38 protein-coding genes and 2 tRNA genes (2 of these 40 cut by a window edge) are annotated in these 57,671 nt (G+C 38.0%); 32 read left to right on the top strand and 8 right to left on the bottom strand.

Annotated features, from left to right (window positions below):
• The 10 genes from L2B55_RS00685 to L2B55_RS00640 all read left to right on the top strand — a co-directional run.
• Positions 1-2,976: the 3' portion of a SusC/RagA family TonB-linked outer membrane protein gene (locus tag L2B55_RS00685; RefSeq protein WP_237848353.1), read on the top strand. Its footprint begins 210 nt before the window's first position; the window shows 2,976 of its 3,186 coding nt (coding positions 211-3,186); the start codon falls outside the window, past its left edge; it ends in the stop codon at positions 2,974-2,976.
• A gap of 23 nt (positions 2,977-2,999) precedes the next feature.
• Positions 3,000-4,484 (top strand): SusD/RagB family nutrient-binding outer membrane lipoprotein, encoded by a 1,485-nt coding sequence (locus L2B55_RS00680; protein ID WP_237848352.1) that lies wholly within the window; start codon positions 3,000-3,002, stop codon positions 4,482-4,484.
• 35 nt (positions 4,485-4,519) lie between these two features.
• Complete coding sequence (locus tag L2B55_RS00675) at positions 4,520-5,020, top strand: lipid-binding protein (protein ID WP_237848351.1); 501 nt, start codon at positions 4,520-4,522, stop codon at positions 5,018-5,020.
• Between the two features lie 818 nt (positions 5,021-5,838).
• Positions 5,839-9,045: a SusC/RagA family TonB-linked outer membrane protein gene (locus L2B55_RS00670; protein ID WP_237848350.1), complete on the top strand. Its 3,207-nt coding sequence runs from the start codon at positions 5,839-5,841 to the stop codon at positions 9,043-9,045.
• Between the two features lie 11 nt (positions 9,046-9,056).
• Entirely contained in the window at positions 9,057-10,577 is a 1,521-nt protein-coding gene (locus L2B55_RS00665) for a SusD/RagB family nutrient-binding outer membrane lipoprotein (RefSeq protein ID WP_237848349.1), read from the top strand.
• 17 nt (positions 10,578-10,594) lie between these two features.
• Positions 10,595-11,164: a lipid-binding protein gene (locus L2B55_RS00660; protein ID WP_237848348.1), complete on the top strand. Its 570-nt coding sequence runs from the start codon at positions 10,595-10,597 to the stop codon at positions 11,162-11,164.
• A 567-nt stretch (positions 11,165-11,731) separates the two neighbouring features.
• Positions 11,732-14,938 carry a SusC/RagA family TonB-linked outer membrane protein gene (locus tag L2B55_RS00655; RefSeq protein WP_237848347.1) on the top strand — a complete coding sequence of 1,069 codons (3,207 nt, stop codon included), beginning with the start codon at positions 11,732-11,734 and terminating at the stop codon, positions 14,936-14,938.
• Positions 14,939-14,955: 17 nt separating this feature from the next.
• Positions 14,956-16,461 (top strand): SusD/RagB family nutrient-binding outer membrane lipoprotein, encoded by a 1,506-nt coding sequence (locus L2B55_RS00650; protein ID WP_237848346.1) that lies wholly within the window; start codon positions 14,956-14,958, stop codon positions 16,459-16,461.
• 11 nt (positions 16,462-16,472) lie between these two features.
• Complete coding sequence (locus tag L2B55_RS00645; RefSeq protein WP_237848345.1) at positions 16,473-17,129, top strand: DUF5011 domain-containing protein; 657 nt, start codon at positions 16,473-16,475, stop codon at positions 17,127-17,129.
• An 11-nt stretch (positions 17,130-17,140) separates the two neighbouring features.
• Positions 17,141-17,680, top strand: coding sequence for a lipid-binding protein (locus L2B55_RS00640; protein ID WP_237848344.1), 540 nt, complete (start codon positions 17,141-17,143; stop codon positions 17,678-17,680).
• Between the two features lie 66 nt (positions 17,681-17,746).
• Here the strand turns inward: L2B55_RS00640 and L2B55_RS00635 are convergent, their stop codons facing one another.
• Complete coding sequence (locus L2B55_RS00635) at positions 17,747-18,652, bottom strand: S66 peptidase family protein (protein ID WP_237848343.1); 906 nt, start codon at positions 18,650-18,652, stop codon at positions 17,747-17,749.
• Positions 18,653-18,822: 170 nt separating this feature from the next.
• Here L2B55_RS00635 and metG point away from each other — a divergent pair, with 170 nt between their 5' ends.
• The 15 genes from metG to L2B55_RS00560 all read left to right on the top strand — a co-directional run bounded on the left by metG (position 18,823) and on the right by L2B55_RS00560 (position 41,020).
• The gene (metG, locus tag L2B55_RS00630; protein WP_237848342.1) at positions 18,823-20,934 is read left to right on the top strand and encodes a methionine--tRNA ligase; all 2,112 of its coding nucleotides are present in this window, start codon (positions 18,823-18,825) and stop codon (positions 20,932-20,934) included.
• A gap of 467 nt (positions 20,935-21,401) precedes the next feature.
• The gene (locus tag L2B55_RS00625) at positions 21,402-23,762 is read left to right on the top strand and encodes a TonB-dependent receptor (RefSeq protein ID WP_237848341.1); all 2,361 of its coding nucleotides are present in this window, start codon (positions 21,402-21,404) and stop codon (positions 23,760-23,762) included.
• Between the two features lie 214 nt (positions 23,763-23,976).
• Positions 23,977-24,051 (top strand) — tRNA-Arg (locus L2B55_RS00620).
• 4 nt (positions 24,052-24,055) lie between these two features.
• A tRNA-Arg gene (locus L2B55_RS00615) sits at positions 24,056-24,127 on the top strand.
• A 176-nt stretch (positions 24,128-24,303) separates the two neighbouring features.
• Entirely contained in the window at positions 24,304-24,834 is a 531-nt protein-coding gene (locus L2B55_RS00610) for an RNA polymerase sigma factor (protein ID WP_237848340.1), read from the top strand.
• Positions 24,835-24,895: 61 nt separating this feature from the next.
• Entirely contained in the window at positions 24,896-26,065 is a 1,170-nt protein-coding gene (locus L2B55_RS00605) for a FecR family protein (RefSeq protein ID WP_237848339.1), read from the top strand.
• A 377-nt stretch (positions 26,066-26,442) separates the two neighbouring features.
• A complete protein-coding gene (locus L2B55_RS00600; protein WP_237848338.1) occupies positions 26,443-29,799 on the top strand; it encodes a SusC/RagA family TonB-linked outer membrane protein in 3,357 nt (1,118 codons plus the stop codon).
• A 12-nt stretch (positions 29,800-29,811) separates the two neighbouring features.
• On the top strand, positions 29,812-31,254 hold the full coding sequence (locus L2B55_RS00595; protein WP_237848337.1) for a RagB/SusD family nutrient uptake outer membrane protein: 1,443 nt from the start codon (positions 29,812-29,814) through the stop codon (positions 31,252-31,254).
• An 11-nt stretch (positions 31,255-31,265) separates the two neighbouring features.
• Complete coding sequence (locus L2B55_RS00590; protein ID WP_237848336.1) at positions 31,266-32,012, top strand: DUF4843 domain-containing protein; 747 nt, start codon at positions 31,266-31,268, stop codon at positions 32,010-32,012.
• Between the two features lie 27 nt (positions 32,013-32,039).
• The gene (locus L2B55_RS00585; RefSeq protein ID WP_237848335.1) at positions 32,040-33,575 is read left to right on the top strand and encodes a PKD-like family lipoprotein; all 1,536 of its coding nucleotides are present in this window, start codon (positions 32,040-32,042) and stop codon (positions 33,573-33,575) included.
• Positions 33,576-33,638: 63 nt separating this feature from the next.
• Complete coding sequence (locus L2B55_RS00580; protein ID WP_237848334.1) at positions 33,639-35,000, top strand: TlpA family protein disulfide reductase; 1,362 nt, start codon at positions 33,639-33,641, stop codon at positions 34,998-35,000.
• Positions 35,001-35,007: 7 nt separating this feature from the next.
• Entirely contained in the window at positions 35,008-36,357 is a 1,350-nt protein-coding gene (locus tag L2B55_RS00575) for a TlpA family protein disulfide reductase (RefSeq protein WP_237848333.1), read from the top strand.
• Between the two features lie 139 nt (positions 36,358-36,496).
• On the top strand, positions 36,497-37,876 hold the full coding sequence (locus tag L2B55_RS00570; RefSeq protein ID WP_237848332.1) for a TlpA family protein disulfide reductase: 1,380 nt from the start codon (positions 36,497-36,499) through the stop codon (positions 37,874-37,876).
• 45 nt (positions 37,877-37,921) lie between these two features.
• Positions 37,922-39,628 carry a trypsin-like peptidase domain-containing protein gene (locus L2B55_RS00565; protein ID WP_237848331.1) on the top strand — a complete coding sequence of 569 codons (1,707 nt, stop codon included), beginning with the start codon at positions 37,922-37,924 and terminating at the stop codon, positions 39,626-39,628.
• 24 nt (positions 39,629-39,652) lie between these two features.
• Positions 39,653-41,020, top strand: coding sequence for a thioredoxin family protein (locus L2B55_RS00560; RefSeq protein WP_237848330.1), 1,368 nt, complete (start codon positions 39,653-39,655; stop codon positions 41,018-41,020).
• A gap of 593 nt (positions 41,021-41,613) precedes the next feature.
• Here the strand turns inward: L2B55_RS00560 and L2B55_RS00555 are convergent.
• The 6 genes from L2B55_RS00555 to L2B55_RS00530 form a co-directional block, all read right to left on the bottom strand.
• On the bottom strand, positions 41,614-43,209 hold the full coding sequence (locus L2B55_RS00555; protein ID WP_237848329.1) for a SusD/RagB family nutrient-binding outer membrane lipoprotein: 1,596 nt from the start codon (positions 43,207-43,209) through the stop codon (positions 41,614-41,616).
• 19 nt (positions 43,210-43,228) lie between these two features.
• A complete protein-coding gene (locus tag L2B55_RS00550) occupies positions 43,229-46,591 on the bottom strand; it encodes a SusC/RagA family TonB-linked outer membrane protein (protein ID WP_237848328.1) in 3,363 nt (1,120 codons plus the stop codon).
• A 281-nt stretch (positions 46,592-46,872) separates the two neighbouring features.
• Positions 46,873-47,469, bottom strand: a complete 597-nt coding sequence (locus L2B55_RS00545; protein ID WP_237848327.1) for a 2'-5' RNA ligase family protein — start codon at positions 47,467-47,469, stop codon at positions 46,873-46,875.
• Positions 47,470-47,538: 69 nt separating this feature from the next.
• Positions 47,539-48,336 (bottom strand): SDR family NAD(P)-dependent oxidoreductase, encoded by a 798-nt coding sequence (locus L2B55_RS00540; RefSeq protein WP_237848326.1) that lies wholly within the window; start codon positions 48,334-48,336, stop codon positions 47,539-47,541.
• 11 nt (positions 48,337-48,347) lie between these two features.
• Positions 48,348-48,611 carry a hypothetical protein gene (locus L2B55_RS00535; protein ID WP_237848325.1) on the bottom strand — a complete coding sequence of 88 codons (264 nt, stop codon included), beginning with the start codon at positions 48,609-48,611 and terminating at the stop codon, positions 48,348-48,350.
• A 157-nt stretch (positions 48,612-48,768) separates the two neighbouring features.
• Positions 48,769-49,749: a GlxA family transcriptional regulator gene (locus tag L2B55_RS00530; protein ID WP_237848324.1), complete on the bottom strand. Its 981-nt coding sequence runs from the start codon at positions 49,747-49,749 to the stop codon at positions 48,769-48,771.
• Positions 49,750-50,200: 451 nt separating this feature from the next.
• Here L2B55_RS00530 and L2B55_RS00525 point away from each other — a divergent pair, with 451 nt between their 5' ends.
• The 3 genes from L2B55_RS00525 (at position 50,201) to L2B55_RS00515 (ending at position 51,584) form a co-directional block, all read left to right on the top strand.
• A complete protein-coding gene (locus L2B55_RS00525) occupies positions 50,201-50,632 on the top strand; it encodes a VOC family protein (RefSeq protein ID WP_237848323.1) in 432 nt (143 codons plus the stop codon).
• 105 nt (positions 50,633-50,737) lie between these two features.
• Positions 50,738-51,190 carry an SRPBCC family protein gene (locus L2B55_RS00520; RefSeq protein ID WP_237848322.1) on the top strand — a complete coding sequence of 151 codons (453 nt, stop codon included), beginning with the start codon at positions 50,738-50,740 and terminating at the stop codon, positions 51,188-51,190.
• Positions 51,191-51,224: 34 nt separating this feature from the next.
• Positions 51,225-51,584, top strand: coding sequence for a nuclear transport factor 2 family protein (locus tag L2B55_RS00515; protein ID WP_237848321.1), 360 nt, complete (start codon positions 51,225-51,227; stop codon positions 51,582-51,584).
• Between the two features lie 111 nt (positions 51,585-51,695).
• Here the strand turns inward: L2B55_RS00515 and L2B55_RS00510 are convergent, their stop codons facing one another.
• Positions 51,696-52,643 carry a helix-turn-helix transcriptional regulator gene (locus tag L2B55_RS00510; RefSeq protein ID WP_237848320.1) on the bottom strand — a complete coding sequence of 316 codons (948 nt, stop codon included), beginning with the start codon at positions 52,641-52,643 and terminating at the stop codon, positions 51,696-51,698.
• 183 nt (positions 52,644-52,826) lie between these two features.
• Between L2B55_RS00510 and L2B55_RS00505 the strand changes: the two genes are divergently transcribed.
• The 4 genes from L2B55_RS00505 to L2B55_RS00490 all read left to right on the top strand — a co-directional run.
• Complete coding sequence (locus L2B55_RS00505; protein WP_237848319.1) at positions 52,827-53,522, top strand: hypothetical protein; 696 nt, start codon at positions 52,827-52,829, stop codon at positions 53,520-53,522.
• A gap of 144 nt (positions 53,523-53,666) precedes the next feature.
• Complete coding sequence (locus tag L2B55_RS00500; protein WP_237848318.1) at positions 53,667-56,603, top strand: DEAD/DEAH box helicase; 2,937 nt, start codon at positions 53,667-53,669, stop codon at positions 56,601-56,603.
• Between the two features lie 21 nt (positions 56,604-56,624).
• Positions 56,625-57,590, top strand: coding sequence for a hypothetical protein (locus L2B55_RS00495; protein WP_237848317.1), 966 nt, complete (start codon positions 56,625-56,627; stop codon positions 57,588-57,590).
• Positions 57,591-57,646: 56 nt separating this feature from the next.
• Positions 57,647-57,671, top strand: partial view of an MmcQ/YjbR family DNA-binding protein gene (locus L2B55_RS00490; RefSeq protein ID WP_237848316.1) — the 5' portion only. 332 nt of this gene lie beyond the right edge of the window; the window shows 25 of its 357 coding nt (coding positions 1-25); it begins with the start codon at positions 57,647-57,649; its stop codon lies beyond the right edge, outside the window.

Here is a 57,671-nt window from a genome sequence, read left to right as displayed (position 1 = left end):
GTGTTCAAATTTGTAGGTTACACAACTAAAGAAGTGACAGTTGGAACTAGTTCTACTGTAAACGTTTCTTTAGACCAGGACAATAAGCAATTAGGCGAAGTTGTTGTTACGGCTTTAGGTATTAAACGTGCAGAGAAATCATTAGGTTATTCTGCTACTACTTTAAAATCGGATGAAATAACTGCGGCACGAAACCAAACGGTTATGAGCGGTTTAACTGGCAAAGTTGCTGGTGTGGCGGTCTCAAACGCCGGTGGTCCAGGTGGTTCTACCAAAGTAATTATACGTGGTGTTTCATCGTTTACGGGAGGCAATCAACCATTGTATATTGTTGATGGCGTGCCAATTAACAATGGCTTTAAAGGGAATAAGACTGATGATGCATCTGTTGATTTTGGTAATCAAGCCAATGATATCAACCCGGATGACGTTGAAACGGTTACTGTATTAAAAGGAGCTTCGGCTACAGCATTGTATGGCTCACGTGCGGCGCATGGGGTAATTATGATTACGACCAAAAGTGCTAAGCAGAACCAAAAGCTAAGCATCAGCTATTCAGGGTCATTTAATGCAAGCAACATTTTACGCACCCCTCAAACACAAAAGGTGTTTGGACAAGGATGGGGAACATTCGCTTTTGAAGAAAATGGTAACTGGGGGCCAAAATATGATGGAAAAGTTCGTGAATGGGGAACGGAGGTAGATGGTAAGCGTCAAACTAGACCTTTTACTTATGTAAAAGATAACGTTCGCAATTTTTATGAGGCAGGTAATGAGTACACAAATTCATTGAGTGTTTCAGGGGGTAGTGAACACAGCGCATTTGTTTTCTCTTACGCTAACTCTAAACAAAATGGGGTTGCTCCGGGTGATGCTGATAATTTAAACAGAAATAACTTTTCATTCAGAGGAACAACCAGATATGACAAGTTCAGCGCTGACTATGCGGTTAACTACGTTCGCCGTGATATGAGCGCAATTCCTGCAGGACAGGGTACATCTGATGGTGGAGCTACTTTATATCAGGAAATTATTCAGATTCCTGGAAGTATTGATATCGCATTATTGAAGGATTACAACAATAAGTACAATAATTCTGATAACTATTTTACCGCTTATGCACAAAACCCATATTTTGTACTTAATGAAAATGGTAATAAGTTTCAGGATGACCGTGTATTTGGAAAGGTAGAATTAACCTATGCATTAACCAAACAGCTAAAAGCAGTAGGTCGTGTAGGTACTGACTTTTCTAACTCAACCATAAAAAATTGGGGTGCAATTGTTAACTATTCTCCTGGTAGTCTGTCAGAAGTTTATCATAAGCAAGCTATTGCAGGCCGTTATGCTGAGAATTATACAAAAAACAATCAGCTCGATGCCAATCTTTTTTTACAAGGAGATTATAAATTATCAGCTGATTTAACGCTTAATGCAATTGTAGGTTACAACTATAATCAGCGTACAACTACTTTTCTTGATTCATATGTATCAGGCTTAAATGTTGCTAACTGGTATAACCTGAACAACTCAAATGATTTGCCAGTTACTGAATCAGAATTGTCTCGTCGTCGTTTGATGGCGGCCTACGGCCAATTAGAGTTTGGTTTTAAAGATTACTTGTTTACCAATGTTTCATTGCGTAACGACTGGTCTTCAACTTTGCCAAAAGGTAAGAACAGCTTCTTTTATGGAGGTATCAATAGTTCGGTAATTGTAACCGAGATGTTTAAAGAGCTGCAAAGTGAGCAGTTGAACTTCCTTAAAGTTCGTGCAGCATGGGGACAAACGGGTAACGACGCCGATGTTTATAGAACCAACAATCGTTACGATCCAACCCAGATTGCAATCGGCTTTGGTAATCTATACTTGCCTCTTGGTGGCGTAGCCGGTTTAACTGAATTTAACACATTGGGTAACCAAAATCTGCGCCCTGAAATTACCACTGAGTGGGAGTTGGGTACAGATGTTCGTTTATTTAGCAACCGTGTGGGATTAGACTTTGCCTATTATAATCGTTTAACTAAAGATCAGATTGTTAGCGCTAACTTATCTCCTGAAACAGGTTATACCCGTCAAACACTTAATATCGGTAATATTGCAAACCGAGGTATTGAAGCTCGTTTGTCAATTATTCCGGTTAAAACCTCTAATTTCCAATGGGAATTTGCTACTAACTTTACCAAAAACTATAGTGAGGTTAAATCATTATACAATGGAGCTGATGAGTTTCAATTGTATAATGCATATTCTGTAAACTATATTGCAAAAGTTGGTGAGCCTGTTGGTGTGTTTACCGTTCCGCAAGCTGAATTTGTAAAAGAAGGTCCGCATAAAGGAAAAATGATTGTGCAAGCTAACGGCCGTCCTAAAATTGATGCAAATGGTTTAAAAACCGTTGGTACTTCCGCTGCCGATTTCGTAATGGGCTTTACTAACAGTTTTAAATACAAGAACTTTAGCTTAAGCGCTGCTATTGATTGGAGACAAGGTGGTAAATTCTATTCCTACACTTCTCAGTTAAGCAATTTCGTGGGTGCATCTACAGAAACAACATTCAACGATCGCCAGCCTTTTATGGTGCCAAATTCTGTTAAAGAGGTGAAATTAATAGATGGTTCTACCGGCTATGTTGAAAACAACATTCCTATCACTTTCACTGGTAACTATCAATACTGGTATACAAATGATAATCCTGCCATGTTTGAAAACACTGTGCTTGATAAAACGAATATTAAACTGAGAGAAGTTGTATTTAGTTATTCGTTGCCTAAAAAATGGTTATCTGGAACTCCTGTAGGTGGCGTTGATTTAAGTGTTATCGGACGCAACCTGCTAATGTGGACTCCAAGCTCAAATAACTTTGTTGACCCGGAAAACACCAATTATGGGAATGATATTACATCTGAGTTTGGTGAATTTGCTTCAGGTCCAAGTATGAGAACTTTTGGAGCGAGTGTGAAAGTGACATTTTAATAATGATTTAAGTTAATTATAACATGAAAAAAGTAATTATATACGGTTTTATGCTATCATCGCTACTTATGGGGGCTACCTCATGTGAGAGCGCTTTAGATATAAACCAAGATCCTAACTACCCGGTTAATGCATCAGAGGAAAGCTTATTTCCATCGGCTGTTGCTGCATCTGCGGCACGGTTAGGCGGTGACTTACAACTGATCGGAAGTATTTGGTCGCAGCATTATACCCAAAATAATACCTCTAATCAGTATAAAAATATTGACTCTTATTCACTGAATAGGAATGACTATAATGGACTGTGGTCTACTTTTTGGTCAGGTGCTTTAAAAGATTTGAGTTTAACAAAACAAAAAGCGCAGGCTTCAGGCAAAGTAAACTACTATATGGCGGCCTCAATTTTAGCAGCTTTTGATTATCATGTTTTGTCTGATTTTTATGGAGCTATTCCTTACAAAGAAGGATTACAGGCGGGAACGATTCCGCAGCCAAAATGGGACGATAGCAAGGAGGTGAATAAATATCTTATTATTCAATTAGACGAAGCAATTGCAAAGGCTGCTGATGCTAAAAAAGTGGCATCAATGGGTAAGATTGATTATTTATTTAATGGTGATATTGATCAATGGGTTAAGTTTGCGAAGACGTTGAAACTAAAAATCTTCATGAGAGATTTTAATGTAAATAGTGCGGCTATCACTGCCTTATTGCAAGAAGGTGATTTGTTAACAATTGATGCTAAAATGGATGTATTTGCCGACTCACCAAACAAGTCAAACCCACTTTATGAGAATGATCGCCGTCAATTAAATACCGGTAATAACTTAAAAGCTAGTAATACGTTGTTGGCTTATCTAAAGGAAAATAACGATCCTCGTGCTACGGCTTTTTATAATTTAACCGATCCATCAGAGGGTGATAACTATCCTGGTGGTGAGCTGGCGGGATTAGACCAGGGTGATTTTCTTACTGAAGAGGTTAAGGGATATGCAACTTCAATAGTTAAGCTGGCGGCTACTGATGCTGTTTATTTTATCTCTGCTGCCGAATCTGCGTTTCTTCAGGCGGAAGCATGGGTGCGCTTAAATGATGATGTAAAGGCGAAAGCAGCTTATGATAATGCTGTTAAATTAGCTTTTGCGCGTTGGGCGCATGATGGTTCTTCGTTTGTTGCTGCCGGCGGCAAATATGAATTCAAGCCAGGAACTCAAGATCAGAAGTTAGAGCTGATATTAACTCAAAAATGGATTGCTGCTACGCGTTGCCAGGCTTGGGATTCATTCTTTGATCAAGGTCGTACCGGTATCCCTAAATTAAGTCCGGTTCATTTTGATGCTACCGGTGCTAATGGTTATGTAAAAGGACAGTGGACGGTTTCGGTAAACAGCAGTTTGGTTGCAGGTGAAATACCTCGTCGTTTGGCATTTCCCAAATCATCTTCTGACTTCAACCCTAATACTCCGACAGTGCTTCCAATTAATCAAAAAATGTGGTGGCATAAATAATTGGATGTATATACAAATTGGTAAGCTAAAAAGTTATGAATATTAAGAAAACTATATATATATTTTTGGCGGTAGTTACCCTTGGGGCAACTGCCTGCGAGACTCTACCTGAGCCAGAAGTGAAGTATTCGCCGGTATGGCCAATCGCTGGGGAGTGGAAAGTAAAAATTAAAGATGAAGCAGTGGGAACAAGTTCCGGTTTAACTATCTTGCGTACGTATAATACTTCTGCAAACTCCACTGACTCTGTATGGGTAAGAGTGGGAACTTCGCAAGGATATGCATTGCTAGGAAAATCTGCTTGTAATGTAACTGCTAAAACATTTTCCGTTCAAAACGGTATTAACGTGGCCAATGCTAACTCGGATAAGTTCAGTGTTTTAGAAGGAAAAGTTTTGCCTGGTATGGCAAAAGTTCCAAGCGAATCAGTTACAGATAGTGTTTACATGCGTTATCAGGTAACCAGTAAAGCAGGAATAACTAAAGTTTATATTGCTACTGGTTATAGAAGAACTGGTTTTTCTGAAGACGAATAGTCATTAGATCATTTTATGGAAATTCAATATTCTAATCTTCCTGATAAAACTTATATCTTTTTGGTCATCAGCGCAGTAGATGCTCCTGCCGATGAACCTAAATATTAATAGGATATTTGAATGTTGAAACATCCTGGATTGGATGACACTTTTTATAGATCGAAATAGTCCTTGTCAGTTTATATTGGCAAGGACTATTTTTGTTTTTAATGAATATGCTGCTTCGGTAATAGATGAAAGTATTTTCAGATCCTACAAAAGTCCATTATTAATACCACCTGGAGTAAGGCTGGTTGTTTCGCTTGTTTTAAAATTAAAGTGGAGGAATTAGGTTTTTGAGAGCTCAATATTCTGGAGAAAGTTGTCAGTAAGTTCAAATATTTTCACTTATTTCTCAAAATTAGGAGTCGACAATGCTTGGTACGCTAATTTTTCGCACCTAATTGTACACTAACAACCAATTTTACCATCCTTTTACAAAAATCAAATTCAGTATTTTTTCCTAAATAGAAATAAATATTCTTTTAAGTAATGTTTATTTATAAAAAGCAAGCGTTTATTGTAAAAAAAAAGATACAATCCGTTTTTGTTGGTAACAAATTAGACATGAAAAATCATTATTTGATGTTTATACATATATAAATTTCATTTTGAATATGAGATAAAAACCTATTTATGTTGGTTTTATTGCTGTTTGATAGAGCTGGTGTAAAATAATATTTGGTTTTTTAGCTATATTTCAATTGTAACAAATTTGTCTCAATTGATTTTGAATCTTTAAAAGTTACAGATAGTTTAGTGGCCTTAAAATTTAAATTATGAAGAAAAGGTTACTCTATTTCATGGCAGTATTGCTACTTGTAGCAAATGCGGCCGTGGCACAGAATCGTACAATTACCGGTACGGTTACTGACAAAACAGACGGGGGCCCAATCCCCGGAGCGAGCATCCTTGTAAAAGGAAGCTCTATTGGTGCACAGACCAATATTGAAGGTAAGTACTCTATTGCAATTCCACAAGGAAGTACTTTGGTATTCAAATTTGTTGGTTACACTACAAAAGAGGTTACTGTTGGTGCAAGTACCACTGTTAACGTGTCTCTTGAGCAAGATTCTAAACAATTAGGAGAAGTTGTTGTAACGGCTTTAGGTATTTCTCGTGATAAGAAAGCCTTAGGTTATTCGGCAAACTCCATTTCAAAGGAGGAGTTAACCAAAGCAGCTCCTGTGAGTATGATGGATGGACTGCAAGGCAAAGTTGCTGGTGCTGAAATTTCATCACAGTCTGGTGCGCCTGGAGCTTCATCAAAAGTTGTGCTTCGTGGCTATGCCTCATTAACCGGCAATAATCAGCCTCTTTATGTTGTTGACGGTGTTCCTATTAATAACAGCGCTTCATCGAGTGCTTTGGGCGTTGCTGCGGGCTCTTCTACCAGCACTTCTGTTTCACGTACAACTGACTTTGGTAACGGCTCTAATGATATCAACCCTAATGATATTGAATCAATGTCAATTCTTAAAGGGGCAGCTGCAACTTCACTTTATGGTTCACGTGCAGCGTCTGGTGTAATCATTATTACTACTAAAAGTGGTAAAGCTGGTAAAACCAAAGTTGACTTTACGTCCTCATCAACCTTCACTGATGTATTATTTACTCCTACCCTGCAATCTCTATATGGACAAGGCTGGGATGGTTCATTCGATAGCCAAGAAAACGGTTCTTGGGGGCCTAAATTGGATGGATTAAATCGTCCTTGGGGAAATACCGTAGGAGGAGTTCGTTTAAGCAAACCTTTCTCAGCAAACACAAATCGTTTTAGAGATTTTTATACTACTGGTCATGAGCTAAATAACTCAATTGCAATTAGTGGTGGAACTGAGAAAAACTCTTTTTACCTGTCATATGGTAATATTGGCAGCGACGGTATTATTCCAACAGATGTTGATTCATATAATCGCAATACAGTTGCTTTAAGAGGATCAACCATGTTGGGAGGATTAAAGGCTACTGCATCATTAAACTACGTTAACCGTGGAGCTAAAGCAGTAAGTACCGGTCAGGGAACAAATACTGGTGCTACTTTGTTCCAGGAGTTGATCCAAATTCCGGTAGACATAAACATCAATTCAATTAAGGATTACACTAACCCTTATAATGATGTGAATAGCTACTTTACTCCATATGCTCAAAACCCATATTTCACCATTAATGAAAATGGTAATGATTTCTCTTCAGAACGTTTTTATGGAAATACGGGTTTAGATTACAAATTTGCTAACTGGTTATCAGCTACCTGGAAGTTAGGTTTAGATGTTACCAATTCTAAGTTGAAGGACTGGCAAGCGGTGGCTGCTCCAAAGGTAGGGTCTGCTAATGCAAGTAAAAAACCTTTTGTTGGGGGAGTTCAGGAGAACAATGATTATCGTAAAGAAATCAACACAGACTTGATGTTGAACTTTGATCAAAAATTAAGCACAAACTTCTCTCTTAATGGTTTAGTGGGTTTCAACGTGAATCAGCGTGATGCTCGTGTGGTTAATACCCGTATCGAAGGCTTGATTCTTGACGGTTTCTATGATCTTTCGAACTCGGCCAATGCTCCAGCAGCTACATCGTTTTATTCTAAACGTCGTATGGTAGGTGCATATGCTCAGGCTAACTTGTCATTTAAGGATTATTTGTATTTGACAATTAATGCCCGTAACGATTGGTCATCAACATTACCAAAAGACAATAACTCATTCTTTTATCCTGGTGCAAACTTAGGTTTTGTAATTACTGATGCATTTAAGAGTTTGCAAGGACCTGCACTTTCATTTGCAAAAGTTCGTGCAAGTATTGGTAAAACCGGTAATGACGCTGGACCTTATTCAATCAGCAATTATTTGACTGCTGGTAGTGCGGCATTAGGTTTTGGTCAATTGACCTTCCCTATGAACGGTGTTGGTTCATTTGAAGTTAGCAATGTAATTGGCAATCCTACTTTACGTCCGGAATTAACAACAGAAATTGAATTAGGAGCTGATTTACGTTTCATCAATAATCGCCTAGGAGTGGATCTTGCATACTACGATAAGACTACAAAAGATCAAATCCTTGCTGTTCCTATTTCTGCAGGAAGTGGTTATACTTCAAGAATCACCAACTTCGGTAAAATTCAAAATAAAGGTATAGAGGTTGCATTGAATATTACGCCGATCAAAGGTCAACACTTTACTTGGGATGCAACTTACACTTATTCAAAAAACAACAATAAGGTTTTAGAATTGCCTAATAGCTTAAAAGAGGTTGTGTTGAATACTGCTTACGGTGTTGATATGGTTGCGATTGTAGGTCAACCGTTGGGTGTAATTAAAGGTCATGCAGCTAAAACCAATGATAAAGGTCAAGTAATTGTTAATCCAACTACAGGTCTTCCTTTGGTTGCTCAAGATAAAGTGGCTTACGGCGATATCAACCGTAAATTCTCTATGGGCTTGGTTAACAGATTTACTTATGATAACTGGGCACTTGGATTTTCATTCGATTTCCGTAAAGGAGGTTTAATGTACTCTTACACGTCTCGTTTGAATGATTTCGTAGGAAACTCAGTACGTACAACGTTTAATGACCGTCGTCCGTTCTTGGTTCCAAACTCGGTAAATGAAGTGATCGGGGCAGATGGTAAAGTTAGCGGTTACGTAGAAAACACTACTGCGGTTAATATGGCAAATATTGGTGACTACTTTAACCAAACTAATAATAACAGCATGTCAAGAGAGCAGGTAATTGATAAATCATTTATCAAAATGCGTGATATCACATTAAGCTACCAATTCCCTAAATCATTAGTAGGTGCAATTAAAGCTGATAATGCTTCTCTTTCTGTATTTGGACGTAATTTATTTGTATGGGTTCCAAAGGAAAACTCATTCATTGATCCAGAGGTTTCGACCTTTAGCAATGACTTAGCGGGTGAATTTGGTGAGTTTGGAGGTGGACCAAGCGTACGTTCGTTTGGTGTGTCATTAAAAGTTGGTTTTTAATTTAGATAAACATGAAGAAAAGATTTTTATATAAATCAACCTTATTGTTGTCGACAGCAGTATTGCTTTCTACAACTTCTTGCCAGGATTTTCTGGATGTAAATAAGGATCCTAGTAATCCAGAAGTTAGTCAAGGACAACCTGTTTCAGTGTTCCCGGCTGCAGTTGCTTCTACAGCAGGAACTGTGGGAGCTCAATATGCTATCGTGGGTGGTATTTGGAGTCAATATTGGACTCAAAGTGCTGTAGCGAATCAGTTTAAAGATATCGATTCATTCAACTTAACTGCGTCAAGCTTGAATCCTTCTTTTGATGAAGTATATTCTGGTGCATTGAATGATTATCAATTCGTTATTAATAAATCTGAAGCTACGGGCGACTGGTTTTATTATTTAGCTGCTACGGTAATGAAAGCCTACACTTTGCAGGTAATGGTTGACCTTTATGATAAAGTTCCATATTCAGAAGCATTTAAAGGGTTGGATAACTTAACACCTAAGTATGATGACGGGGATAAAGTTTATGCAGGTTTGATTGCTGAATTGGATAATGCGTTATCAAAAGATTTCACAGCAGCAACAAACTCTACTCCTGGAGTGCGTGATATTGTATTTAGTGGTAGTGTTGATAAATGGAAAGCTTTTGCAAAGACATTAAAACTTAAGATGTATTTGCGCATGATCAATGCTAAACCTGCTGAAGCACAAGCCGGAATCGCTAAGTTATACGCTGACGGTGTTGCTTTCCTAACAAGCGATGCTGCAATGGGGGCCTCAAATTTCCAGGATGCTCCAGATAAGTCAAATCCTTTGTTTGAGTATAACAATCGTCGTTTGAATACTACTACCAACTTGCGTGCAAGTACTACATTCATGTCTTGGTTGAAAGCAAATAATGATCCTCGTATCGCTAGTGTTTATAAGTTTGGAACTGCAGCTGCTGGAGCTCCAGCAATTACAACCTATTCTTCATTGAATCAAGGTGATTTTAACAACCTTCAGAGCACTGCAATAAGAAATGCCATTTCAATTGCTTACACTACACCATTGGCTCCGGTTCATTTCATCTCAGCTGCAGAGTCATATTTCCTACAAGCTGAAGCGATTGAGCGTTTAACTCCTGGAGATATAAAAGCGAAACAAGCATATGATAATGGTGTGAAAGCAGCATTTGCACAGTATAACCTTGATGGATCAAGCTTTATTGTTGCAGGTGGTAAGTATGAATATCCTACTGCTGGTACTTTTGAGCAGAAATTGGAAGCTATCATTACTCAGAAATGGGCGTCAATGCCGGGTTCTCATGCTATTGAAGCTTTCTTTGAAAAAAATCGTACCGGTTACCCTAAAACAAGTACAGTTTATTCAGATAACGCTGCTTATGTACCGGGACAATTCGTGTATCCTAAAGAAGGTGTAACACAAGGACTATTTGCTAAACGTTTGGTATTCTCTGACCGTGATCGTCAGCGTAACCCTAATGTACCGGCAATGGTTCCGGTTACAACCAAAGTATGGTGGGATGTTAAATAATATTAGGAGACAAAAAAATGTTGAAGAAATTTAAGTCAATAATAAATATGGCCCTGTTGCTTTCAGCCGCAGTAGCCATCACTTCTTGTGAAAAAGCTGAGAGTGATGCATTTGAGTACATATCTCCAGCAGGTAAACTAGCAGGCGAGTGGTTTGTTACCTTACGTGATGATGCCGGAGCTAATGCATTAACTGGCGTTAAGCCATATGCTAAGCTTATGACTTTTAATGATGTAAGTAAGAGTGATTCCTTATGGATTCAAACAATCAATATCAGTTATACAAACCCTGCCGATAAATTGTCTTACCCTACAACTTTTGCAACAAAAGCAGCGAAAGTAAAAACTATTGCAACTCCTGAAACAATGGGGTTCAGTATTGCAGCGGGTAAAAACATAGTGTCTGGAGCCACAAATACTATAACTATACTTAAGGCAAAAGTTTTATCAGGTCAAGGTAAGTCATTTGCTGGGAATACTGTAGATAGTATTTACATGGAAGTTCAATACTCTAATTTCCCAGGTAAAACGTATATCTTATCAGGTCATCAGCGTAGTGGATATCCTGCCGATGAGCCTAAATATTAATAGGATATTTGAACAATGAAGCGTCCAGAAATTGGATGACAATTTTTAAAAGATCAAAGCAGTCCTTGTCAGTTTTATATTGGCAAGGACTTTTTTATGTATCACGAAGTACTGTTTTTGAATGCTGCAGATGTTTAACCTCATTCTATTTATAAAGCTGGAATAGCGATTTTAATGAAGAAAAATCTACTATTAGTTGCTAAGTAGGACAATGATTAGTACAATCGCTGACAAATAAACGGAAGCTCAATCCCCGAGCATCCTCTAAAAGGAAGTATTCTTGATGGATGAAAACATCTTTCGTTTACTTTATATAACTCACATCAATCATTCTATTCTTAACTTATTGTAAATGAGAGGAGTTAATGTAACTTTTTTGAGGTTGAAAACTTGCAGTGATTACATTCTAAGTTATGAAAATGAGTTAAAAAGATACGGAAAGGCGATTTTATTGTTCAACCAACAAATTCTACTTAAATAAAATAAGAATAAATAATAATGCTGTAACAATTTGAATAAATAAGAGATTTTTTTTTATTAAATTGGGTATATCTAAATTATACTCTTATGAAGAAAAGTCTACTCTTAGTCGCCTGGCTATTGATGTATTCCATAGTTAGTGTGGCGCAAAACCGTACTATCACCGGTACGGTTACGGACAAACTTGATGGGCAACCCATCCCCGGCGCAAGTGTAATAGTTAAAGGCACAACACTTGGAACTCAAACAAACATTGATGGTAAATTTTCACTATCAATACCTACCGCAACAAAAACAATCCAGTTTTCTTACATCGGTTACAGAACGAGAGAAGTAACGTTAGGATCGGGAAGTGTGTATAATATTGCTATGGAACAAGATTCTAAGCAGTTAGGAGAGGTAGTGGTAACTGCTTTGGGCGTCGGTCGAGAAAAGAAATCATTGGGCTATTCAGCTACTAAGGTTTCCTCTGAAGAAATTAACAAGGCTGCTCCGGTAAACGTTATGAGTGGTTTGCAGGGAAAAGTGGCAGGCGTTGATATTTCTTCTACCGGGGGAGCCCCAGGAGGTTCAAGCAAGGTGGTGTTAAGGGGTTTTTCTTCCATTACTGGGAACAACCAGCCCTTGTTTGTTATTGATGGTGTTCCTGTCAATAATACCCGTGCGGGTGGAACTTCCACAACATTGACGCAAAACTATGATTTCGGAAACGGAATGAATGACATCAACCCTAATGATATTGAGAGTGTAAATATCCTTAAAGGTACAGCAGCATCGTCGCTGTATGGTTCAAGGGGGGCTAATGGAGTTGTTGTTATTACCACCAAAAAAGGCAAATCCGGAGCCCTTAAAGTTGATTTTACTTCTGCCGCTTCATTTACACAAATATCTTATGTTCCGGCAGTGCAAAAGAATTACGGACAAGGATGGGATGGTACATTCATCGTTTCTGAAAACGGAAGCTGGGGACCTACCATGGATGGAGTTGTTCGCCCTTGGGGAGCCGTAGTAGATAATACCCAAATGATTAAACCTTTCTCTTTTGTTGAAGACAACTTTAGAAATGCATTTGATACTGGAGGAGAATTTAATAACACAATTTCATTATCAGGTGGAGGGGAAAATGCTACTTTTTATCTTTCTTATGGTAACATAGCCAGTAATGGCATGTTACCCGGTGATAACGATTCGTACAAACGGAATAATTTTTCATTGAACGGTTCAACCAAATTTAAAAAATTTAAAGCTGGTGCAGGCTTTAATTATGTGGGTAAGAACCAAAAGTTTGTTGAAATAGGTCAGTCTCAAGGAGGTATAGGAGGTAGTTTCTATGAAGAAATTCTGCAAATTCCTGTAGATATACCTATTGAAGAGTTACAGGATTATAAGAATACCTACATGAATGTAGATAACTATTTTACTCCATTTGCAGAGAACCCTTATTATCCTTTAGCCGAAAACAGTTCCAACTTTAAAAGCAATAGGATTTATGGGGATATTAAACTCGAATACCAAGCCACCAACTGGCTTAGTTTAATGTTTCAACAAGGAGCCGATATTACAAATGCTACCAATAAAATTTGGCATGCTAAAAATGCGCCATCACCAGGAAGCTGGAATGATGGGGCCAATCCGGAAGGTGCACAGCGTCAAGCCGACGTGGGTAATGTGATGGAAGGGTCAGAAAAATATTTTGAATATGATTCTAAACTGCATGCCAATTTTGAAAGGGCCATTAATACTGATTTGGGCATTAGTGGATTGGTCGGTCTGGCCTATAATGACAGAGGATTCAGAACTTTATATACTTCCGTTGAAAACCTTACCATTCCGAATTTTTATGATGTTTCCAACTCCTTAAACCCTCCGGTAAGTACAGAACGCGAAAGCCACCGACGTTTAATAGGTTTGTATGGATCAGCAACTTTGGCTTATAAGAACTTTGCATATTTAACCCTTAGTGCCCGAAATGACTGGAGTTCTACCTTACCCGAAGGCGACAACAGCTTTTTCTACCCAAGCATAAGCGGAGCATTGGTGGTGTCAGATATGACGGATTTATCAAAGACTAATATCAATTTCCTTAAAATACGAGCCAGTTGGGGTCAAACAGGTAATGATGCAGCTCCTTATTCGATAAATAATATTTTGCGATCAGCAAATATTCCTGTTCGTGGAGGAGGGACCCTTATTACATTTCCAATTGCAGGTGTTCCAGGTTTTAGCATTGACAACACCTTACGAAACCCCCAACTGAAACCTGAAATTAGCACAGAAACAGAGTTGGGAGCCGAAATGAAATTTTTAGATAATCGCTTAGGGTTTGATTTTACTTATTACAACAAAGTTAGTAAGGATCAAATTCTGCCAATTGATGCGTCTCCTTCTTCAGGCTATAAGTTAAGGATTGTAAACTTCGGTAAGTTGAGAAATCGCGGTATAGAATTGGCCGTAAATGGTACACCGGTGAGAACTAAGGACTTTAATTGGGATATAGGCTATACATTTGCTCAGAACCGGAATGAAGTGTTAGAATTGCCTGAAGGATTAACCCAAATTGAGCTGGAGGATGCATATGATGCCAAGTTGTTAGCAAAAGTGGGTAAACCATTAGGTGTAATTACTGCCTCAGTTCCAAAGCTGGATCCTGAGGGGCGGATTATTGTAAACGCTGATAACGGTTATGCTGTACCTAATCAAACCGATGGTGAGTTTGGTACCACCCAACGTGATTTTACCATGGGATTAACCAATAGTCTATCTTATAAAGGCTTCACTTTGGGCTTTGTGTTTGATTGGCGTAAAGGAGGCGTGTTTTACTCAGGAACTGCCGATTTGTTAACTTTTACGGGGAATGCCTATCATACCACTTATAATGAACGCAAGCCGTTTATAATTCCTAATTCTGTTAATGAAATAGATAATGGTAACGGAACATTCAGTTATGTCGAAAACACAACTCCTATAACGGAAAATAACGTGGATGATTATTACTACCATACCAGTAATAAGGCATTGGCGTATTACAGCCGTATTTTTGACAGGTCTTTTATTAAACTACGTGAGGTAACACTTTCGTATCAACTTCCTGCTAAATGGTTGGGGTCAATTAAAGCTTCCGGCGCTTCTATTTCGGTATTTGGTCGCAATCTTTGGATGTGGTTGCCGGAAGAAAACAGGACAATTGACCCTGAGGTGTCGAACTTTGGAAATGATTTAACCAGTGAATTTGGCGAGTTTAGAACCGGTCCATCAACCCGCACGTTTGGTGCTTCCTTAAAAGTGTCGTTCTAACTTTAATATGAAAAACCATGAAAAGTATAATTGTCAATTATAAGTATCTACTTGTTGCTGTAGCCACTTTCTTTCTGGTGAGTTGCGACAGTATACTCGACGTTAATGAAGATCCCAACAACCCGAGTATAGATCAGGCTACTCCGGAGGTGCTTTTCCCGGCTGCTGTAATGTCGAGTGCCGGAATGATAGGGGGGCAATTAACCATTGTTGGTGGCATCTGGTCACAGTATTGGGCTCAGTCAGCGTTCTCTAATCAATACAAAGAAATTGATTCATATAACCTAACCCGTATAAATGAGGAAGTTAATCTTCCTTATGAAGAATTAATGGCTGGAGCTCTGGCCGACTACCATTTGGCCATACAAAAGGCACGTGAGCGGCAAGACTGGCGCTATAATTTAATGGCTGTGGTAATGAAGGCCTATACCTATCAGGTATTAGTCGACTTGTTTGACCAGGTACCTTTTTCAGAATCTTTCCAAGGAGCGGGTAATTTGCAGCCTAAGTTTGAAGATGGTTACACTATTTACAAAGCCCTATTAGCCGAAATTGACGACGCACTATCGCAGGATTATAAAAGCCACCCTTTAGATGCCAGTCAACAAAGTACAGATTTTATTTTCCACGGGAACATGAATAAATGGGAACAGTTTGCCAATACGCTAAAATTAAAAATGTATTTACGCATGGTAAACGCTAAACCTGCCGAGGCTGAAGCAGGCATCAGAGCCTTGTACCAGACAGGAGGTAACTTCCTTGCTGAAAGTGCAGGAGTAACGGCTTTCGTTAATCAACCGGATAGAAGTAATCCATTTTATGAATATAACATCCGAAGGTTAAATACAACCACCAATATAAGAGCAAGTATGACATTTGCAAGTTGGTTAATTTTAAATAACGATCCTCGTTCGCTTTCTTACTTCGGCACAATGAGTCCCATTGGGATTCATCAAGGTGACTTTAACGCTACCCAACAGCAGCAACCAAGCTATAACAATGCTACTGTATTCCGTCAAGCTGCCACCGATCCGGTATGGTTTATTTCACTCGCCGAATCAAACTTTATGCAAGCCGAGGCTCTCGAACGTTACTTTGGAGGAGCCGGCGCCAAAGGAAAATATGATGCAGGAGTAACCGCGGCATTCGCGCAGTTTGGTCTTTCTCCAGGTAATTTTATCACTACAGGGCCTTATGTGTATCCTACAGGTAATTTTGAGCAGAAATTAGAGGCTATTATAGTGCAAAAATGGGCTTCCTTCCCAGGATCCCATGCACTGGAGGCATTTTTTGAACAGAACAGGACAGGGTACCCAAAAATTAGTCCAGTTTATTCAGCAATTCCTGGAGGAGGAACAGGCCTTAATGAAGACTATATTCCCGGACAGTGGGTATATGCTAAAAATGGGTTTACTCAAGGCAGGTTTCCTAAGCGTTTCGTTTTTCCTGATTATGAACAAACGCGTAATGTCAATACACCTGCTGAGGTTCCTATTACAACTAACGTATGGTGGGCTAAATAATTTGGTATATTATGAAAAGATATATAAACTTAATCGTATTTATTGCTTGCATTTGTGTCTCTTCATGTAAGGAATACGATACAAACTATCCGGAAGGATATGTTGGCAGCTCTAAGGTAACTTCATATCCGATTCTTACATTAAACGGAGATAGGTACGTGGCTCTGGTTAACGGAGGAACCTTTACTGATCCCGGGGCAACTGCTACGGAGGGAGGTCAAGATGTGCCTGTCACTGTTTCAGGAACGGTTGACCCTTCAAAACCTGGAGTTTACACGCTTACTTATACAGCTGTAAATAGTGATGGATTTTCAGCTTCAATAAACAGAACTGTTGTTGTGGCCACAGTTGATGCCAGTGCTATTAATAATGATTTTTCTGGACGTTATGCAAGGTCAACCAATGCATCTGTAGCTGTTTGGACAAAGATTGCACCAGGTGTTTATACTGTATTTAATCCAGGAGGAGCTCCCGGAACCAATTTAACAGTTGTTGCTTGGAACACAACAGGGTTTAATGTGGAGATTCCTCCGCAAGCCGCCAGTGATGGATCCCCAACCAGCTCTGCGGATGAAACCTCCAACATGAATGCAACACCTGCAAATTACACATGGGTTATTGTTAATCCGGGCTATGGAACCGCACCTAGAACATTTACTAAAATTTAATCCACAGAAAAATGAAAACATTTAAGTTATTATATAATAAAGTGCTACTTGTGATCATGATCACAATGCTATTTAGCTCTTGTGAGCGGGATAATCCTGATCCGGGAGGCACTGCAACAGAAAACATGGCTGGAGAGTGGTGGGTGCAATGGGATGGATTGCCGGGGGTTTATTTTCATTTTGCAACCTATAATACATCGGCTAATAGTTCATCTGAAATGTGGCTCGATGATCAGGGGACTTTTTGGTCGTTTAATGGTTCTGCAATGAAAGGAAAAGTAAATATTAATATAAGTGATCTAACATTTTCTGGAGCTAATATATCTAGCGATGATCCTGCTTTTGTTACAAGACCTCGCCCTGGTTTTCCGAGTGTCCCAATCACTTTTACAATTACTGAAGGAAAGATAATAAAGGGAGGAACAAAGGGACCGGTTACCGGAAAGCAAACAGATTCAATTTATTTTAAGGCAGAGTTCTCTGATGATCCGGGAACTATTTACATTCTCTCCGGCTATGCAAGAACTCGTTTCTCGGAAGATGATCATTAAGAGTTTCTTATAAAGCAAGGAGGCTGTCTCCTGTGTTTGCATTGTCAAATGTAGGAGACAGCCTCTTTATGCTCTTTGCATAAAGCTTACGTGTTCTCCAACCCTTAGTATTGCCTTTTCACCCAATTTAATGGCGCGATTGTCTGCAAAGTGCCCTGCAGGAAAACCGAAACAAACCGGATAATCATAATCTTTTACTTTCTCCCATACAATTTCTTCATAGCTCATCCCAAACGGAATTTCATTATCCTGTAGTTGAGTAAATCCGCCAATAATTAATCCTGCCAAATGTTGTAATTTGCCCGATCGCTTTAGGTTCCAAAACATACGATCAATATTATATAACCATTCTTCAACTTCTTCTATAAACAAAATCTTGCCATAAACATCAATCTCAGAAACTGAATTTTGAATAGCATACAATAAAGAAAGATTGCCCCCCACGACCACCGCCTCGGCGCTTCCTTTGCGCGTAAATGGTGAATCAATTTTAAAGGAGTAGCTGATTTCTTCTCCAAATAAGGCCTTTCGCAAGGAATCAATAGCTTCTGGTGTTTTATTATCAATAACAACCGGCATGGATGCGTGCAGGGTCGGGATTTCGAACATGCTGTTAATGTGCGAATGTAGGACAGTTACATCGCTAAAGCCAACCAGCCATTTAGGGGTTCTTTCAAGCCCAGAAAAGTCTATTTTGTCAATCATGCGAACAGTGCCATAGCCTCCCCGTGCACAAACAATGGCTTTTATTTCAGGATCATTGAAAAAATCGCTAAGGTTTTGTGCTCTTAAGTCATCATTTCCACCGAAAATATGCCATTCCTGGCCCACAGTAGCTCCTAGTTTTACTTTTAGCCCCCAGCTTTCAAATAGGTTAATAGCTGGCTGCAGTTGTTCAGTGTTTACATAACGGGCTGTACATAAAATGCCAACAGTGTCGCCAGGTTGTAAATACGGTGGAATTTTGTTCATGAGGCAAAGATGTAAAATAGTGTTGAGATGTTATTTACGGCCTGTGATATTCTTCTCCATTTGTTCATTACTAATTTGGAGCCAGATATATTATCTTTGCCGCTTAAATTTATGAGAAAGTGGAATGTCACATTTTCTCAATCTCAAATCTCATTTCTCAAATCTATAGAATGAAAGAATTCAAAAGATATACGGTTACATCAGCTTTACCATATACTAATGGTCCTGTTCATATTGGTCACTTAGCCGGAGCGTATTTGCCAGCGGATATTTACGTACGTTATCTGCGTTCAAAGGGGAAAGAAGTGGTTTTCATTTGCGGATCAGATGAGCATGGAGTGCCAATTACTATTAAGGCGAAAGCTGAAGGTGTTACCCCTCAGCAAGTAGTTGATAAGTATCATAAGATTATTGGTGATTCATTCCGTGACTTTGGTATTTCTTTCGATATCTATCACCGCACTTCTTCACAAACTCATCATGAGACCTCTGCAGATTTCTTTAAAAAACTCTATGACAAAGGTGAGTTTATTGTGGAAGAAACTGAGCAGTACTTTGATGAGAAAGCACAACAGTTTTTGGCAGATCGTTACATTACGGGTTCTTGTCCTAAATGCGGTTACGATAAGGCATATGGAGATCAATGTGAAAGCTGCGGATCAACACTAAATGCTAATGAGCTTGTTAATCCAAAATCTACCTTAAGTGGTGAGCCTCCGGTTTTAAAATCAACCAAACACTGGTACTTACCGCTGGATAAATATCAACCACAATTGGAAAAATACATTTTGGAAGACCACCAGAATTGGAAACCCAATGTGTTTGGGCAATGTAAATCATGGTTGGCTCAAGGCTTGCAACCACGTGCAGTAACACGTGATTTGGAATGGGGAGTACCTGTTCCGGTAGAAGGAGCAGAAGGGAAAGTGTTATATGTATGGTTTGATGCTCCTATTGGGTATATCTCAGCTACAAAAGAGTTGTTTAAATCGAAAGAGGCTAGTTATCCTGAGGCTAAAAAGGAAGAATATTACCTGAATGTTCGTAAACCGCAATCTGGAGCAACAGACTGGGAGGAACATTGGAAGTCTGAAGATACTAAATTGGTTCACTTTATTGGGAAAGATAATATTGTGTTTCATTGTTTAATTTTCCCTGCTATGTTAATGGCTGATGGAACTTATACTTTAGCTGAAGATGTTCCGGCTAATGAGTTCTTGAATTTGGAAAACAATAAAATTTCAACCTCTCGCAATTGGGCTGTTTGGTTAAATGATTACTTGGTTGACTTTAAAGACAAGCAGGATGTATTGCGTTATGTGTTGTGTTCAACATTCCCTGAAACTAAAGACAATGACTTCACTTGGAAAGATTACCAAGCGCGCAATAACAATGAATTGGTAGCCATTTTCGGAAACTTTATTAACCGTGTTGCGGTATTAACACATAAGTATTATGGTGGTAAGGTTCCTGCTTTGGGGGCTTTGACTGATTTTGATAAGGAGGTTATTGAAGAGCTGAAAAGTTATCCTGCCAAAATCGGCGCTTCTGTTGAAGCATATCGTTTCCGTGAGGCCTTGCAAGAGTTTATGAATCTTGCCCGACTTGGAAATAAGTATTTAGCTGATACAGAACCATGGAAATTAATTAAAACTGATGAAGAGCGTGTTAAGACGATCATGAACATTGGTTTACAGATAGCTGCTAACCTTGCGGTTTTGGCTGAACCGTTTATTCCATTTAGTGCTAAAAAGTTGGCCGCAATGCTTAATCTTACTGAAACAGCCTGGGATAAAACTGGAGGTGTTGATTTATTGGTTGAAGGGCATCAGATTGCAGAAGCTACACTACTGTTTGAAAAGGTAGAGGATATTGTAATTGAACAACAACTGCAAAAGTTAGAGGCGTCAAAAACGGCTAATGCGGCAGCTGCACAACCAGTAACTCCTGCTAAGGAAAACATTACGTTTGATGAGTTTTCTAAAATGGATATTCGGGTAGGAACTATTTTAACAGCTGAGAAAGTTGCCAAAACCAAAAAGTTGTTAAAACTTACAATTGACACGGGTATTGATCAACGTACAGTTGTTTCGGGTATCGCTGAACACTTTGAACCTGAAAATATTATTGGGCAACAGGTAAGTATTTTGGTGAATTTGGCCCCAAGAGAGATCAAAGGGATTGAATCGCAAGGCATGATTTTAATGGCCGAAAATGCTGATGGGAAACTGTGTTTTATTAATCCTTCTGCCAAGGTTAAGGAAGGTAGTAAAGTGTCCTAAATTTTCATCAATATAACACGTAGTTTACTGAGTTTTAGTATAAGTAACTATTTTAAAGTATTGTTTTTGAATACAAATTTGAAGATGCCGAATCATTTTAATGGTTCGGCATCTTTTTTGTCATTCCTATTAAAAAATGCCGGCTAATTATAATTATGTTCTTACGAATGCATAATTAATGTACAAACGCAACACCTTTCATTGGTCTGTAAATGAAAAATAACAAGGACTAATGCTAGATCATTAAGCGGCTTTCCTACCATCTCATATTGTTCAATCTTATTTCCAGAATGTTTCGCGGTCAATTATTACTCAATAATAAATGACCCTGGATTGCTATTCTCTGAATCCTACAGTTTAATAGTTGCTTAGCTCTTTATTACTCTGTTGCAGGCTCTATTGCGGGAGAGTTGATTCATGTGATTAGCATTGAAATGTTATAGTTCACTACCTAAAAAAGCTAACATATGAAACGCGTTTTACTGATTTATACTTTACTATTCATTAGTCAGTATGTGCTTGGTCAGCAACTTACTCAAAGCGTTAGGGGGAAAGTAGTTGGAAAAGAGTTGCAAGATCCTTTGTCAAATCTAATAGTACAATTAGTAAATGCCCAGCTGACAACTGTAACAGCTGCTGACGGAAGCTTCAGATTCTCAGCAGTTCCACTTGGACGGTATACTTTAAAAGTTAGTTCTGTAGGATATAAATCTGTTGTAATGCCCGATATTATTGTTAATTCGAGCAAAGAAGTAGTACTTCAAGTTGAAATGGAGCAAAAAGTGATTGACTTAGATGAAACAACTGTTACTGCTGAAAAATGGAGAAAGGATAACCGGATGTCATCCATGGGTGAGGCTACTCCACTCAGTTCACATGAATTTAATGTACAAGAAGTGAACAAGTTTGCCGGAAGTTTAGGAGATCCAGTTCGGATGATAACCAATAACCCTGGAGTAGTGGGGCTTGAAGATAAAAGGAATGATATTTCGGTTAGAGGGAATTCGCCAATGGGCTTGCTTTGGAGATTGGATGGCGTGGATATTCCTAATCCGAATCATTTAGGAGGTGTGACCAATGGCGGGGGTATTAGTATACTTAATACAAATGTACTGGCAAACTCCAGCTTTTATACAGGTGCATTCTCGGCTGAATTTGGAAATGCTACATCAAGTGTTTTTGATTTGAAAATGAGAAATGGGAATGATGAAAAGTATGAATTCATAAGTCAGGTAGGATTTACAGGCTTAGAAGCAGGGATAGAGGGGCCGATAAGTAAGAAAAACAAATCATCATTTCTACTTAATTATAGGTATTCAACATTAGATGCATTGAACTCATTAGGCTTAAAGTTTGGTGTTGCTGCCATTCCTAAGTATCAGGATGTGTCTTTTAAACTGCATTTTCCAGTTAACTCAACTTCATCGGTTTCTGTATTTGGAATAGGGGGGAGTAGTGATTTGTCCATGTTAGATAGTAAACCACAGACAGGAAGCAATAAAACAATTCAAACTTCGGGGGAGGACTTGTATTATGGGTTTAAGATGGGTGCACTGGGCTTAGTGTACCTAAAAAGCTTTCAGAACAACAGTTGCATGCGACTCAGTTTATCTTCAACCATTCAAAGACCCGATTACTCGATCGATTCGGTGAGCTCTAGTTTAGTTCCCTTTCATGACGAATATTTTGCTTCACAAGAAATGCGGACAAGCTTGCAGGGTAGCTGGAGCAAAAAGTGGAATAGCCACTGGAGCGCACGAACAGGAGTTGTTGCAAGCAGAATTGATTTTAAAGCCAATAACAAGCTTTATAAAAACGATGGAGTCGCATATGCAAGAACATATAACTCTAATGCTCAAACCTATTTTATGCAGGCTTTTTTAGAATTGAAGCACAAGCCTACTGAGCGATTAACATTTATTTATGGAGGGCATTGGCAACAACTTTTCCTGAATAATAACCTTTCTATCGAGCCCAGAATTTCTGTGATATGGGGTGTAAATAGCAATAGCGCACTAAGCCTAGGAGTGGGACTTCATAGTCAAATGCAGCCAATGATGGTGTACTTCCGCAAAATTGTCAATACTGAACGTATGACTAATCGAAATCTTGATTTTAACAAAAGCCTACATATGGTTATTGGCTATGATTGGTCATTGAGCCGAAATTGGCGGATGAAAGCCGAAAGTTATTATCAACATTTATATCAAATTCCAGTGCACAGTAAGTTCCCTGCTTTTTCTTTAATAAATCAAGGAGAAAAGGGTGTGTTTGATTTTGAGGAAAGCCTGAAAAACACCGGAACAGGAAGAAATTATGGAGTTGAGCTTTCTCTTGAGAAAATCTACAATAAAAACGTTTATTTTCTGTTTACATCATCATTATATAATTCGTTATATACACCAAGTGATGGAAAAGAGAGGAGCACCGTATTTAATGGGAACTATATATTTAATGCTTTAGGCGGTTATGAAGCACTAATAGGAGCTAGGGGAAACAAGAAATTGGCAATGGATGTTAAAATTACCTATGCAGGAGGGAAACGATATAGCCCATTGAACATGTCATTATCTGAGCAGGCTCATGCCGCAGTGTATGATGATAATCAGATGTACTCGAGGAAGCTTAAGGATTATTTTCGCACAGATGTTAAAGTTTCTCTTAGGATAAATGGGCTAAAAGTCTCTCAAGAGTGGTTAGTGGCAGCCCAAAATGTGTTTAACACCCAAAACCCCTTTGAGCAAACGTATAATAAAGCAGCAAATAACATAAAAACGGAATATCAGTTAGGATTAATACCAGTATTCGGATTTAAGATTGAATTTTAATAATGATTACTGATTAGGTTTAAGTCATTAATAGATACATTCCTAAATGGCAGACCTTTAAGGCCCTCAGTAGATTACCGAACTGAGGGCCTTGGTTTTATAATGCCAATTGAGAAATAACCGGTTCAATCAATGATAAAAAGAGATTATTTGGAATAAAGTACTAAATTTGCCCCTCGCTCAAAGATGCTTGATAAGAAAGCTTTTAAGAGTTGGCCCGGTAGTTCAATGGATAGAATAGAAGTTTCCTAAACTTTAGATATGGGTTCGATTCCCGTCCGGGCTACCACATTGGTCCTTTAGTTTAATGGATAGAATATGAGATTCCGGTTCTCAGGGTACAGGTTCGATTCCTGTAGGGACCACTAATAAAGTGGGTTTTTCGCTGCAAAAACCCACTTTATTTATTTATTTTAATAGGTGCTATTTAGAATGTTTGACTAGAAATGACTATTTATCTAGTTAATATAGATGTTTGACCAGAAAAGTTAAGTATCTTACTCCCCCCCTCATAATATGAGAAGTATTTATCGGAAATTGCATGGATGATATTTTGATACTTGAACAATTAAAGGCTGATGAAGCCGCAGGGTTCAAGAATTTATTTGATAAATATTATAAGCAGCTTTGTTTGCAAGCTTTTTTCTTATTAAATAATAGCGAAGAGGCTGAGGATGTCGTACAAGCTTTTTTTCTTAAATTATGGCAGGAAAAGCAATATTTCCAGATCGAAACCTCTTTAAAATCGTATTTAAAATCTGCAATTAGAAATATCTGTTTAAATCGTATTAAACAAAGAAAAACCTATGTTGAATTGGCACTTGAAGATGCTGATTTTGTTGCAGATGAAAATTCAGATAAAGTATTAGAAAATAAAGAATTGCAATACCGCATTGACAAGGCTCTTTCAACATTGCCTGATCAATGTAGGTTGGTTTTCACTATTGTTGCTTTAGAAAATAAAAAATATCAGGAAGCTGCAGATGAAATAGGGGTTAGCATTAATACCATTAAGACTCAATTAAAAAGGGCTTTTTCCAAAATGAGGGAACAGATGGCTAGTTTTAAATAGAAAAATAGTATTATTTTTTGTCACCCATTAGTTAAAAAAAAATGTCTACCAAATAACTAGGATGGAAAGAAATTATAAAGAAGATATTGAACAATTGATCATCGATCAGCTAACGGGCGAAATCTCTTCGGAGGATAGCGAGTTGTTGATTAGATTTATAAACGAGGATGAAGAGGTAAAGGAGCTTTATGGCGACTATGCCGAATCATTCCGCGGAGCCAAAGCTGCCACCTTTTTAAGCAAGATAGATCAGAATGCTGCCTGGAACAAAATCAATTCGGTAATGACTCCAGAAGTTGAAATGCCGAAAACGGTCAAGTTCATAAATTTAAAAAGATGGTTGGTGGCCGCATCGGTTTTATTACCACTTGCAATCGTTACTGTTTTCGTATTAAGAAACTATTTCTCAAAAGATCAGCAGTTTCAATTTGCTCAAAATAAAGACAACGTAAAACTGATATTGACCACTGGTGAATCAGTTGCCTTAGATCAAATCGCCCAAAATAAAACGTTAAACACTGCTACTGCTGTTTTGCATAATGAGCAAGGCGCTTTAAAATATGAATCGAAGGGTCAACAGCATGCATTGAATTATAATACTTTAATAGTCCCCCGTACAAAAGATTATAAAATAAAGCTTTCTGATGGCACTGAAGTTTGGCTCAACTCTGATTCGGAATTAAAATTCCCCCTCGAATTTGGAGACGAGAATCGTATAGTTTACTTAAAAGGAGAAGCTTATTTTAAAGTAACGAAGAATGCGGAAAAACCTTTTATTGTAAAAGTGAATGACGTGGATGTTCAGGTGTTGGGTACTTCATTTAATGTAAATAGCTATTTTAAAGAAGCCTTGAAGGTGGCGTTGGTAGAAGGATCAGTAAAGTTGAATGCTCACGGTGAAGAGTCCTTGCTGAAACCTGGGCTAATGGCAACTTATACAACCGGGATCGGGTTCACTCAAAATTGGTTTGATGATCAACAAGAGCTTTCATGGATGAATGGCATTTACTTTTTTAATAATGCTGACATTAAAGAAATTGCTGAAATTGTTCAGCGTTGGTATGATGTGAGAATAGAGATTGCCGATTCAAGCGTTCAAAGTGTTAAAATTTCAGGAGCTATTGAAAAAGATAAACCATTAAAGCAATTCTTGGAAAATTTAACCATCACCTCAAGGCTTCAATACACAATAAACGATAATAATACTGTTGTGCTTAGTAAACAGAGATAAAGATTTTCATAATTAGTTTTAACCTTAACACAGAGAGCCCCTTCTTGGGGCTCTCTGTGTTTTATGAAATTATTCTTAAAGAGAATTCGTAATTCTTTAATCTTAATTTAAAGACTCCGGTCATTGGGGTCTTTTTATTTTTTAGTCCATGCTATTCCATTTTTAGTCCATGCTGTTCTCCGCTAATCTTAATTAGTATTGTCAAATAGATGTTAATGATTTAGTTGACAATGGGTTAAGATGAAATTTTCAGTGTTTAGTTTTGATTTATAGCTAATTGAGAAATTTTTATCTGAAAAAAAAAGTTGTTGTCACCCGTTTTCAAAATTTTATTGTCTTGAATTCAAATCAAGCAAAATTTAACCTAACTATTATTTATGAATGGAGAAACTTTACAATTAATGAAAGGCTTACGAGGTAGTCGACGTTTAGCTGCTCTGCTAGCTTTGCTGTTTCTTATTTGTAATTCGATGAATGCCCTTGCTTATCAACCTAAAGCATTGGTAACATTTAAAGCAAATAACATCAGCATTGCAAAAGTGCTTGCGGAAGTTAAAAAACAAACAGGCTTGGTCGCCTTTTACAACAACAATGTATTGAATGATCAGGAAAAAATTTCTGTTGATTTTAATCGTGAAGAAGTTGAAGGAGTGATGAAGCTGGTATTAAAAGGCAAAAGCCTTCAATTTGAGGTTAATGATAAATACATTCTCATTAAAACCTCAAAAGAGGCAGGTTCTTCAATTAACTCTAATGAGACACAACGCCCCAGCCAGGATATTATCGGCAAGGTAATTGACGAAACAGGAGCACCAATGCTTGGTGTTAACATCGTAGTTAAAGGTTCCAACATTGCAACTCAAACCGACGCAAAAGGTCAGTTTATCTTGAAGAATGTACCAGAAAATGCGGTGCTTTCTTTTTCATTTATCGGTTATCGCAGCCAGCAAGTTCCTGCGAAAGCTAAAATGACGGTTAAGCTTGAGCCGAACCAGCTTAAGATTAATGAAGTTGTAGTAACAGGTACCGGTATCAACCGTGATGCAAAAACTTTTACCGGTGCTACAGCTACTTATACCGGTGAACAATTAAAAGCCATCGGGAACAGCAATTTAATACAAAGCTTAAAAGCATTAGATCCTGCTTTTATCGTTGTTGAAAATAATTTAAAAGGATCGGATCCGAACAGCACACCAGTAATTGAAATACGCGGTAAAACCGGAGCATCAGGCTTGACTTTACAAGATCAATTTGCCTCGGATCCCAATCAACCATTATTCATTTTAGATGGTTTTGAAACCACCCTTCAAAGAATTATTGATTTGGATATGAACCGTATACAATCAGTAGTCATCCTGAAAGATGCGGCCTCTACGGCTTTATACGGATCAAAAGCGGCCAATGGCGTGGTGGTTGTTGAAACAGTAAAACCTAAAGAAGGTAAACTCCGGTTTTCCTATAGCAATGACTTAAGCGTAGCGGCTCCTGATTTGACAGTATATAACCTAATGAATTCAACTGAAAAACTCCAGTTCGAAAAGCTTTCAGGAAGATATACAGCTCCTCTTGATGCTGCAGATCAGATTTATTTGGATCAATTGTACAATACCCATCTTATTACAGTTAAACAAGGTGTGGATACTTATTGGTTAAACGAACCTGTTCGTACTGCATTTACTGATAATAATTCACTTTCAGTGAGCGGTGGCGATCAAAATCTTCAATATGGTGTTGGATTTAATTACAGAAAGCAAGACGGGGTAATGAAAGGGTCGGGTCGTGATGCCTGGGGCGGAAATATGAATTTAGTTTATCGCAAATCAAAGTTTTCTATCACCAATAATTTTTCTGTAAGCGGTACTTCTAGTGCAGAATCACCTTACGGTGATTTCTCTACCTATGCAAGCCTAAATCCTTATTATACAAAGGATCCGAACGCCCGCTGGCTTGAGCAATCCAAAGCCCCTGGTCTAAATGCAGCTCAAATTATCACTCTGAACGTTGGCAATCCTTTATATAATGCTTTGCTAAGCTCATATGATACAGGCAAAGGTTTAGATCTTTCAAACAATATGAATGTTAGGTATGAAATATTGCCGGAATTACGCTTAGACGGAGGTTTTCAAATAGCTAAAGGACAAAGTTCTTCTACAGTATTTACCTCCCCTGACAATACAAAGTACGAAAATGTTGATTTTACCCTTAAAGGAAGGTCTCAAAATAATAAATCAGAAAGCCTTTCATATACAGGGAATGCATTATTAAGTTTTGGAAAAGTATTAGGTAAGCATTCTATTACTGCGAATGCCCGTACTGAATTGAGTCACCGTATTAACAACTCTTTAGGTACCGTTTTCGTGGGTTTCCCATCAGGAACTAACGGAAACCCCCGATTTGCTTTTGGGTATGATAATTTAAATAAACCATCAGCAGCACAAACTGTATATCGAACTGCTAACACATTGGTATCTGCTAACTATTCTTATGATAGACGATTTCTTTTTGATGCATCGTATCGTTTAGATGGTTCAACCTCTTATGGTACTAACCAAAGGATGTCGCCTTATTATGCAGCCGGTATAGGATGGAATCTTTCCAATGAAAAGTTCATTAAAGGTATTTCCTGGTTAGATAACTTAAAGATTCATTCGAATTTTGGAGCTACGGGTAATCAAAACTTTGGAAGCGTTGCTTCATCAACTGTTTATAATTATAATTCAAGCTATAACAAATTCGGGGGAGCAGTAAATATAGCTTCGGTTGCAAATCCTGATATTAAAGCACAGAAGACCTATCAGCTGAGTACCGGTATTAATTTCGGTTTGTTTAATAATAGGTTTAGTGGTTATTTTCAGTTTTATAATAAATACACAGAAAATCTTGTTGTTAATGTTAACAATGCTTCTTCAACAGGTCTTGTTAATCACCAGGAAAATTTAGGCCATCTTATAACCAATGGTATTGAGACGAGGATTGCTTATAATGTAATCAGGGACCTTAAGAGCCGAATCAATTGGACGATAAGTTTAACAGGAAGCCATACACATAGCAGTTACGGCGGGTTTGGCAACTCATTGGCTTCTTTGAATAAGACCCAAGAGGCGAATAAAACTTATCTCCGTTTCCAGGATGGATACAGTCCTTCGGATATCTGGGCTGCAAAGTCTTTGGGTATTGATCCCGGAACAGGCCGTGAAATGTTCCTAACATCAACCGGTGAATATACGTTCGATTATAATAAGGCCGCCATCCAACGTATTGGAAATACAGATCCTCTTATTCAAGGGATCATTACTAACGCGATTAGAATCAAAGGGTTCAATGTCAATATGTCTATGAGATATAGTCAAAGAGCAGATATCATTAATACAGCCTTATTTAATAAAGTTGAAAACATTTCTTATGCTCAACTTTCTTTAAACCAGGATAAAAGAGCCCTTTATGATCGTTGGCAACAGTCGGGTGATATAACACAGTTTAAGGGCATTTCCTTAACAGACGCAACTGAAATGTCGTCGCGATTTGTACAGCAGGAAAATGTTTTTTCTTTCGAATCGATCAGTGCAGGCTACACCTTCGAAAATGCAAAATGGGTTAAGAACATTGGGATGAGTAGTTTGAATTTCTCTGCATATACCAATGATATCGTTAGAATTTCTACCGTTAAACGTGAAAGAGGTATAGAATATCCGTTTGCCCGTTCAGTTTCATTCAGTTTAAGGGCCTCATTCTAAAATCTAAGAATAATGAAAAGAAATTATATAAACTTATTAATATCGGTTGCTGCATTACTGGGCCTTGCTTCATGTCAAAATTTTTTAGATGTGCAGCCTGAAGATAAAATGTTGGAACAAACTGTTTTTGCTAATAAACAAGGTGTAAACCTGGCTTTAAATGGGTTGTATGTCAGAATTGGTAGTAATTCCTTGTATGGACAGAACCTTACATTAAGTACTGTGGACGTGATGGGGCAGCGATATAGCCTAAACAGCCAAAATACAGCGTATTATCCAACCTCTATATATAGTTATGGTGACGCTGGTGTGAAGTCTAAAATGGAGGACATATGGAGAACTTCCTACTCTACCATTATGAACATCAATAGCTTTTTACAAAACCTGGATGCTAAACCCGGCCTTTTAGATGCGAAAACGGATTCGATTTATAGAGGTGAGGCAATAGCTATGCGTGCTATGCTTCACTTTGACATGCTGCGCTTATTTGGTCCGATGTACAGCACTGTTGATTCGACACAAATTTCTATCCCATTTTATGATAAAACAGTGTCCTCGGTCGCCAGACCTTTGCTGCCTGCTAATGAGGTAATGAAAAACATTGTAACAGATTTGAACAATGCTGAAAAATTATTAGAGAAAGATCCCGTAATAACCAATGGTGTAATGTCGTCGACTTCTAGTGATTTTATGGTGAATAGAAATTATCGCTTCAATTATTTTGCGGTTAAAGCCTTACAAGCCAGGGTTAATTTATACAGAGGAGATAAAGCGATTGCTTTGGCAGCGGCTAAGGTTGTCATTCAAAACGCTTCAAAATTTCCTTGGACAACACTTGCAAACAAAAATGAAAGAGTAAATCCCGACCGAATTTTCAGTACGGAGATGATATTGGGTACGTATACGGATCAACTCTACAAAACGCAAAATGCTTTGTTTGATGGTGCATCATTGGATAATATCGTAATCCTTGCGCCAAGTACTGCTAGTTTGACAAGTGTGTTTGAGACAGATGCAAGTGGATTATCAGCTGATTATAGATATGATCCGCACTGGGAGGTTCCTGCAAATTCTAGTAAAACTTTTCGAACATTTAAGAAATATGCTGATATAGAGAAAAAGTTAGGTTTTAGGAACACTATTCCGTTGTTAAAGATCTCTGAAATGTACTATATCGCTGCTGAGTGTGAACTTGATCAAAATCAGGCACTGGCTTATTTAAATACTGTAAGGAACAATAGGGGATTAATTAACCTTGGCTCAACTGCTAATTTTAAGAATGAATTATTGAAAGAATATAAAAAGGAGTTTTTTGGAGAGGGTCAGTTGTTCTATTACTATAAAAGAACAAATACAGCCTCTATCCCATCAGGTGTAGATGGTGCTCCAGCATATACAATGGATGCAAGCAAATATGTAGTTCCTCTTCCTCTTTCTGAATCTCAATTTCATTAATCGTTTAAATCATGAAGAAATTATTATATCAACTTAGTGCGTTATTGTTCGTTGGATCATTGATCTCTTGTGAAAAGGGTTTAATGACTTATGAAGGAGAGTCTACTATTTATTTTACTGAAGCTGGTTCAATGGACCCTAGAGTTGCAATTGATTCGACGGCAATATCATTTGCCCAGGTCACAAATACCGACTCTGTTCACAAGGTGATAGTATCAGTGGTGGGTGCTCCGGTTAATTACGATCGGGAGTATAAGCTGGAAATTGACCCAAGTTCAACGGCTGTTTTAGGGACACATTTTGAATTGCCTACAACTTTTGTCATGAAGAAAAATGCCCTTAAGGATACTATTCCTGTTAGATTGATTCGCACTCAGGATATGCTAAATAACACGTTTAGCATCATTTTCAATTTACTACCTAACGAGAACTTTAAGACTGATATGAAACAGCGCTTGAATTCAAAAACTAATAAAGTAGTGAAATGTATAACTAAAAAGCTTACGGTTACTGATGTGCTGCTGCAGCCAAAGGGTATGAATGTTAATTTTTATGGTCCATTCTCCAGAAAAAAAATGTTTTTGGTCTGTCAACTTAACAGTATAACTCCACTATACATGGAGACAATGTTAACTTCGGAAGCCCTGATTTATGCTAAAGTTACTCAACGCTACCTGAATGAGCAAAAAGCCTTGGGTAATATTATTTATGAAGCGGATGGTGTAACGGTAATGAAGATGGCGGCAGCCGCTCAGTAATGAACGTTTATTTTAATAAAAGAAAACATGAAAAAAAGGATATATTCTTATTTAATAGCCGCTTCAATAGTAGTTGCAAGCTCTTGCAAAAAAGATATTGGTAACTATGAATATCATGATATTAATAAGGTTACATTTTCGGAATTTGGCGAATTGGGGGTAGTTAATGCCGTTTATGGAAAGCCATTGACAATTAAACCAGAGGTGTCTTATACGATGGATGTCAAAGGTGATCCTTCACGTTATAGTTATGAATGGAGGTATGTTGATCCTGCCGATAGAAAAATTCATGTATTAGCTACTACCAAAGATCTGGAGTTTCAAGGTGTTCCATTAAAGGCAAATTCTTATACTTTCTTTTATCGAATTACAGATAAAGAAACAGGAGTTACGTTTGATAAACCTTTTACATTAACTGTTAGAAATGAAATTAATGAAGGTTGGATGTTAATGACTGATGTAAATGGTAAGGCGCAGTTAGATATGCTTTCTCTTGAGGTAGACAATACGTTTTCTACCATTACTGACTTATTGGCTAAAACTAGTTCTGGTTTAACATTAAAAGGAAAACCTTTATTTGTGTATGGCTTTAATCTCACAACTCCTTTTGTTGCCCCTGGAATTAACACAGGGGATTATGCTCTTTACGTTGGGACAGATCAGGAAACCAATCGACTTGAACCGGAATTTTTCAAGTGGTCATCTATTTACAATGCTGAAAATGAGGTATATGGATATAATTTCCCTGAAAATTTCCATTATGATGTAATAAGACGTGCAGGGCCTAATCGTTCATATATGGTTTCTAATGGTGATCTTTTTTGTTATGATCGAACAACTAATATTAGATATAGCACACCTCTTAATTTTACAACTTCAACTGGAACGTTATTTAAAGTCGCTCCATGTATAGCAGTAAATGAAAGTGACGCCTTTGTATCTTGTGTTGCATTTGATGTGGTAAATAAACGCTTTGTAAAGCATATAAGCCCTTCAAATGGTACTGTTTCAACATTCACAGATCCACCTGCTGCCAGTAAAAAATTTAGTTATAATATTGGAATGGATCTTATCTACATGGATTATAATACAAGTGCAAAAGAAGTATTTGCGATTTTGAAAAATGCGTCTAATCAGTACTGGCTGGCTCGATTTACTCCAGCTGGAACCCAAAGTTATTTCGATCTGTTGCCAGCTACCGATTTTGATAAAGCAGAAAAAATTGCCATAAGCCCTGACAAAGGTTTTATATTTTATAACGTTGGTGGAAAGGTGTATAAATACGATGTGCCGACAAAAAGCACTACAACTGTGTTTGATAAAGGGACGCAAAAAATATCTGTTTTGAAGTTTCACGCATTTCATAACTCTACTGGATTCATAAAATATAAAGACGGGAATAAGTTAATCGTATGTAGTTATGATCCGGCATTGCCAGCTGACAAAAATGGTAAAATGGAAATGTTCAACGTTCCTACACTGTTTACTGATCCTTTAACTGTGGATAAAACCTATACTGGTTTTGGTAAGGTTGTAAGCTTGCACTACAGAGAGCGCAACTAAAAAATTACGCCGGAAGCCATCTCGGCTTCCGGCTTCTTTACACCAATTTATTAAAAAACTTTAATGAAGAAATTTTTGGTTTATGCCGCTTTACTTTGCGGATTAGGAAGTTCTTTACCTGCTGTAGCAGATGAAGGAGTTAAAACGATAATTAAGGGAGATGCTTTAGAATGTACCCAGGTTAACGTATGGATTAAGGGTTCCAGACCTATCCTTCTGGCAGAGGCTGCTGTTTTAAATGGTCATTTTGCCATGGAGGCTGATTTAGCAAAGCCAGTTTTTTGTAACTTGATGGCTTCTGATCCACGTTTCAAAGGAGGATTTGATGTATTCTTAAATCCGGGCGATAATCTTAGCCTTTCGGTAAAGGAGAATAAACTTGTTTTTAGCGGCAATGGAAGCCAGGTAAACCAGTTTTATTTTGACCTGACACACAAATACGACTATAATGATCCTCAATATACTTTAAAACAGGTTTATTACAACCGTGTAAATGAAATCAATGCTTCAACTAATGTAGAAGTTGTACGTAACCGGGAAGTTTTATTAGGTTATACCCAGGGTGAATATTTTGATAAGGTGTTTGGTCCTTATATGGAATCCAAAGTATTTGGCGAAACAGACGCGATCAATAAGGTTAAATTCGATGATTTGGATATTCAATTATTTCCGGGAATCGTTAACTATCACAACTGGTCTAAAACCATTTCCGAACTTATGTTTGCCAAAATGGATGCCGGTAAATTGAACGTCAGAAACATAAATACCTGGGTTGCCAACTTTGCAAAAAGTATTGAAAACCAAAAATTAAAGGAAGATTATATCGTTGCTTTATTAGATTATGCTGCATTGGAAGGGGATGTTTTTACTATCAATGAAGTAGCTAAAGAAGTGATGCCTTTAGTAAAAGATCCTGCAACTATTTCGAAGATAAATGCCGCCCTTGCAAAGGCTGAAAAAGCGAAAAGTAATTTTATTAACGCATTGCCTGGCACTGATATGAGTGCATTTACCTTCGTGCGTCCTGATGGCAGTACTGCTGCTATTAGTGATTATAAGGGTAAGTATATTTTCATGGATCTCTGGTCCACCTCATGTCACCCATGTATAGCCGAAATTCCTTTCGTTAAAAAACTGGAGCATGAAATGCAAGGCGAAAACATTGTATTCGTTTCTCTCTCAGGTGACAATGATGCCAATTTGTGGAAGCAGTTCTTAACGAAACGTAATCTTAAGGGTGAGCAATTACTCATGAAAGAGGGAATGAGAAAAAATCCGTTTTTCAATCAGGTGGGCTTAACAGGTATTCCTCGCTTTCTGATAATAGACAAAGATGGAAAAATGGTGAATGCTAAATGCTGCCAACGCCCGTCAAATCCACTGCTAAAGGTGTATTTGAAAGAACTATTAAGTAAGAAATTATAAAAAAATAATGAAAAAAGTTTTAATACTTGCCGCGCTGTTGCTGTCAAAAGTTTCATTTGCCCAGTTAAGTGAAGTACGCGGGGTGGCAAAAAATACGAATGATAAAGCCATCAACCTCTACAAAATTGAAGACGGTGACATGCAATTGATCGCTAGTACAAGGTTATCTAAAGATGGGGCTTTTGGTTTCTTGATTGAACCGGAGGCGGAAGGTTTCTTTGTGGTAGGTAATAGTGGTAAATCAATGCCAGGTCAGTTTCCGTTGTACCTTAAAAAAGGAGATAAAAGCGAAATTGCTATTGATGGTAAAAGGATGAAGTTTATCGGCAAGCAGACTCCCGAAAATACCGTTCTTTCATCGTGGATCAACCTGACTCAAGAAATAAAGGTAAAAGCAGTTTATTTTGCCGAACCTCCAATGAGTACTTATGTAGACTTTTTCCCTGAATTTACTAAAGTTGCATCCCAGGCGGATGGGTTTAGAAAAACGATTAAAACAAAGAATGCGAATTTTAATCGTTTAATGACCTCCGTAACTTACTTCGATTTGGATTTTTATGCGCTTAACTTTAGACATACGCCACGTAAAGTCCATCCAAAAGCGGAAGATTTTATTCCTTATTACAAAACCATTAAAAAGGAAAACTACCCCAATGATGATATTTTGTCGACCATGTATGGCGAAAGATTCATTTCTTCATATGTGAATGAGTTTGGCGGAAAAGGTACACACGAGGCTAAAATGAATTTACTTGTTTCTGACCATCAAAAAGGCGTGTATATTTTAAAGAGTAGGACCCCATATATAAAGTCTTACCCAGGATACGAGGAATTTGTTCAGAAATACGACCGCTATCTTAAAACATCACCGGGTCTTCAAGAAGAAGTAAAGGCCTTAGGCCAAAAATTATATATGGCAACTCCAGGCGGTCAGGCTAGAAATTTCAGCTTCCCTGATAAAGATGGCAAAATGGTTTCATTTAGCGATTTAAAAGGCAAAGTGGTTTTGGTAGATGTTTGGGCAACCTGGTGTGCACCTTGTAAGCAAGAGCTTCCATTCTTGAAAAAACTGGAAGAGGAGTTGCATGATAAAGACATTGCCTTTGTAAGTGTTACTATGGATCAGGAAAAAGATAAGGACAAATGGTTGAAAATGATTAATGACATGAAATTAGGTGGTATTCAATTGTTCGGCGGCCCTCAAAATGAATTACTGGATTTCTATCAAATCGCTACCATTCCACGTTTTATGGTGTTCGATCGCGAGGGTAAAATCGTTAATTTGGATTCTCCTCGCCCTTCACAACCGGAATTAAAGGAGTTATTGCTCAAAGAACTTTCTAAACAGAGCTTATAATAAACGGTCTAAGAGGCAATTAAAGGTTGTTTGATCAAAATAGTTCTTTATTTCTTTCATTATTTCAACTGCGGTCCTTGGGCCGTAGTTGTTTTTGCCAATCAATTAAACTCAACCTCACAGGTTGCATTAAATAAATATGAAAAAATTAGTGATGCTAGCCTTTGCCATGTTGCTTGGCAGCACATTGTTTGCCCAAATGAATGAAATTCGGGGAACAGTAGGGTCAGATTTTTATCATGATCAAGACATTACCTTGTTCTCGATTGAGGATGGTGAGCCGGTTGAAGTAGCTAAAACCAATCTGGCGAAGGATGGTTCTTTTGGCTTTTTGTTTACTCCTGCATACGAGGGTTTTTATGTCATTGGATGGGCTGAATTTAAAAGAGGTAAATTTCCGATTTATTTTAAAAAAGGAGATAAAGCCGAGGTTTCAATATATAATAAAACCATGCAGTTTGTGGGTAAGCAAACTCCTGAAAATACCATTCTGTCGTCATGGACTCAAATGACGGAAAGCCTGAAGAATAAATCTCTTCACTTTGCAGACAATAGCACTTTTCGTGATTTCTTTCCGGAGTTTACTAAAGTTGCAACCAAAGCTGAAGAATTCAGAAGGACCATCAATACCAAAAATACCGGTTTCAATGAGTTGATGAAAGAAGTGACGGTTTATGATTTGGATCTTTACGCTCTGAACTTTTTGCGTACCCCGCGTAATGAATATCCCAAAACGGAGGATTTCATTCCATATTACAATACCATTGTTGTTAAAGATAAATTCAACAACGATCATGTGTTGTTAACCCTTTATGGCAAGCGTTTTATGGACCTGTATGCAGACTATGCCGTGCCGGGCCGGTCAACCTTGGATAACAAGATTGCCGCCTTTAATTCCGACAAGGTAAAAGGAGCATATATCTTGAGAAGTCCTTTGGGTATAAAGGGAGTGAAAAATTACGCCGGCTTTCAGGAAATAGTTGAAAAATTTGGCAAATATTTTCAATCTGAATACCAAAAGGCAGCTATTGAAAAGCTTGGTTCAAAATATTACAGTGCCGAAACCGGAGCAAAACCTGCCGCTGATTTCACTTATCCTGATCAAAACGGTAAGATAGTTTCATTGAGCGATTTTAAAGGAAAAGTGGTATTGGTGGATGTTTGGGCAACCTGGTGCGGCCCGTGTAAGCAGGAAATTCCTTCACTTAAAAATCTCGAAAAAGAATTACAGGGAAAGGATGTAGTATTTATTTCGGTTTCATTGGATGAAGAAAAGGATAAGCAAAAATGGAAAGCCATGCTTAAGGAAAAGGAAATGGATGGCGTTCAACTTTTTGCCAGCGGTTGGAGCAAGATAACTAAAGATTATAAAATCGAGGCAATTCCTAGATTCATGGTATTCGACAAAAAGGGAAACGTGGTAACTATTGATGCACCCCGTCCTTCGAATCCGAAATTAAAAGAATTATTGCTTTCAGAATTAAGCAAAAACCCGGAGGCCGTTTTAAGGGCCAAATAGAGTAAAATATTAATTATTAAGAACCATTGTGCTTTGACGGACCACATGAAAAAGCTACTTGCATTTTTAATTTGCCTGCAAATTTTTAAACCAACATTTGCTCAAAATAACAGTTTTAATAGCGAGCAAATGCAGGCTGAAGTTAAACAAGGCATTAAACAGGCCTATAATGCATCAGTTCGCATAATTGCGTATAATACCGAATCCCAAAAAGGAGTTGGTGGCCATTTCAGTGGCGTGGTGGTGGATAGGAAGGGACATATTCTTACCGCAGGGCATGCTATAACGCCCAATGCCATTTACCTGGTAACTTTTACTGACGGGCGGCAAGTTAGAGCCAAAGGCTTAGGTGTGATTAACTCCAACTCTGTAGATGCCGCCATGCTGGTCATTACCGATAAAGGAAAGTGGCCATCGGCAAATATGGGATGGTCTTCAATATTGGAAAACAATGTACCCTGCCTTAGTATAGCTTGTCCCAGTAGTTTGGGATTCAATAATCCTACGGTGCGGTTTGGATATATTTATAACAAACTACATGAAAATGGTTATATCCAAAGCACCTGCTTAATGGAGCCTGGAGATTCCGGAGGGCCACTTTTTGACCTGAACGGAAGGGTAATTGGCATACATAGCCGAATCAGGGATGCCCAAGCGGATAATTTCGAAACCCCTATAGATGTTTTCAGAAAATATTGGACAGCATTGCAGTTCCCTGAAATTCATACTGCCTTCATTCCTGAAGATAAGTTTTCACCGGATAAGAAAGCGGAGTTGAAACCTGTTCCTGAAATGGTTGAATTAATTTCAAGCTTTAAAACGCAAGATTCAGAATTTCAGAAAACAGTGTTTGCTGTAAAGGATTCAGTTCTTAAGGCTTCGATTTTGAGTACTCTGGTCAATTTGAAGGGCTTAGTTTCTGAGTCAGATTTAAAGGGGAAAAGTTTCTTCATTAGCAAAAGTTCTGAAATAAGTGAGCATCCGCTGATTGAAGTGGTTTCGGGGAAGTTTGTAAGTGCCAAAGTGATAAGTCGTGATGAAAAGAACGATTTGGTTCTTCTTGGAGTTTCTATGGAAATAAAGGGCGGTGTTGATCTTCAACCAATTAATGCTGATTCAGTTTCTTTTCCGGAGTTTGGCAACTTTTTAATTTCCCCACGACCGCAAAAGGACGGTATAATGAGTGTTCTGGGCAACCGGTTTTTAGCAATACCGAAGTCGCCAGCCGCTTTTTTAGGGGTTGGTGTCAATTTCAATATAGATACCCAACAGATTGTAGTTACGGCGCTTTATTCTGAAGGGACAAACGTTAAGGCTGCAAATGTTAAGGAAGGTGAAAATGATATTGAGATCGGCGATGTGTTAACCAGTATAAATAACGAGCCTATACTAACTGTCGATGGTTTATCAAAGGAATTATCCAAGTATGATATTAATCAATCGGTTTCCCTTCAATACACTAAAAAGTCAGGCAGTGCGCACACCAAGGATATTGTTCTTAAACATTATTACGTAGCGCCTAACAGTTCTTTTGATCACTTTATAGAAGGAAAAAGCCAAAGACGGGATAATTTTAAAGAGGCCTTGGTTCATGATGGCAAATTAAAACCCGCCGATTGCGGAGGGCCTTTATATGGCACCAATGGTAAGTTTTACGGAATCAACATTGCCAGATTCAGCCGTACAACAAGCCTTGCTATTCCGGCTAAAGTAATTGTACAATTTGTTAAAGAGTCTAAAATAATCCTATAGGATGCAAATCAATTTTTTAAAAAAATGAAAAAACAGATTTTAAGTTTTCTACTAATAATTAATGCAATGGGAGCTTGGGCTCAAGGCATTGAGTTTGAACATACATCTTGGAAGGAAATTGTTCAAAAGGCAAAAGAACAAAATAAGCCCATTTTTGTGGATGTTTATACCAGTTGGTGCGGTCCCTGTAAAGTAATGGCTTCAACGGTGTTTACGAAACCTGAAATTGGAGATAAATACAACAAAGGGTTTATAAATGTGAAAATAGATGCTGAAAAGGGTGAAGGGATTGACCTAGCCAAGAAATACGAGGTAAAGGCATATCCTACCTATTTATTTATTAATCCGGCGGATGAGTCCCTTATTGGGCAATCGAAAAGTTCCATGTCATCTTCAGCGTTTGGAGATGTAGCCGACAAAATGTTAGCAAAGTTTTCAGGCAAAACCGAAATCAGCATAAAGGAAATGACTGCCAGATTTGATTCAGGTAATTATGATGAGGTCTTCCTACAGAACTATATAAAACGTTTAAAGGCTGAGCGGTCTCCTGTAAGTCGGCCTTTAGAGCAGTATTTGAATAAATACATCTCAGAGCATCCTACAAATGATCAATTGTGTTTTTTAGGTGAAAACTTTAACGGAGGTGTTAAGGTATATGATTACCTGGTTAAAAACTATAAAACAATAGATGTCCTGCTGTGCAAAAAGGATGGTCTTTCAGCCGCTGATCTCGACCGTGAATTAATGAAAGAATTCGATAAACCTTTCGAATTGATAGGAAGTAACAAATGGTCGAAAGCTGATAAGGTAGTTCTGTTAAACAAGTGTATTGCTGAACTGAGTGCTTTTGTATTGAACGAATCGAAAAGAGATAAAAAGATTTTGGAAACCAAAATGAAGATCTATAATGCAATAAATGACAGTATTCAACTTTTACAGGCAAGGCGCGAATTTATAACCAGATTCGTTTTGCCGGCTGATCAGACTACGAACATAAATCGTACTTTTATTATTATCGATAAAAATGCACCTGAACCTGTTCGATCAATCGATTCGGCTTCTGCAGCACAGGGTTGTGTATCCAATGCGTCTCTACTTTTAAAGCTTTCCTATCAAAAGCAGGATAAAGAGTTAGCAATAAAGTTGTATAAAAAAGCTCAAGATCTAAGCCCAGCTTCTTTCTACTATACTAACGCCATGAATATGGAATTGTATAACCTTGGCGATAAAAAGATGGCAATAAAACAACAAACTGCCGTTGTCAAAGAGATGAAGAAGAATAATGATGAATACCTGGCCGATGCCGAAACTTTACTTCAGAAAATGAAGAATGATGAGGCCAGGGTTAAATTCGTGGCTTATAAAATGAAAAAGAAAGCTGCTGCCCATTAATTAAGGATTTTAAAGACTATTTAAGTTTTAACTACCCCAGACTTTAGGTTTGGGGTTTTGCTTTTTAAAGATGCTAGTGGAGCTCCAATGCGCTACCACGCTAGCGCTCGTTTGCAAAGAGTCCACAATCTGCAGCGAGAAAAAATTAACTTTCCCCTCTTTCCACCCAAACCTAATAATGAAATACCCAAACTTACCCACTTCTAAGGCGAAGTTGCTTTAGGAAAAGGTTAACTCGGTTTGGGTTTTGGGGTGAGTAGGTTTATGTAAAGGCTAAGCCTGTTTAGGTTAAGGGAGGTGAGTTTAGCTGAATAGGTAGGTAGGTTTATGTAAAAGCTAAATCAGATCAGGTAGGAGGTGGGATAGATTTAAAATCAAAGGGGGGATAGGGCTCTATTGAAGGGCTGAGGGAGTTGTTAAAAGTACTTTCTAATAAATTATAGGATAACATGAAAACGATTGATTTAGAAAGAAACTTTTCAATCCGTCCAAGAGCTGCTTGAAAACAAAGAGATTTAAAATGTGGAGATTCTTTTAACAAAATAAACAGCCGCTCATTTTGAGGCGGCTGTTTATTATTGTTTTAGCATTGTTTATTTCATAAACCAAGGCTTAACAGACATATCATTAGTCCCCCCGGTAACTGCTTTCCAATTGTCGAAGTTAGTTGAACTTTCCGATGCCGGATAATTCAATTTATTCATATTCAACACATGACTATCTGGAGAAAGTTGAACATTTGGAGTAGCTCCAGTTCTGCGTTGCAGCATCCATGCTTCAAAAGGCTGGTGAAAAAGAGCAATCCAGTTTTGTTTGTAAATTTGTGCGAGTGCCGTTGCAGGTGTTGCTGAATAGGCTACAGCCGGATTAGTCAACATAGCCGTAAGTTCAGCGGCAGTTGGAGCTGCAGCGGGTTTATTTACTGCCCAAATTGTAGAACTGTTGGCAGTTTTATACCAAAACTTAACTGATTCGGCAATACCTTCTTCATAAAATGCTTTTGCCGTTGCAGGGTTCGCAGTAATACCGGCAATACCTCTGTTATAAATCTCAGCTTTTAAGAAGCTAACTTCAGCTGCTGTGATAAACAAATCAGGGAATGTTTTATCAGCTATATAATAGTAGTTTAGCGGCGAATATAAATAGTTAGCCGGTGTCACCCAAGTTGTTGTTCTTGATGCTTGGTATGGACCATCTCCGTTTATTTCAGGAGTGGTAGTTCCCGTTGGAGCTTGAGGATAAGGAACCCATTGACCAGCTTTATTTGGCTCAAAGAAAATTTTACATCTTAAATCATAGATACCTGAACCATCAGTAGCATTAGAGCTCGACATTGCGCTCCACATGGTACTTCCCATGCGCACAATATTATTATTACCTCTATATGATCCCGATCGATCCAAAACTAAATTGGTGACTTTACTTGGATACATACCCAAATTGTCGCCAGGGACTAGCAATGGTTTGGTTAAGGCTTCCGCAATAATAGGATCAGCCAAAGTAGCGTTCTTGTCACGAATAGCCATTGCGTATCTTAAGCGCAACGAGTTGGCGAACTTAATCCAAGTAGCGATATCTCCATTGAAAATATTCTCACTAGCTCCTAAAGATACCTGATCAGCATTAGTTGAAAAATTGTCAATAGCCCATTTTAAATCAGCAATTGCCCCTGCGAAAATATCAGCTTGTTTATCATAAACCGGACGGTAAAAATCAGGACCGCTATATACTTTTCCAGCTTGAGTGTAAGGCATATCTCCAAAAAGCTGGGTTGTTTTTAAAGCTTTATAGGCCATTAGTGTTTTAAGCATGGCCTTGACATTGGTCATTTTCGGAGCTCTAATATCTTCATCAATCATTACCTCCAACTTTCGTGCATTTGCCAACGCGAAATAATAATTGTTCCAAAGTGTCCCAACTTGATCGTCCAATCGAAATCCGGAAGTTGCAAAATTAGCAGCCAATTGGGTGTTTTGGTACAAGAATGAAGAAACGATAGTACGAGATTGACCTGATTCCAACATAGTCGATGCTATATTATTATACATAGCAGGGATTGTTGCAACATATGACGTACTATTCCATGATTTATTAATATCTCCAAAATCTTTTTGACACGAAGACAGTCCGATTACCATTGATAAACCAATCAATGGAGCTTTTATATTCTTTTTATAATTAAATTTCATACTGTTAACTGATTAGTAATTAAAATTTGGCTTTTAAACTTACTCCAAAAGTTCTCATGCTTGGGAATGACGACCACTGCAAGCCTTGACCATTACCTGTTCCCATTACAGCTTCAGGGTTCAAATGATCCGGAAGGGTTGTATATAAGTAACATAAGTTACGACCGATCAATGACAGAGATAAACCTTGAACAAATTTGGTTTTGCCTATTAAATTTTGAGGCAAATCATACGTTAAGGCAACCTCACGAAGTTTCACCCAAGAGTTTTCAAAAACCGATAAACTTCTTGGTCTATTTAAATCAGACCAAGCGGCATAGCTACCTGCATATTTATACATTGGGTTAACTACGCGGTCATTTATTTTATTGTCATCCACGTTAAAACCTTCCAAAATTACACCCACATTCGCTTTGGTTCCATCAGGGAAAGTGTAAGGTAAACCTCCACCATTTCTTTCAACAAGAGTTTCAGGGGCTAGACCGTTACCCATTGCTGTAGCATGATCAAATGAATAAATATCGCCACCATATTTAAAGTCAATTAAACCATACAAGCTGAATTGTTTGTATTTAAACGTATTACCCATGCCTCCGGTTAATTTAGGTGCGGCATTACCAATAGCTACAGGATCGGTTGTTACAACATATGTGGTACCTATTACATTACCGCTAACATCTTTCTCGTTTTTAACCAACTTATTACCCTGTGCATCGCGTTTAAAATCGGTACCGTAAATAGTTCCGTATTTTTCACCTACAGCAACTTTCATAAATGCTCCTTGATTTCCAAATACTGAAGCAATTGTTTGATTTAGAATACCTGTAGGTAATGATTCAACGAAGTTGTCATTTTTAGCTCCGTTTAAAGAAATATTCCATGTGAAGTCTTTTGTCTTGTAAGGGTTTGCATTCACAATAAATTCAATTCCCCTGTTTCTCAATGCACCTGAGTTAAATGTGATATTTGCTGATCCTGATGTGCTTGACAATGCAGAAGTCATAATCTGGTGCTCAGATATAATATCATAATAGGTAAAATCAAGGTTTATTCTGTCGTTTAAGAACCCTAAGTTAGTTCCAACCTCAATTGATTTGGAGGTTTGGAAACGGAGGTCTGTTGGCGGGACAGTACCAGGTAATGAATTAGTAGCCTGTCCTCCGAATGTTCCTACAGTATAGGTTGCATCTAACATATAAGGCTCGGCAGCATTAGCGCTTTTTCCGTATGCAACTCTTAATTTACCATAAGAAAGCACATCTTTTACTTTACCTAAGTCAAATGCTTCACTAAAGATAAAAGCGGCACTGGCTGAAGGATAAAAATAAGAGTTGTTGTTTTTAGGCAAAGTAGAGTTTATATCATTTCTGCCTGTAAGATCTAAGAACAAGTAATCCTTATAGCTTAGGTTTAAAATGCCTAAAAGTGAATTCGATTGAACATCATATCTTTTTTCGGCAAAGCTAGTTTTGGTTACGTCAGTATAGTTTGAAAGTGTATAAAGATCAGGAACTTTGAAGGTATTGCTTCCGGTGTTATTAGAGGCATAAACTCCTTCTAAATTATTTGAATACTCATTGTACATTCCCGACAAACTTGCATTGAACCCTTTGAATAAGAAGTCATTTTTATGTAAAGTCGCCATTAAATCGGTATTTAAGACTTTACTCTTGTTTACTTCTTTAGAAAAAACTCCACCCGTTAAGTGATCAGCACTTGTTGTATTGTTTGTAGTTTCAAAACGGTTTCCGATAAAGTTACCAGAAGTACGAGCAAATGCATTTAACCAAGGAGTGATTTCTGCATTTACTTTAACAGTAGAAACAAGCTCATCTCTCCATAAGCGCTGATTTTGATCATATTTATTCCAGAACAAATCAACACCGTATTCCGCGTAAGGATAAGTGTTTGGAAAACTGAATTTAGAACCGTCAGGATTAATGAAAACATTTTTTTCTAATGGTTGGTATTCTCTTGACATTCCGTAAGTCGAAAACTTCGACCATGAGTTGTTACTTCCTACGTCAGCAGTATTCAATCTAAAAGCTTGGTTATAAGAAGCAGAAAGCTCAGCACTAAGCATTTTAGAAATTTTAACTGTAGAACCCAGTGAAAAACTGGTTTTTTTATTGTTTACATTATCAATAACCGCATCACTTTGTGAAGTAGATGCCGATAAACGAAGTGTTCCAAAATCGTTAGCTGTATTGAAAGCTACGTTATGTGTTTTCTCCGAACCTGTGTTATAGTAGAATTCGCGGTTATTTGGTTGAGGTGAATAAGCACGCATTTGTCCATCCCACCATCTAACCATTTGGCCCTCCATCTTTGGTCCCCAAGAAGCACCCGCACCGAACCAGCTAAAAATTTGATAAGCATTCTTGCCGCCTGTGTTTGGTATTACCCCATGGTAATATGGAATTCCTGAACCTCCGGTAGCATAGCTGCTGCCACCGTATAAAGTAGGTAAGAAGTATTCTCCAGCACTATTTTTAGGCAGTTGAGGATTTGCTGTAACTAAACCTGCTACAGATCCTCCCCCGTATTGATTTTGTAAATCCTGAAAACGGTAAACATCTGTGAAGTTCGTGGTATAACTGTAATCAATACCCATTCCTTTTTTAGGGGCACCTTTTTTAGTGGTGATTAAGATTACACCATTTGCACCTCTTGCTCCATATAAAGCAGCAGCATTAGGACCCTTTAAAACAGATACGTTTTCGATATTGTCCATATTTAAGTAACTCAGGTAGTTACCCCAATCCTTTTGCGTAGAAAGGTCAGAACTGTTGGTATTAGATTGATCCAACGGTTTGTTGTCCATAATGGCCCCATCCACTACTATAAGAGGCTGGTTGTTACCGAACAAACTATTGTTACCACGAATTACAATGCGTGAAGAAGCATCACTTAAACCATTGCCGGTTGAAATGTTCAAGCCGGCTACTTTTCCCATTAATCCTTGGGCCAAGTCTACCGGAGCAGCTTTTGTAATATCATCACCTTTTACTGGTTGAGCGGCATAGCCGAGAGATTTTTGTTCGCGTTTAATACCCAAAGCGGTTACTACTACTTCTCCTAATGCCTTATCATCTTCTTCGAGCGTTACATTAATAGTTGTGTTATTTCCAATTGTAATCGTCCTTGTATGAAAGCCTATGTAGCTAAAGCTTAATTTAGCATTTTCAGGAACTGAAATGCTGAATTTACCATCAATGTTTGTCGTAGTTCCAATGGTAGACCCTACCAATGATATACTTACAGCGGGTAATGGTTGGTTGCTTTTGTCACTCACAACCCCTGTCACTGTTTTCTTATTTTGTGCAAAGACTATTGCACTCCACAAGAACAGAAAAAGAAATACTTGTAGTTTTTGTCTCATATTTATTTATTTTAGAATTGATTGAAATTCAAGGCAATACATGAGTCTGTGAGTTGGTTTTTTGCGTATAGAACTAACTCGATTCAGAAGTAATTAAAAAATAGAACTAGGTTAACTTTGGGTTAATCTTGTTAACACCAAGTAAGGATTCCTGCCTTGATGAAACAATGGATTATCTGATGACTATACTGGATAATTGTTTGTCAACATTAGGGATCTAACTAAAGCGAAAGCCGCTACAGGTACTAGCTGTAGCGGCTTTCGCTTATAAATTTTTAAAACTAGACTGGTTGAATGTCAAATGCCCCGTCGCCTGTAAAGTGAATATCTTTAACAATATGGTATTTGTCGTTTACTCTCTTTAAAAGCCTCATTGACCTAACTTCAAAACTGGAATCGAACGCCTCATTTTTCCATTCCTTTTCTGCTTTTTCGAATTGTTCTTTAGTCATCTTCCGTGCTATGGTTAAGTTTGGGATTGTAGAGAAATGGGGCTTAAACAGGCTGTTTGATTGTAGATGATTTCCTAATGCCAATTTCATATTCTTAACAACCTTTATTATGGGCTCTTTAGAGGCTACATTTACATAAAATGTATGGTTGGCAACAGTGCCGAAACCTTTAAGTATAGTACGAAATGGCACAACAGATTTAGAGAATTTCTCAAGCAACTGAACAATCCGCTTCTCCATTGAGTCATAAATGACAAATTCAGAAAGTGCAATGTGTGGATAAAGATTTGCAGCAAATTTGCATTTATAGTTCAGCCAGAAAGCTTCTTTAATATCCACAACCTTAGCATATACATCATTGTAAGGGACTATTACTAATAAATAGTCAAACAAAGTGGCATTTAATGCTTGCAGGCTTTTGTTCATAACCTACTGGTATTGAGTGTGTAAAGATACGGAATCGATGATTCTCTTTGCCAGTAAATAGTGGATATTTTAGCATACAACCGATCCGCAGCTTAGATTTGCGACACTGGCAGTAAGGGCACTTGCTTTATCCGAGGCGAGAAAGACTGCCGCATTAGCTATTTCCTGTAGCGTAGGGGAGCGTTGTAGTAATGTTCCGTTGGGCATACCTGCAAGCAGCTCATCAAGTGTAATGCCCATAAGTTTTGCCCTGTTGAGAAACACTTCTCTGCTATGCGAGCCTGCCAGGGCTGCCTCAGGAATTGCATCAGGACGTAAGCAGATAACGCGGATATTGTAGGGGCCAAGTTCGCCTGCCAGCTGACGGGTTAAGCCTTCAATTGCAGCGCAGGCAACTCCAAAACCTCCAGAATAGCCATCGGCCAGTAATGCTCCCGGGGTTGAAATGGTGAATAACACTCCAGAATTTTGTTTTACCATGTATCGAGCTGCAGCTGTAGCCGTAATAAAGTTGGAGTTGATATATGTGGTAACTGGCAGGGTAAAATCTTTCATTCGCATTACTGCTAATGGAGCTCCTTGCACATGATAAATGCCAGTGACATTTACTGTTATGTCAATTGAGCCGGCTTTGTCATAAATATCAGCAAGATGATATTCAACAGCGTTATCGTTTAGCGTGTCAACTGTGGCAGATTCGACCAAGCCGTGAAATTGTTTGATGGTGGAAACAACCTCTTCCAAAGGTCCTTTTCTGCGACCAGCAATAAATACGCGGGCGCCTTCTAATGCAAAAGCCTTAGCAATGGAGCTGCCAATGGCTCCTCCTCCTCCATATATTACAGCATTTTTATTCTTTAGTAGCATGATTTCTGTACTTAAGTTAGAATGTGATTGTCTTTATTCGCATTGTATTCCTCAATTTCATCAGGTAACACAACTGCGTCAAATCCTAATTTCTTTAGAAATGCAATAAGTTTACTGGCATCAACATTGCCGATTTTGCATTCAACCCGAAGAACTTTGTCACAATCTTCCAGATCGATGTTTACATAATAGTTTTCAAATGATTGACTTAACAGCTCTGAAACCTGTAGAGCTTGAGCCTTATTGGCAATGTTCGTTTTAAAGACTTCTACCATAGTAAGTTGTATTATTCTTTAATTCGATTAATCTTAAACAAATTTAAAGATGAGAAATTGGTAAAGAGGGGTGTGAAACGGCATTTTAGGGCAGGAATTGCGACAAATGGGATCCTTAAATTAGAAGGAGCACAGTAAATGAACTCCTTCTATTGGACTAGGCTATTGCCTTTTCTTTATTGTATTTATTTCGGTAGTCAATAGGGGATAAACCTGTAAATTTTTTAAAAGTGCTTCTGAATGCTTTGGTGTCAGAATAGCCAACCTCATACATCACTTCGTTTATGTTTTTAAGGCTAGTTTCAAACCCTTTTTTGGCCGCCTCAATTTTTACCCGCTGAATGTATTCAATAACGGTATTGCAAGTAGCTTTTTTAAACCGGCGTTCTAAGCTTCTACGGCCCATTGCCAGCATGCTTGCCAAATCATCAACCGTAATTCTTTCGTGAAAATTATGTTCAATAAATTCTTGTGCTTTTTTTATAGCATCATCTTCATGTTCCTTTTGCCCTTGGAACATAATAAATGGGGATTGAGTAGTTCTATCAATTTCAATGGCGAAAACTTTTGCTGAGAGTATAGCCATTTCGCGGCCTGCATATTTTTCAATGAGGTACAAAATCAGGTTCATGTATGAAAATGCACCCCCGCTGGAATAAAGACCGTGTTCATCAGTAATGATTTTTTCGGTAACCAAGTTGACATCCGGAAACATTGTCTTGAATTGATTGCCGGCCATCCAATGTGTTGCACAGCTTTTACCGTTTAGCAAACCAGTTGATGCCAATAAAAATGCCCCTAAGCAAAGACTGGCAATTTCGGCCCCTTTTTTATACTGATTGATAAGCCACGGGATAAGCTCCTGATTGTTTTCTATAGCTTGATTTAAATCCCCATCTAAGGCCGGAATAATAATGAGGTCCGTTTTTTTTACATCATCGATTAGAATTTCGGTGTTAACTGTAAATAATCCTCCACTTACCGGTGTGGCATTAGAAAGTCCAATTAGTTGTACTTTAAAAATGGGGGTTTCTCCTCTTGCTTTGAAAAACTCATTTACTTGAGTTAGCAGCTGGCGGGAGCCTTCAAGACTGCCTAAAATAGCCCCCTTGGGAACCAAAATTGAGATGTGTTTCATGTTTTAAAGATAAATTACAACCCTTAAGATTACGTGTATTTACACTCTCTCGGTTGCTGTTAATGAACAGAAGTTTTCATTAAGTGTTTGAAGATACTTTTTCTCAAAAGGTTTTTCAAACAATGAAAGTAAAATCTTAAAGACATTACTCAGGAAATAAGACCCTGGATATAATGGTAATGATTGTTGACGCAATTAGCCGTTTACATTGCCGTAATCATACCTTATCGATTATAAAATAGTGAATTAAGTTTGTGATGTAAATCGGCATGCAAGGAATGAAGGTCATCTAAAGCAATAAAAAGCTCATGGATAAATTTATAACTTGTATAAAATCAACTGGTTTAATTGTCGTAAATTAACGGTGAAAAGCTTTATGACTACTCAGTTTGAAAACTGCCTTTTACACTAAAATCTACATATTTTTAACGATTAAAAAAACACATTTAACATGGCAACATTAAATCCGTATTTGAACTTTTTGGGTAAAACTGAAGAAGCTTTTAATTTTTACAAGGCAGTAATTGGTGGAGAGTTCTTAATGATTCAGCGCTTTAAGGATACACCAGAAGCAGATAAACTACCGGAAGAAGACAGGGATAAAATTATGCATATTGCACTTCCCATTGGTAATGGTAATATATTAATGGGTACCGATGCATTGGAATCGATGGGTCAAAGTTTAACAATGGGAAATAACTTTTCTCTTTCATTGGGTGCTGAAACGAAGGAAGAAGCTGACAAGCTGTTTAACGGGCTTTCAGCGGGAGGAGCAATTGAAATGCCTTTGCAAGATACATTTTGGGGAGCTTATTTCGGAATGTTTAAGGATAAGTACGGTGTTCAGTGGATGATTAATTACGATTATAATCAAGCTGTCTGAGGGTAGTACAACTTATTGCCAGAGTATGACAACTGTAAATAGTACGCATCACTTTTTACCTCCGAGACTTGTGGTGCTGAATTTATAATAATAAATCGATAGAAAATGGAAAAGCTAGTAATCAGAAAATCGATTGAAATTAAAGCCCCTAAAGAAGTGGTTTGGGATGTGATGCTGCTCGATAAATTTACCAGACAATGGTATTCAGCATTTTCAGAAGGTTCATATGCAGAATCTGATTGGACGTTGGGCAGTAAGGCCCGCTTCCTGGATCAAAGTGGTCAGGGGATGGTTGGTAAAATAGTTGCCAATGATCCTTCTCGAATTATAAGTATAGAATACGAAGGAGTGATAAATAACAATGTGGATGATTACGACAGTGAGGCGGCTAAGGCAGTGAAGGGAGGAATGGAAACATATCGTTTAATTGAGAAGGATGGTATTACCACCTTGTTTATTGAAAGTGATATGACGGAGGAGCTGTATGAAATGCTATCTGTATTATGGGACCAAGCTTTGCTTAAAGTAAAAGAATTGGCAGAAGAGTTCAAGAACTGAGAAATATATTGTTCATCAAACTAATGTTTTTACTATGTCAGCACAATCAAACAAAGAATTGATTATTAGGCTAAATGAGTTTTTTGCTCTAGGTAATGTTAATGCATTTTTAGAGTATTGTTCCGAAGATGTTAGATGGGGAATGATGGGAACTACTCCACTGGTTGGCATCGAGTCTGTTAGAGAGGCAATGACTGCAGAAGAGTTTTCGGAACCACCGATAATTAATGTGAGAAATGTTATTGCAGAAGGCGATATGGTTATGGCAGAAGGCTTTATGAGCATGAAGAAAAAAGATGGTAGTACATTCAATGCCGACTTTTGTGATATTTATAAGTTGAAAGAAGGGAAGATAAAAGAGCTTAATTCTTACGTGGTGGAGCAAGCCAAATAATACTGTTGAGCTGAAGCATAATTTCCTTCTGTTCAGTTGGTAATAATTTAAAGGGACCGGACCTTATGATAGTCTGGCCCTTTTTTTTGGCTCTTATCCGCACATAAAATGTTAGCTCAATTTTTTTGCAACACGTTCCAAGTGATCTTTCAAGTGGGTTTTTAAAATTTCCGGATAAACAATTTCAGCCCTGTCGGCAAAGGTGCTGAACCAACGCGTAAATAGCTCCAACTGCGATGTGAGAAAAGTCATTTGAACAAAATCATCATGTTCATTTTCGCTCACAAATCCATAATAATATTTTACGTCAGTCAGGTATTTTGCGGTTTGCTTGTCCAGGTTAATAACTACTTTTTCGAGATTTTCTTCTCGTGCTAGTTGTTCAAAATAAGACTTCAGCGTAGGATGTGTGTTGTTGAACACCTCATCGGTGATGTTAAGTTTTAATATCCTGTCGGCTCTGAAATCACGGTAGTCATCACGTAAACGACAATAAGCAATGGTGTGCCAGTACCCATTTGAATAGAAAATGCCGACTGGTTCAATCAAGCGAATGGTTTTTTCTGTTGATGCAAAGGCTCTGTATTCCAATTGAACAACCTTTTTTTCTGCAATACTATTTAGCAGATTTTGCAACGTGTTGTTTAAGGAAGAAGTATGAAATGGAGAGTGTTTTCTGAGCACTTCGATGTGTCCCTCCATTGCCTCCAACAAATCCTTCTCACTCGATTTTAACACAGCCCGCACTTTGTACATTGCCGATTTAAACATAGAAGCAGTTGCCGTGTCTGTAAATTTTTCAATCAATTTTTCAGCTGTAAGAAATGCTGTGGCTTCTTCCTTGGTAAACATTACCGGGGGTAAACGGTAGCCGTCAACAATGCTGTATCCAATGCCTGCTTCCCCGATTAAGGGTACTCCAGCCTCTTCTAAAGTCTTAATGTCTCGATATACAGTTCTTAGGCTAATGTCAAAACGGTCAGCAATATCCTGGGCTTTAACAACTTTTTTTGATTGCAAATGAATAAGTATTGCCGAAATTCGGTCGATGCGATTCATACGGTTAAAATTACTAAAAACGTCAATAATTAACCGTTAGTTTTAGGAGGTAGAGTGTAAGTATATTGTGATCAATATTAAACAGGGAAAGTTTACAAATTGTCGCTACAAAATAAGTTGAAAGTAGATTGTATAAATCCATTTTTTGTTCTTAAATTATTGGTTAAACAACTCAAAGCTAGTATGATGAAAAACGCACTCTATTTATTTATTTTCTGCCTGTTTTCTTTTAATGGATTTGCTCAGGTAAAGTATAACATTTTTTCAGTTGAGGGTTTTGGTGGTATTAGTCTCTCATTTACTGATGCCTCTAATAAAAATATTGCTCCAATTGTTGGAGGAGCCTTTCAATATAACACAACTCCTTATAGTTTTCTTTCGGCCGACATGCAAGGAGGTAAACTGCAGGCAGGGATTGAAGGTAATCTGCGTAAGTTTAGCAACAGTTACTTTTCAGGCTCAGTAATTTACAATGTTGGTTTAGGCGATTTACTTTATACAAGTGCAAATACGTGGTATCGGCGAATAAATGATCTTTATTTTGGAGCAGGTGTTGGTGCAATTAAAAGTAATGTGAAGGAAGTGCAGCCTTTTAATTATACCACTCCTAATGGCACCTTTACTGAAGGATATAACTATAAAGGAACAGATATTTATTTTCCCCTTCAGGTAGGGGTAAATATTAAGTACAGAACCAAGACTAATGATGTGCCGTTTGCGATTAATTTACAATATCAGTTCAACTTTACCTTAACTGATTTACTTGATGGTTATGAAGGTTCTCCCAATAATTCCAAGAAGGATATGTACAGCACATTTTGGCTTGGAATAAAGTATTATTTTGGAAGTACAAAAGTTTTTTATACTCCTCCAAAGTAGTGCAAATCATTGAGAGTTGATAAGTTTTTTGGCCTGACAATCTTATTGTAATCATATTCCGTATGCATGTGTTTTGTGGCAAGTAAAAACTCTATGTAGTTTTGTCAGCTTAAAGTTCCATCAGCTTTAAGAAGATTACAGTATATGTCGGCACAATCCAATTCTGTTCAACAACTTGTTTTTGCTTTCAACCGTCACCCCCAATTTGGGTTTCTACCTGAGCCTTATTTAGTTCAATTAGATGCCGAAGGGGGATTTAGTTATGGGCACAGAGGCATTACCACAAAAGTCTTAGTTCAATTTTATACTGAAGCAGACGAAAAAGACAAGGAGTTGGTGTTGCTTTCGGAGCGAATGAGTCCCGCGGAGGTATTTAAACAGTTTAAAGATAAAGAGGCAAAAAATCTTCAGCAATTCATCGCTAAATTTTACGAAAAAGGTAAAACGGATAAAACGTTAGAACCTGTTCGTACACATGTACGTCAATATCTTGATCGATTACGGAATCGGTTTTTGCAGCTGGTTAAAAATAAACCTATTTGTTTGTTCACAAAAGAGGGACCGCCTTTATGGCCAATACTTTCCTTTGCTCAGGCCCCCGCAACTGTTAAATATTCCTTTACCCGTAATGAAACCGGTTTGTCTTACTCGCTTAAGGTAACCTGTAATGATAAGGAACTGAATTTAAATGATCCACAAACCTATTTACTGAGTTTAGAGCCTTCGATTTTATTACATCAGAACGTAGTTTATGTTTGTGAAGACGGGGTTGATGGTAAGAAACTGCAACCCTTTTTAACCAAAGCCGCAATTACAATTTCACCTGACAAAGAAAAAGAATACTTTGAACAGTTTGTAATGAAGGTTGTTAGTGCAGGAGAGGTAGAGGCTCATGGTTTTGATGTAATACCTACTGAATCAATTCCACAAATTTTATTGCAATTGCATGAGGAAAGTGCTCAGGTGCAACAAAATTTATTTGATCAACCAACTAACAGTTTGAATGAATCTAAAATGGTTTTTGAGCTGTATTTTACCTACGGTCAGTTTCAGTTCAGGGCCGGCTTGGGAGGTAATACAGTAAAGTTTAATTATAACCCAAAGCGCCCTGTTTTTTATAAAGCATTAAGAGATGTTGGTTTTGAGCGTGAACTAACTGAATGGCTTGCAGAACGAGGTCTAAAACTTGGAGCTCAAAAAGTTGCCTGGACGAAAGATAAAGCTTTTGATTGGATTGATCGTCACCATTCGGAATTGATTGCTAAGGGTATTCAGGTGCAGCAACCCAAAGCGACCAAAACAGGAGCAAAGAGGTATTTCATAGGTGAAGCATTAATTCATCTTTCAATTACAGAAAGCCGCGACTGGTTTGATGTAAAAGCCTTGGTCCGTTTTGGTGAATACGAAATTGCTTTTCGTAAGATTTATAATCTGATAAATGCAGGTAAAGCGGAATTTGCCTTACCTAATGGTGAAGTAGCAGTTATTCCCGAGAAGTGGGTTGAGCAGTATTCAGGCTTGATGAATTTTATGCAGGAGGATGATAATGAGGCGCTGGTGCTTCAAAAACATCATTATGCATTGGTAAAAGAACTTCAGCAGAATAATTTATTAAATGCAGATTTAAACAACCGTTTGGAGAAGCTGCTTGACGTAAATAGTATTGAAGACTATCCGATGCCGCAAAAGTTTATGGGTGAATTAAGACCTTACCAAAAGGCCGGATATAATTGGATGCGCTTCTTGCATGAGTATAATCTTGGAGGCTGCTTGGCAGATGATATGGGTTTGGGTAAAACTGTGCAAACACTTTCCTTATTGCAAAGTATAAAAGAACAAGGTGAAGCGCATGTTTCGTTACTGGTGTTGCCAAAATCATTGATTTACAACTGGCATCTGGAAGCATATAAATTTACTCCTGAACTGAAAATTTTACTTCATGCGGGCAATGAGCGGGCCAAGCATAACAAGCGTTTTGCGGCATATGATTTGGTAATCACCTCGTACCCTGTTTTACTGCGCGATATAGAACTTTTTAAATCCTTTTATTTCAACTATGTTGTTTTAGATGAGGCCCAAGCCATCAAAAATCCAACCGCAGCCATAACGAAAGCCGTTATGGAGTTACAGGCAAAGCATCGCCTGACATTAAGTGGTACGCCGGTTGAAAACTCAACCATGGATTTGTGGTCGATGATGAACTTTATAAATCCTGGTTTGTTGGGTTCGCAGGCCTATTTCAGGCAGTCGTTTCTTCAAGCCATAGAGAAGAAAGGTGACGATCAGAAAGCTAAGAAGCTGCAGACAATGATTAGTCCATTTGTGCTTAGAAGGTTGAAAATGCAGGTGGCAACTGAACTTCCTGAAAAGACAATCAATGTGCATTACGTTGAAATGAGTGAAGAGCAACAAGATGCTTATGAGAGAGTGAAAGCGGATTGCAGGAAAATGGTTTTCGACAGTATGGATGAGTTAGGTTTTGATAAATCTAGATTTTTGCTGCTAAAAGGTTTGATGAAGTTACGACAAATGGCCAATCATCCTTTATTGGCTGATGACTCCTATGAAGGTGATTCTGGGAAATTAACAGAAGTACAGGAGATGCTGTTGAATATAAACAAGGAAGGCAACAAGGTATTGGTGTTTAGTTCATTTGTACAGCACTTGAAATTGGTGAAAGGGTTTTTAGAAAGTCAGAAGATAGGTTATTCTTATTTAGATGGACAAACCAAAGACCGTCAGTTTCAGGTAGACCGCTTTCAGAATGATGATCATGTTCAAGTGTTTTTGATTTCATTGAAAGCCGGCGGGACCGGGCTGAATCTTACCAAGGCAGAATATGTATTTTTGTTAGACCCATGGTGGAATCCTGCTGCAGAAGCACAAGCCATAGATCGAGCACACCGCATAGGTCAAAAGAACCAGGTAATGGTGTATAAATTTATTACCAAAAATACTGTTGAAGAGAAGATCCTTGATTTGCAGCAAAGTAAAACCCAATTATCTGATTCATTAATTGTTGCAGAGGATCAATTTGTAAAACAGTTGAACGCCAGTACCGTTAAAGAGCTCTTGTCGTAAGGTTTTAGAAGTAAAAATGAAATGGATTTCCGGACAGATATATTGTTGCCCCAGGTAAAGAGACTAAGTCAAAAGATTTATTTACCATGCCTTTTACTCGTGTTGGCTTTGGTTTCATGTCGAAGTCAGCGTGTAGATTGGGAAAAAGTTATCTCTTGGCCTGAACTAAAAGCAAATGATGAATTTGAATTTGTTGAGCAGAAGGAACTTCAAAACATGAATCTAAAAGAGATTTCAGGAGTAGCGGCTGGGAGTACCAATCCGAATTTTATTTATGCTATTGAAGATAGCTTTAATGCTAACCGGGTTTATATCCTTGGTTCCCAGGGACAATACTTGGGAGATCTCAAACTAAAGAATTATAAAAACTACGACTGGGAAGACATAGCTATTGGTCCGGGTCCGGAGTTAGGCAAATCCTATATTTACGTTGCTGATATAGGCGATAATTACCGAGTAATGAATGCTGTTATTATTTATCGGTTTAAAGAGCCTGATCTTACAAAAGTTAAAATGCCGATTGATACCGTAATCAGAAAGATCGATCGATTAAGGTTTCAATATCCTGATAAACGTTACAACGCTGAAACCATTCTTTTAGACCCGCTAACAAAAGATTTATACATTATAACCAAAGGAACGACAGCAAGAATCTATAAGGCGCCTTACTCTAAGCTAAAAGGAGGTACAATGCGTCTACAATACGTGGGATCAATTCCTATTGAACAGGCAACAGGGGGTAGCATTTCTGCTGATGGTTCACAAATTTTAATTAAAGACTATAAACAAGTTTATTACTGGAAGCGAAATGAGGCAACACCGATTGAGGAAACCCTAATTGGGCCACCAACTTTGGTTTCATACAGGAAGGAAATACAGGGCGAATCCATTGGCTGGACAAATAATGGGAAGGGTTATTTTACGATTAGCGAAAGAGAAAAACGTGAGAGGGAAAAGCCGATGTTGAATTTTTATAGAAGGAATTAATTCAATCTTTAAGGATAGAATGGTTACTTTAGGAAGGTTTCTACTGAATCTGAATTATGAATATCGAACTGCTTCGTGAAT

Origin of the sequence: Solitalea lacus, from assembly GCF_022014595.1 — a bacterium.
Lineage (GTDB): Bacteria > Bacteroidota > Bacteroidia > Sphingobacteriales > Sphingobacteriaceae > Solitalea > Solitalea lacus.
This window is presented reverse-complemented; position numbering and strand designations above follow the sequence as displayed.

Bases quoted from the DNA above. Each gene is read 5' to 3' on its own strand.
- L2B55_RS00680 (WP_237848352.1), top strand. From the start codon at position 3,000: ATGAAAAAAGTAATTATATACGGTTTTATGCTATCATCGCTACTTATG.
- L2B55_RS00675 (WP_237848351.1), top strand. From the start codon at position 4,520: ATGAATATTAAGAAAACTATATATATATTTTTGGCGGTAGTTACCCTT.
- L2B55_RS00670 (WP_237848350.1), top strand. From the start codon at position 5,839: ATGAAGAAAAGGTTACTCTATTTCATGGCAGTATTGCTACTTGTAGCA.
- L2B55_RS00665 (WP_237848349.1), top strand. From the start codon at position 9,057: ATGAAGAAAAGATTTTTATATAAATCAACCTTATTGTTGTCGACAGCA.
- L2B55_RS00660 (WP_237848348.1), top strand. From the start codon at position 10,595: ATGTTGAAGAAATTTAAGTCAATAATAAATATGGCCCTGTTGCTTTCA.
- L2B55_RS00655 (WP_237848347.1), top strand. From the start codon at position 11,732: ATGAAGAAAAGTCTACTCTTAGTCGCCTGGCTATTGATGTATTCCATA.
- L2B55_RS00650 (WP_237848346.1), top strand. From the start codon at position 14,956: ATGAAAAGTATAATTGTCAATTATAAGTATCTACTTGTTGCTGTAGCC.
- L2B55_RS00645 (WP_237848345.1), top strand. From the start codon at position 16,473: ATGAAAAGATATATAAACTTAATCGTATTTATTGCTTGCATTTGTGTC.
- L2B55_RS00640 (WP_237848344.1), top strand. From the start codon at position 17,141: ATGAAAACATTTAAGTTATTATATAATAAAGTGCTACTTGTGATCATG.
- L2B55_RS00635 (WP_237848343.1), bottom strand. From the start codon at position 18,652: ATGAACAAAATTCCACCGTATTTACAACCTGGCGACACTGTTGGCATT.
- metG (WP_237848342.1), top strand. From the start codon at position 18,823: ATGAAAGAATTCAAAAGATATACGGTTACATCAGCTTTACCATATACT.
- L2B55_RS00625 (WP_237848341.1), top strand. From the start codon at position 21,402: ATGAAACGCGTTTTACTGATTTATACTTTACTATTCATTAGTCAGTAT.
- L2B55_RS00610 (WP_237848340.1), top strand. From the start codon at position 24,304: ATGGATGATATTTTGATACTTGAACAATTAAAGGCTGATGAAGCCGCA.
- L2B55_RS00605 (WP_237848339.1), top strand. From the start codon at position 24,896: ATGGAAAGAAATTATAAAGAAGATATTGAACAATTGATCATCGATCAG.
- L2B55_RS00600 (WP_237848338.1), top strand. From the start codon at position 26,443: ATGAATGGAGAAACTTTACAATTAATGAAAGGCTTACGAGGTAGTCGA.
- L2B55_RS00595 (WP_237848337.1), top strand. From the start codon at position 29,812: ATGAAAAGAAATTATATAAACTTATTAATATCGGTTGCTGCATTACTG.
- L2B55_RS00590 (WP_237848336.1), top strand. From the start codon at position 31,266: ATGAAGAAATTATTATATCAACTTAGTGCGTTATTGTTCGTTGGATCA.
- L2B55_RS00585 (WP_237848335.1), top strand. From the start codon at position 32,040: ATGAAAAAAAGGATATATTCTTATTTAATAGCCGCTTCAATAGTAGTT.
- L2B55_RS00580 (WP_237848334.1), top strand. From the start codon at position 33,639: ATGAAGAAATTTTTGGTTTATGCCGCTTTACTTTGCGGATTAGGAAGT.
- L2B55_RS00575 (WP_237848333.1), top strand. From the start codon at position 35,008: ATGAAAAAAGTTTTAATACTTGCCGCGCTGTTGCTGTCAAAAGTTTCA.
- L2B55_RS00570 (WP_237848332.1), top strand. From the start codon at position 36,497: ATGAAAAAATTAGTGATGCTAGCCTTTGCCATGTTGCTTGGCAGCACA.
- L2B55_RS00565 (WP_237848331.1), top strand. From the start codon at position 37,922: ATGAAAAAGCTACTTGCATTTTTAATTTGCCTGCAAATTTTTAAACCA.
- L2B55_RS00560 (WP_237848330.1), top strand. From the start codon at position 39,653: ATGAAAAAACAGATTTTAAGTTTTCTACTAATAATTAATGCAATGGGA.
- L2B55_RS00555 (WP_237848329.1), bottom strand. From the start codon at position 43,209: ATGAAATTTAATTATAAAAAGAATATAAAAGCTCCATTGATTGGTTTA.
- L2B55_RS00550 (WP_237848328.1), bottom strand. From the start codon at position 46,591: ATGAGACAAAAACTACAAGTATTTCTTTTTCTGTTCTTGTGGAGTGCA.
- L2B55_RS00545 (WP_237848327.1), bottom strand. From the start codon at position 47,469: ATGAACAAAAGCCTGCAAGCATTAAATGCCACTTTGTTTGACTATTTA.
- L2B55_RS00540 (WP_237848326.1), bottom strand. From the start codon at position 48,336: ATGCTACTAAAGAATAAAAATGCTGTAATATATGGAGGAGGAGGAGCC.
- L2B55_RS00535 (WP_237848325.1), bottom strand. From the start codon at position 48,611: ATGGTAGAAGTCTTTAAAACGAACATTGCCAATAAGGCTCAAGCTCTA.
- L2B55_RS00530 (WP_237848324.1), bottom strand. From the start codon at position 49,749: ATGAAACACATCTCAATTTTGGTTCCCAAGGGGGCTATTTTAGGCAGT.
- L2B55_RS00525 (WP_237848323.1), top strand. From the start codon at position 50,201: ATGGCAACATTAAATCCGTATTTGAACTTTTTGGGTAAAACTGAAGAA.
- L2B55_RS00520 (WP_237848322.1), top strand. From the start codon at position 50,738: ATGGAAAAGCTAGTAATCAGAAAATCGATTGAAATTAAAGCCCCTAAA.
- L2B55_RS00515 (WP_237848321.1), top strand. From the start codon at position 51,225: ATGTCAGCACAATCAAACAAAGAATTGATTATTAGGCTAAATGAGTTT.
- L2B55_RS00510 (WP_237848320.1), bottom strand. From the start codon at position 52,643: ATGAATCGCATCGACCGAATTTCGGCAATACTTATTCATTTGCAATCA.
- L2B55_RS00505 (WP_237848319.1), top strand. From the start codon at position 52,827: ATGATGAAAAACGCACTCTATTTATTTATTTTCTGCCTGTTTTCTTTT.
- L2B55_RS00500 (WP_237848318.1), top strand. From the start codon at position 53,667: ATGTCGGCACAATCCAATTCTGTTCAACAACTTGTTTTTGCTTTCAAC.
- L2B55_RS00495 (WP_237848317.1), top strand. From the start codon at position 56,625: ATGGATTTCCGGACAGATATATTGTTGCCCCAGGTAAAGAGACTAAGT.